The following is a 57671-nucleotide window of genomic DNA, read 5'->3' on the forward strand; positions in this document are numbered from 1 at the left end:
ATTTCCGGTGAGAACCGCCCTCCTCTGTCATTGACTTTACGATAATTTAAAACAGAGGGTGATTGAAGATGCATTTTGGTAGAATCAGTACAGCCATGGTAACACCATTTGATAAATCAGAAGAGATAGACTACAGTGCCGTTACAAAACTGGTCAATCATTTGATTGCAAATGGATCAGACAGTCTCGTGATTGCCGGAACAACTGGTGAATCTCCTACATTGTCTAAAGAAGAAAAGCTTACGTTATTTGAACATGTCGTTCAGGTCGTCAACGGCCGTGTTCCTGTGATTGCAGGCACGGGTTGTAACAATACAAAGGCATCCATTGAGTTAACAAAACAAGCGGAGAAAACCGGCGTAGATGCCGTGATGCTTGTGACTCCGTATTATAGTAAACCAAATCAAGAGGGAATGTATCTTCATTTTAAAACAGTAGCTGCATCCACCAATCTTCCGGTGATGCTGTATAATATTCCTGGAAGAAGTGCTGCCGGGCTGAACCCTGAAACTATTATTCGCCTTTCAGAAATTAACAATATTGTCGCTGTCAAAGAGGCTAGCGGTGACTTAGACGCAATGGCCACGATTATTCAGCATACGCCTGATAATTTTCTGCTGTATAGCGGGGATGACAGCTTAACGTTGCCTGTCATGTCTATTGGGGGAGCAGGGGTTGTATCCATTTCCTCACATATTATCGGTAACGAAATGCAAGACATGGTACAAAGCTTTTTGAACGGTCATCCACAATACGCTTCTAAATGTCATCGGGAACTTTTGTCAACAATGAAAGCAATGTTTACCGCCCCAAGTCCTGCACCTGTAAAAGCAGCGCTCGAGATGCAAGGTGTTATTTCAGGTGACGTCCGGCTGCCAATGGTACGCTTAAACGAAGAAGAAATGAATGTACTTCGCGGCACGTTACAACCAAAAACAGCTTTTTATGTAAGCTAAATATGAAAAGCACGAGCCCCTTAAATAAAAGAAGGACTGTTTCTATCAACAACAAAGAAACAGTCCTTCTTCTTGCCTGATTTCTAATCACAAACATCAAGACAGAAGGAGGATGGCTGTGAAAACAGTACTGCTTTCCATCATTTCTTTTTATCAAAAAGTAATTTCTCCTCTCACTCCACCGCGCTGCCGCTTTTATCCGACGTGCTCGCAATATGGAAAAGAAGCGATTCAACGATTCGGTGCAGTGAAAGGCGGATTTTTGACACTTGTTAGAATTTCTAAGTGTCAGCCATTTCACCGAGGCGGATTTGATCCAGTTCCAGAAAAGCAGCCAAAACATAAAACAAGATGAATGCCTCTCTCTACTTCATCTTGTTGTTCTCCTTGTACAAAAAAGAACATGCTCATGCTGCCCTTCAAAAGACAGACCGAGCATATCCTTTATCAATACATGTATCTTCTCCAGACAACTGGCTTTTCGAGAGTTGATGAATGCAGCTCAACTGTACATTTCGCTTGCTTTTTCTCTCCTAGAACATATTCATCCACTCCAGGAAACTTAATAACACAGAAAACGTAAATAACAACGTGAAAACAAATGCGGCATTCTTTTTTAGCAATGTAATGGGACGTTCGTTCATTAACTGGGCCCCCATTAAAATGGTACCGGTAAACGGCGAAAACTGGGTAGACAGCATCCAAGAGATCAGTAATAACAATCCCATAAAAACAGGTGATACACCAAAATGTTCAGGAGTTAATGAGCTGCCAAGCCCAGTCACAACGATGACTGGATGAATACCGACGAATGCTAACATCATCGTGGACAAACACAGTGTCAGCACCAAAAGAGGAATATATCCTTGGGAGATGAAAAGAACTCCGTCTGCCAGCATTTCACCAATCGAACTGTGGGATAATGCTTCTCCGAAGAATCCAGCTGTAATAAAGATACCTATTTCGTTACGCAATCGTTCAAATGAATGTGCCATATACTGAAATGAAGCTTGTATGTACTGTTTTCCCTCACCGGCAAACACTGCCCAGCAAAGCGGGTAGACAAGTGCCAGCAAAGATACAACCGTTAGCATGTTAAATGGCAGCATAGCCTCCATCGTAACCGAACAAAGCAGCAAGACAATAAAATAACAGACCAGCCCCTTTAACGGCGGGAGCTGTGCATTGGTATCATTCACTTTCGCACCATGATGATTCATCTCTTTATCATCAGAAAACGAAAGCCAGGGATAATATGCAGCAACAACAAATGAGTAGGCGATGGCTAAAATCATGCCATATAAACCAATATCCTGCCACCTTAAATCATAGAGCATTAACACAAGACCTACGTTCACAAAATAAGGAGACCACAGCATACAGAAACCGAAGCCACGAACTAGCATCATGGCAAACTTTTTATTTTTAAACGAAGTAAAACTTTCAACACCAATTTTATGTACAAGCGGCATCGACCCTAAATTTAACAACGATCCCATGGATGCTGTTAATGCATATCCTAATCGGTATGGATGTGCTTTTTTATGTTGTTCTACTTCTCTTTTTCGCAGTGTCATTTGCAATGTTTTTAAATAACCAGCCTCCGACATATAGACACCAAATAACGGAATCAATAAAAAGAGGCTGATTAAATGTAAATTTGCACCAAAACTCGTTATTACTTCCCACAATGTTGCATCATAATAAAAAAGCAGTACACTGCCGCCAGCTAAAAGCAGCAACAAAACTATACGGTTTATGCCTTTCATATTCTTTATGGCAAAGAACAACAGCAAAAACGCTAACAAGCTGTATGTAACAGCAACATATGGCGACGGATAAAAAACATTGCCTAAATAAAGAACTACAGCTGCAAAAGAGACGAATCCTAAATAGGTGTAAATCATGTGCATTTTCCGCCTTCCTTTGCTCACTTCCCTATCTCACTAAAGCATAACATGAAACAACAAGCTTTCCCAGCGGAAAGCCAGCTGAAAAAAAACTGTAGCGGCATTCATCCACTACAGCAGAAAACGGAGTTTACGATCCCGTTTGTTCTTTTGGTGATGTCATATGGCTGATTTGTGACGGTTCTTTAATATAAAGTTCTCTTGGAACATTCGCAAACGTTTCACAACCATTCTCTGTAATACGAATTGATTCTGTGATCTCTACCCCATAGTTATCCAGCCAAATACCCGGCATTAAATGAAAGGTCATATTCGGCTGCATGATGGTACGATCTCCTTTGCGGAAACTGACTGTGTGCTCTCCCCAGTCCGGGGGAAAACTTAATCCAATTGAATATCCCAACCGCGATTCCTTGAAATAGCCGCGTTTTGCAATCGTCTTGCTCCAAACACTCTCCACTTCTTCTGCCGTCATACCAGGCTTAATCGTATCCATCGTCGTTTCAATTCCTTCCACGACTACCTTTGCGAGATCTTTTACCTTATCGGGAGCTTTCCCTATTGCCATCGTTCTTGCCATTGGCGTGTGGTACCGCCTGTAACATCCCGCAATTTCAATCGTTAAATAATCACCGTGTTTATAGCGGCGGTCCGTCCAGGTCAAATGCGGGCTGGCTGTATTTTCGCTCGTAGGAATCATTGGAACAATCGATGTGTAATCTCCTCCAAATTCTTTCGTGCCGCTAATTTGTGCTTGATAAATGGCTGCAGCCACATCGTTTTCGCGCATCCCAACATCTGCTGTATAAAAGGCTGCATGCATCGCATTTTCCAAGATTTTTGCAGCTTTTTTCATACACTCAATTTCTGTATCCGATTTAATTAAGCGAACCCAATTGACGAGCGTGCTGAAATTACGGAATTCAGCATTCGGCAGCCCTTGTGTAATACGTTCATAACACATCCCTGTAAAATAAAACGCATCCATTTCTAAGCCAATCTTGCGGTTTCCTTGACCAATTTCGGTTAAAATGTTTGCAACAAAATCCATTGGGTGTCTGATTGTTGACTGTACAAATTCATCTGGATACGGAATAATGTGGTTTTCATCCAGCCATGTCGTTACCTTTGCACTATGTGCATCCATCTCTCGGCCAATCCAAATCGGCTGTTCTTCATCTATCATTACTACAAGTATTTGGTGTACATAAAAAGACCAAGCGTTATACCCTGTTAAATAGTACATATTCGAAGGGTTGGAAATAAGAAGAACTTCTACACCATATTCCATCATTTTTTGCTTCGTTTGATTCATTCTTGTTAAATATTCTTCTTTTGTAAACACTCTTGCCACCCCTTTCTATCTTTCTATCTCTGCAGAAAAGGACGTGCTATTCCGTAAAGAATAGCACTCCTTGAATGGTTTTATTCTGTTAATTTAAATCCTACAATTCTCTCTTCGGACATTTCACGGATGGCAAAAGCAACGCCTTCGCGGCCTAAGCCTGATCCTTTTACGCCACCAAATGGCATTGCATCAATTCGAAAGTCGCTGCTGTCATTCACCATCACACCACCAACGTGCAGTTTCTTCGCTGCCTTTAGGGCAGAGTTAATGTTAGCTGTAAAAATGCCTGCCTGCAATCCATAATTCACGTTGTTTGCACGTTCAATCGCTTCATCTAAACTTTTTACCTTAAACAACATAACAGCAGGGCCAAATACTTCTTCTTTTACAATCGTTGCTTTTTCTGGAACATGTTCGAGAACAGTCGGCTCGAGGTATGCACCTTTTCGCGTACCTCCGCGAAGGACTGTCCCTCCCATACTTACTGCTTCTCTTATCCAGTTTTCTACGCGAATCGCTTCCTTTTCATTAATAAGCGGTCCCATGTCGGTGGATTCTGATAATTTATGACCCACTTTCAGCTTTTTAACCTTTTTTAGGAACGCTTCCTTGAACACCTCATAAACGTCCTCTTCAATGAAGATGCGCTGTACACTGAGACAATTTTGACCAGCTGCTGAAAATGCTCCTGAAGCTGCCGCGTCTGCGGCCAAGTTCAAATCTGCATCTTTTCTAATAATAACCGGTGAATTTGAGCCAAGTTCCATGGACAGCTTTTTTAACCCTGCTTTTTTCGCAATTTGCTCCCCGGTTTCTAAGCCGCCTGTGAAACTAATCATTTGCACATCTTTGCTTTCTACAAGCGTATCACCGATATCGCGGCCGCGGCCGGTTATCACTGTCAATATTTTTTTAGGCAGTCCCGCATTCATAAGAGCTTCCGCTAATTTAAGGGCACTCAAAGGAGTTTGTGCGGCCGGCTTCAAAATGACCGCATTGCCTGCTGCAATAGCCGGCCCCAGCTTGTGGGCTACAAGATTCAAAGGGTCATTGAATGGTGTAATAGCAGCGACTACTCCAACCGGAAATCGAAAGTAGTAGCCCATTCGATCTTCCTGTCCAGGCATCTGATCAAAATTTATTGATTCGCCGTTTAGCCGCCTCGCTTCTTCAGCGCTTAATCGAAGTGTTTCTGCTGCTCTGGCGGTTTCACTGCGGGCTTCGTTGATTGTTTTGCTTCCCTCAAGAGCAATCGTTGTTGCAAACTTATCGATATTTTTCTCAATGAAAGAAGCCGCTTTATTTAAAACATTCATCCGATCACGGATAGATAAATCAGAAGCCACTTTTGCTCCCTGCTTGGCTAAAGCGATTGCTTTTTCAATATCAGCAGCTTTTGCAGCAGGAACTGTATCGATCAATTCATTATTTTCTGGGTTATACACCTCTATTTTGTCTTCTCTCTCTTCCCATTCACCTGCTATCAGCATTTTTTTACCCGCTAATTTCGTTGCCATCTTACCCGCCACCTTTCTGACCCAGAATATTCACAAAAGTCCTTACAAAATCCCTCTTTCTAAGTTAATAAGATCAATTAATAAAGCAAAACCTGTTTCAGGTATGCCTGCTCCGGCTCCTATTAACGTGACAGGTCCGGATAAATCACAATCATACGTAATCGCATTTAACGATCCGGAAATTCCGGCTAATGGATCATCATTCGGTATTTTCTCAGGTCCTACGGAAGCCTTGACGGCGCCATTTTCTTTTTTTATTTTTCCGATTAACTTCCACGTACAATGTTCCTCTTTTGCCCGCTTCATATCGTCAGGAGTCAACTCTGCAATGCCTTGGCAAGCAACATCTTCCTTTTTCACTGGTTCCTTCATGACCAAATTAGCTAATATAACGACTTTGTACAGCACGTCATAACCCTCTACATCACTTGTAGGATCAGCTTCGGCATAACCTTTATCCTGGGCTTCTTTTAATGCCTCTTCAAACGCCACACCTGATTCCATCTTTGTTAATATATAATTTGTTGTGCCATTTAAAATGCCTCGTATTTCCTGAATTTCATTTCCAGAAAGGGACACAAGCGGAAGGCGCAACGCAGGCGTTCCACTCATGACAGTACCTTCAAACAGAAAACGAACGCCATGGTGGTCAGCCAGCTGCTGCAATTCATCGTAAGCCAGCGCCACAGGTCCTTTGTTTGTGAGAACCGCATTTTTGCCGGACTGAAACGCTTTTTTACAATGGTCAATAGCCGGCTGTCCTGTTTTTATATCCGTAAAGGTTATTTCTATCATCGTATCAGCATTTGACTTCTCAATGGTTGTAAAGCTGTCCCAGCCGCGAATTAACCCTTCTTCTTCTGGATAGTGCTGCAGCGTTCCATCTGTTTGCACCGATTCTAATACTTTTTCAATATCCAATCCATCTGGATGATGAAGGGCCCCCTTATACAAGTCTGCAATGGAAACAATTTGAAAATCTGTCCCAAACTCTTCGCTTAACCATGTCCCTTTATTTTTAATAATTTCAGCCAGACCTTGACCTACACCGCCAAAACCTATAAACGCCAGCTTATGCGCCATGTGTGTCCCTCCTTACTTTTTGTTTTCCATTAAATATCGGAGAGCTGCTCCGGTGAGCAAAGTAACACCAATCGGTAAAATGTCTTCGTCGATATCAAATCTTGGCATGTGCAAGCCTCGATTATCCATCTCTGTAAAGCCAGCGCCTAAAAATAACATAGCTGCTGGTACTTTCTCTGCCATGTGACCAAAATCTTCCCCGCCTAATCCATACGGTTTGCGATGAACATGAAAATCAGAAAGTATCTCTTGAATAACCGTTTCGTATAAGTGAACAGCCCTTGCGTCATTATTCAACGCAGGCTCGCCGTGTTCAATGTCAAGCTTATATGTTCCTCCCATCGACGAGACCAATTCGAAAGTCTGTTTCAGTTCTTTTTCTAACTGAATGCGTGTTTGTTTGTCGTAGCTGCGCATCGTACCTTGCATAGTCACCGTTTCTGGTATCACATTTGTAGATGAACCCGCTTTTATTTCTCCTACACTAATGACAGCTGGTGAGAGTGGAGAAATCCTTCTTGATGGAATGGCATATATCGCTTGCAGGATAAACGACAACATATACATTGGATCTGTTCCAAGATGAGGATAGGCGCCATGCCCGCCTGTACCTTCAATCACGGCTTGAAATGTGTCAACGTTGGCCATACTTGGACCAGCATGAAGTTTGATATGTCCTGGTTTTAATTCAGGATCCATATGCAGGGCAAAAGCTATGGACACATCGTCTAACAAACCGTGTTCGATAAAATAAGAAGCGCCTGTACGTCCAGTGTCATCAGCATCTTCTTCTGCTGGTTGAAACAACAGCTTTATCGTTCCTGAAAACGCGATATCACGTTCTGATAACAAGTGAGCACAGCCAAGCAAAATGGCTGTGTGAGCATCGTGCCCGCACGCATGCATCACACCGTCATGCTTGGAAGTATACTCTGTTTGATTTTCTTCTTGGATAGGGAGAGCGTCCATATCCGCTCGCAAAGCGACAACTGGACCCTCTCCTTTCTTTATAATGCCAACAACCCCCGTCTCCGTCCCTGTCTCTTTTTTTCCAGCCAGTACTTCGATTCCATTCAGCTTTTCAAGTGTTGATTTAACAAATGAGGCCGTATTTTTTTCTTGAAAACTAAGCTCCGGATACTGGTGCAGATAACGGCGCCATTCGCTGAGAGACGAATACATCTCTTGTGCTTTTGCCTGGAGTAATTTCTCGGAGTTCATAGGGGCTTCCCTCCTGCTTTTACGTCATTTTGTACCGATTGTTGATGGAATATGGGTCATTGCCTGTTCCAAATCGTTAATTAAATCTTCTGTATCTTCTATACCCACTGAGTATCTAACTAAACTTTCAGGTATACCTAGTGCCGCTCTTTCTTCGGGTGTATTTTCAATATGGCTCGTTGTACGCGCCGGTCCTACCGTTGTTTCAACAGCACCTAGGTTCGCTGCACGGTTGGCATATTTTAATTTAGGCAAAAATGCCCGCACAGCATCCATGCCGCCTTTCATGGAGAAACTTAACATTCCGCCAAACTGACTCATTTGTTTTTTCGCAATATCGTGTCCAGGGTGATCTTTTAAACCTGGATAGAACACTTGATCAACTTGTTCGTGTGATTGTAAATACTTTGCAATTTTTATTGCTGACTCACAAGATTGCTTCATACGCAGGTGTAATGTCTTCATTCCTCGAATCATTAAATAGGCCGCCATCGGATCCATCGTCGCTCCATTAATTTCTCTATAGTGGAAGACTTTTTCTACTAGTTCTTCTCTGCCGCACACGGCTCCCCCTAACGCATCTGCGTGCCCGCCTAAAAACTTGGTTGCACTGTGAATAACAAGATCAACTCCATAATCGAGCGGATTTTGTAAAATCGGGGTAGCAAATGTATTATCGACAAACACATAAGCTCCTGCCGCTTTGGCCGCTTTTACCATACGCTTAATATCCGTGATTTTCACAGTCGGGTTTGTCGGTGTCTCCAGGTATAACACCTCACACCCTTTACTAATCTCTTTTTCCAATTCTTCATGGTTCCCTGTTTCACATAACGTTACGTTAATATTCATCTGCGGCAGAAACTCGCTGAATATTTTATTTGTCCCGCCATAGGTATCTTTTATAGACACTACTCTATCACCTGGCCGTAAAAACGTGAGCAGGGAGTTGCTGATGGCGGCCATGCCTGTAGAAAAACTTGTTGCTGCTTCCGCTCCTTCTAAGTCTCTTAACTTGTGTTCAAAAGATTCCACGGTAGGATTTGTGTTCCGTCCATAAATATGACCCTTTTTGTTGCCGGTTGCTACTTCATACCAATCGTCAAGATCGTCATAGGTATATGCAACACTGTGTACGACTGGAACCTGACTTGCACCATGCACTCTGTATTCTTTTTCACCGGCCCAAACTGCTCTTGTAGAACGATCAACAATCGGCTGATTATGTTTCTTCATCAGAACACCCCATTTTTAGAATGTTTGAATTATTTTTTCTTACTCTTATCGTATTAAAGAAATCACAAAAAACCATTCACCAATTTGTATGAAGTTTATTGCTTTCTACTCGACAGTCTGAATAAAAGCAAGATAATCGAACAGTTATGATAAAATAATATAATAAGAACCATGTTCTCGCTTATTTTAGGGGGGGATTGCACGTGTTTACTGTTCAAGATGTATTAAACCTTCCGATCATGAAACAAGCTTCGTTAGTGACAGAAGCTAAATCACAATTACAAAACCCAGTAGAATGGGTCTCCATCATTGAGATGCCTGTTGAAAACTTTGTGCGGAAAAACGAATTTGTTCTCTCCAGTGGTATCGGTTGTGAGCAAGATGCAAATAAATTGTTAACGTTTACTAAAGAAATTATGGAAGCTAAAGCAGCAGCACTCGTTATTGCTACTGGCCGCTACATTACATCTCTTCCTAAGAAAGTGGTTCACTTTTGTGAAGAACATGGTTTTCCGCTGATTGAACTGCCCTGGGAAGTCCGGTTTACAGATGTCAGCCATGCGGTGTCAACAGCTCTGCACCAAAAAGAACAAGGTTTTGTTCAGTACTCCGACAAAGTGCGAAAAGAAATGCTTGAAATCGTTTTAAAAGGGCAGGGAGTGGCAAAAATAGCCGCCTACTTAGAACAGTCTCTCCATATGCCTGTTGTCGTGACAGACCGGCGCGGGACTGTAAAATGTACGAGTAATCATGCCAAAGCACTGGAAGAACAGTGGAATGCTCATTTGCTGCACCATGGTGATCCTCTGTATTTTCAACATGAGGAAAATGCGGACACAGTCGCCTCTCCCAGTAATATGCACTGGATCCATACTGAAGCCGTAACGATGTTACAACTATCGATACAAACCGCTCGGGAAATTCAAGGCTATTTGTTAATAGGATGGCCAGAGGGCATCTCAGAAGATGACGTGTTTTCTGAACGTATTACGGTACTGCTTGAACATGCTGTAACCTCTTCTGCTTTGTGCTTTTTACATGATCAAGCTGTACTTGAAACAGAGATGAGATTGAAAGATGATTTTGTCTGGAGCTTAGCAAAAGGGAAGTTCGACTCTTATGATACCGCACTTTCACGAGCAAAGTCGCTCCATTACAACTTACACGTCCCCTATTTATGTCTAATTGCAAAACCCGAAAGCTTGTCAACATTGTATGAACAAGACCCGTATAACAGCATGTCTTTTGAAAATTGGGTCAAACAACTTGGTGATATGCTCGAAGAAGAGGTATATCACACCGGCAGAACGATGCATCGCAAAACGATGTCGACCTTTCAAAAAGAAGAACTGATTATTTATGTAGAACTGCTTACAGAAAAAAGTATCGAAGCGGCGTATCCATTTATTGAATTGCTGCAGTACCGTTTAAATCAAAAATGGCCCAGACTCACTGTATCATGGGGAATTGCTAAAACGACCGGAATTGATGCGTTTCATGCCGGTTATCAAGAGGCTTATTCTGCTTTAGATATTGGCAGAAGACAAAAAGGAAAAGGTTATATCAGTACGTATGCTGATACCCGATTCGATCGCGCCCTGCTTGCATTAGCAGAAAACGAAGAACTTCGTAAAATTACAGATATTATCATCGCTCCGTTACACAAATACTCCCGTGAGCGAAACATCGATTTGGTGCATACTTTTTCTGTTTATAACCGGCATCGTGGAAATGTCAGCCAAACCGCACGTGAACTCAATCTGCACCGTCAGTCCCTTCTCTACCGGCTTCGAAAAATTGAGACACTGACTGGCTGCAAACTTGAAAATTCTGACGATACCTTTTTAATTGATTTATCTGTGCGTCTCCATACCATTCGCGGCAGCACTGCGGCACCGCCAGTTATTCAGTAGACCTTCCGCTCACTCCCAAACAAATAAATAAAAACGGGAGTTGCCCCCTCCGACAAACTTTATTATATTGATGAAACCAACTCACAAAAAAGGCTGCTTAAAGGGATAGATACCCCTTAAGACAGCCTGTTTTCGTTTGCTTCATATGCATAATCTTTTTCTACCGTCTTTAGAGTGTCCAATGCTTTCTTAGAGTAATCGTCTTCTTTACTGCTTAGTTTGTTTTTTAATTCATCGACTGCTCTAATAAGCGATTTTTCATACGAAGGAAGCTCTTCTTCAAACGGCTTTGCCACACTTTTTGGCACCCATACCTTTTCATAATGAGCTAATGCCTTACGTTCATGAAACAGTGCTACATCGACTTGATTGGGCTGATGCAGGTCTCCTTGTTTTGGATGCTTCAAAACAGCCAGCACTTTAACAAGCATCTTATCTCCTTTTTCTTTCATGACTTCAGCTGCGTATTGTCCTGTTTTATATGGGACTTTAACCATTTTCACCTCTTCCACTAGGCACACCTCCTAACATTTTCTATGTATTTCTATTCTATCAGAAATAATTATAATTTTTATAATAAATACGGTACGTGAAATTTTAAATTGTTGTTACAAAAACCTCAGCTGTGTGCTCAGCTGAGGTTCATCCGCTTATACTAAGTGGGTGCTTCCCATTAAATATTTATCGCATTCACGTGCTGCTTCTCTTCCTTCATGTATAGCCCAAACAACCAGGCTTTGTCCCCGCCGGTTATCGCCAGCAGCAAAAACGCCTTCCTGATTGGTTCGATATTTTCCATATTCAGCAGCCACGTTGCTTCGACCGTCTGTTTCAATTTTCATTTGCTCTAAAAGTTCTTGCTCTGGGCCTGTAAATCCAATTGCTAAAAAGACAAGATCAGCTTTCCATACTTTTTCCGTGCCTGGTATTTCTTTTCTTACTTTTTTTCCGTTTTCATACACCGTATCTACTTCTACCGTGTGCAGCTCTTTAACATTGCCATTTTCGTCACCGACAAATTTCTTTGTCATCACTTTGTATGCACGCGGGTCATCACCAAACACGGCTTGCGCTTCTTTATGCCCTTCTTCTTGTGTATATACTTGCGGATACAGCGGCCATGGGTTATCCTCCCCGCGTTCTGTACCTTTTTCAGGATGGATATCAAATTGTATAAGCGAATTGCATTCATGTCGCAGCGATGTTGTGATACAGTCCACGCCTGTGTCTCCCCCGCCAATGACAATAACATCTTTTCCTTTAGCAGAAATATAATCTCCATCTTCATGCTGGGAGTCTAGTAAAGACTTGGTATTGGCACGGAGAAAATCCATCGCATAATGAATTCCATCCAAGCCTCTGCCTTCTGCCGGAACGTCACGATGCACTTGCGAACCAGTGCAGAGAATAACAGCGTCAAATTCTTTGTTCAATTTGTCGCTTGGATAATCGCTTCCTATTTCTGTATTCGTTACAAAGGTAACCCCTTCTTCTTCTAATAAATGTAAACGGCGTTCAATCACGTGATACGACAATTTAACATCTGGGATACCATAAGTAAGCAAACCGCCAATGCGGTCATCTTTTTCAAAAACAGTGACCGTGTGGCCTGCTTTATTTAACTGTGCTGCTGCAGCAAGTCCGGCCGGTCCCGAGCCAATAACCGCCACTTTTTTACCGGTACGCTTTTTCGGCGGAGACGGCTGAATCCATCCTTCTTTAAATCCTTTTTCCACGATATGATATTCAATTGATTTAATTGTTACTGGATCGTCATTGAGCGCAACCGTACACGACCCTTCACATGGCGCCGGACATACACGGCCCGTAAATTCTGGAAAATTATTTGTTTTATGAAGACGCTCTAGTGCTTGTTTCCATTTCCCGCGATATACTAAATCATTCCATTCGGGTATCAGGTTATATACAGGGCAGCCGATTTCTTCGGAACCTTCCATCGTTGTTCCGGTCTGACAAAATGGAACAGCACAATCCATGCAGCGAGCTCCTTGTGCTTGCACTTTTTCTTCAGGCATTATAATTTGAAACTCCTGCCAATTCTTCACACGTTCTAATGGACTCTTTTTCGGAGGAGCTTCTCTTGTATATTCCATAAATCCTGTTGGTTTTCCCACTTCTCTCACTCCAGACATTTTAAATCTTGATGTTTAAGGTAAGAGAGACAGCTTGAAACGCCCAAGCGAATCCATTTTGCTGTCTCTTTTTTTGTTTTATTTTCCTCCTACCCTTGCTTTACTCGTTTTTGTCTCATTAAAAGCGGTCATAACAGCTTCCTGTTCAGACAATCCTTGCGCTTTCGCTTGTTCAATAGACTCAATCATTTGCTTGTAATCTTTTGGAATGACTTTTACAAACTTCGAAACCGATGCTTTCCACTGCTGCAAAATACTTTCAGCCAGCGAACTTTCCGTATAGTACACATGGTTTTCAATCAATGTTTTTAACTGTTTTATATCTTTTGGATCTTCTACTGCTTCTAAGAGCACCATGTCACGATTACAACAATCTGAGAAATTGCCATCTCTATCCAACACATAAGCAATACCGCCAGACATACCAGCAGCAAAGTTTTTCCCCGTGCTGCCTAAATTGACCACTACTCCGCCGGTCATGTACTCACAGCCATGGTCACCAACACCTTCTACGACAACTTGTGCTCCACTGTTTCTCACACAGAAACGCTCACCGGCCACACCACGGATATACGCTTCTCCTGACGTAGCACCATAAAATGTTGTATTACCGATAAGGATACTTTCTTCTGGTGCAAACGTAGAATGTTCCGGAGGGTATGCCACAATTTTTCCGCCCGACAGTCCTTTACCCAGGTAATCATTGGCGTCACCAATAAGTGTCTGCGTCATGCCTTTTGGAATAAAAGCTCCAAAACTCTGTCCAGCGGAGCCGCGGAAAGTAAAACGGATTGTGTCATCTGATAATCCTTCCTGGCCATGATGTTTTGTCACTTCACTGCCAACAATAGTTCCCACAACTCGGTCTGTGTTTTTAATCGCAAACTCTCCGAATACAGCTTCTTTATGCGTAATCGCACGTTTAGCAGCTTTTAATAATGTCGTATAATCGAGCGAGCTTTCCAGCATGTGATCTTGCTCAAAGCGGGCAAAATGCTTTGATTGATCCAGCCGCCTTGGTCGATGCAAAAGGTTGGTTACATCAACCATATTCGCTTTCCAATTGTCTACAGCGTCTTTTTGGCGTAATAAGTCCGTTCTGCCAATCATTTCATCTACCGTTTTAAAACCTAGCGATGCCATAATTTCACGCATTTCTTCTGCAATGAAATACATAAAGTTCACTACATGATCTGGAGTGCCCATAAACTTTTTGCGCAGCTCCGGATTTTGTGTCGCGATGCCAACCGGGCACGTATCTAAGTGGCAAACGCGCATAATAACACATCCTAAAACCACGAGAGGAGCTGTTGAAAATGCATATTCTTCGGCACCTAATAACGCTGCCATCACTACGTCTCTTCCTGTCATTAGCTTCCCGTCTGTCTCCACGGTAATCCGGTCACGAAGATTGTTTAATACGAGCGTTTGATGCGTTTCAGCTAATCCAATCTCCCATGGCAGCCCGGCGTGTTTAATACTTGTTCTAGCAGCAGCACCAGTACCGCCGTCATATCCACTAATTACCAGGCCATCCGCGCGCCCTTTTGCTACACCAGCTGCGATTGTTCCTACTCCGGTACCTGAAACGAGTTTTACGCTTACTCTTGCTGATGGATTAGCATTTTTCAAGTCATGAATAAGCTCTGCTAAATCTTCAATCGAATAAATATCGTGGTGTGGAGGTGGTGAAATTAATCCAACACCAGCTGTCGTTCCACGGACTTCTGCTACCCATGGGTACACTTTGTTGCCAGGAAGCTGGCCGCCTTCACCAGGCTTAGCACCTTGTGCTATCTTAATTTGAATTTCATCGGCATTTACTAAATAGTGACTTGTTACACCGAACCGGCCAGATGCGACCTGCTTAATAGAGCTTCTCCGCAAATCACCATTTACATCTCGTTTAAACCGGTCTGGATCTTCTCCGCCTTCCCCTGTATTAGAGCGGCCGCCAATACGATTCATGGCTATTGCCAGGGCTTCATGTGCCTCTTTTGAAATCGAACCAAACGACATCGCGCCTGTTCTAAACCGCTTAAAAATTTCTTCTGCCGGTTCAACCTCGTCAATGGATACAGGAGTTGCTTTGTCTGTTGCAAAATCCAGCAGTCCCCTAAGAGATGTTTGCTCTTTTTCCTGTTCATTTATTGCTTTTGCATACTTCTTATACAAGTCATAGTCCTTTTTACGGGCCGCGTGCTGCAGCATATGAATCGTATGAGGATTGTACTGATGCGGCTCTCCATTTCTTCTCCACTGTAAATCGTCACCAGCATCTAATGTTGCGTCTTGACCTTCCCGATTTGTATACGCTCTTGTATGACGAAGCAGCACTTCTTTGGCAATCGCTTCTAGCGTTACCCCGCCAATACGCGACGGTGTCCACGTAAAGTACTGGTCGACGACATTTTCATGAATACCGACTGCTTCAAAGGTTTGTGCCCCACGATAGCTTTGAATCGTAGAAATCCCCATTTTCGATAGAACTTTCATTAACCCTTTCGTTGCAGCTTTTAAATATTTTTGAACTGCTTCGACATAAGAAGTTCCTTCTATCAGCCGATCTCTAATCATGCCGTCAATCGAATCAAAGACGAGATACGGATTAACCGCCTCTGCCCCGTAGCCGAGCAGTACCGCAAAATGATGCACTTCTCTTGGTTCTGCCGATTCCACTGCAAGGCTCACGCGCGTTCTCGTGCCGTTTCGAATAAAGTGATGATGTAAACCTGCCACCGCTAATAACGCAGGAATCGGTGCATAATCATGATCCACATTTCTGTCGCTTAATATAATAATGGCTGCTCCATTCTCAACAGCTTCATCGGCAGATTGAAACAGCTGATCTAAAGCTGGCTTAAGGCCTTTTTCTCCTTTGGATGCATCAAATACGATCGGAAGTGTTACGGACTGAAAACCTTGCTTTTTGTTCGCACGCAGTTTTGCAAAGTCTTCATTGTTTAACAGCGGCGTCTTTAAAAACAGCTGGCGTGCACTTTCTGGTTCTGGATGCAGCAAATTTCCTTCTCTGCCAATAGTCGTCCCCACTGCTGTGACTAACTCTTCTCGAATGGCATCAATCGGGGGATTCGTCACTTGTGCAAATAGTTGTTTGAAGTAGTTGTACAAAAGCTGCGGCTTTTTCGATAACACGGCTAAAGGAGAATCATATCCCATAGAACCAACAGGGTCCACGCCATCAACCGCCATTGGCTTCACCATTTTTTCAAGTTCTTCATACGTATAACCAAACGCCAGTTGTTTGTACGGCAGCTTTCCAAAGTCCGTATTATACACATCAGAGCTTTCCATAACATCTTCTAAATCGGCCATGTGTTCGTTGACCCACTCTTTATAAGGCTTCTCTGCTGCAATAGAATGCTTGATTTCCTCATCTGGCACAATGCGTCCTTCTTGCATATCGACAAGCAGCATATGGCCTGGATGCAAGCGCTCTTTGTATAAGACATCTTCTGGGTCAATATCCAGCACACCAACTTCAGAAGACATGAGAATATGGTCATCTTTGGTTACATAGTAACGGGCAGGCCGCAAGCCGTTTCTGTCAAGACAAGCTCCCACCTTTTGTCCGTCTGTGTAAGCAATAGCTGTTGGTCCATCCCAGGGTTCCATTAAACAACTATGAAACTGGTAAAATGCCTTCTTTTCTTCGTTCATCAACGGATCATTCTGCCACGGTTCTGGAATCATCATCATAGCCGTGTGCGGCATTGAGCGTCCAGCTAAAGTCAAAAATTCAAACGTGTTATCAAACATGGAAGAATCGCTTCCATGGTGGTCTATAACTGGATGAACCTTTTCCACATCGTCTTGAAACAATTCTGAACGAAACACAGCTTCTCTAGCATGCATCCAATTGACATTGCCTTTAATCGTATTAATTTCCCCGTTATGGATGAGGTAACGGTTTGGATGAGCGCGTTCCCAACTTGGAAAAGTGTTTGTCGAAAACCGGGAGTGTACCATTGCGACCGCTGTTTCAAAATCTGAGTCGTTAACATCTTGATAAAACTGCGGTACTTGCTCTGTCGTGAGCATGCCTTTATAAACAATGGTGCGTGAAGACAGGCTTGCAAAATAAAACGAGTCACCTTCTTCAAGGGCAGCACCTGCTTCCTTTTCAGCGCGTTTTCTAATCACATATAGTTTTCTTTCAAATACTTCTTGTACAGATATCTCTTCACTTCGCTGAATAAATACTTGATATATCGCAGGTTCTGCTTGACGAGCAGCTTTTCCAAGCATGGAATCATCAACCGGAACTTTCCTCCAGCCTAAAACGCTCTGTCCTTCTTCTGTTATAATTTTATTCATTGCTTTTTTACACTCTTCGCGTTTTTTAGTTCCTCTAGGGAGAAACACCATTCCTACTCCGTAATAACCTTCATCCGGGATGACAAAATCGAGGTCTCGTTCCTGTTTTTTAAAGAAGCGGTGCGGCAGCTGCAAAAGCATTCCTGCACCATCTCCAGTATTTGGTTCATCACCTTGCCCCCCTCGGTGCTCAAGGTTAACCAAAATGTCAAGGGCCTTTTTCACGATGTCATGTGATCTATTTCCCTTAATGTTGGCCAAAAACCCGATTCCACAATTGTCATGTTCAAAATCAGAATCATACAGGCCTTCTCTCTTTGAAATGTTAGGTTGTGTCATTGCCCTCTCCACCTCTCTACAAACTGTTCAGCATAAAACACTATCTCTATATTTGAAATCCGATATACGAAAGCATATCATTTTTCTGACATTTCGGCAAATTATTCAATAAAAAATCCCTCCGTGAAATCGCTTACTATAGCGACTTAACGGAGAAATTTAATTTTTATGCCAACTTCCAAAGAAGTGCATGTATTAATTTTTATGCAAATAAATTTAATAAATATACATTCATTCAAAACAATTCCATTGATAGTGTTTTTGTGTCACTTTACTGCCGCTTTCGTCAAAGGTTTTTTCTTCCACATTTATATCACCATTTTTATGGTATACCAACACGGTTTGAGACCTTGTGCCATACCCCGGAAGCCGAATAAACATCGGCGACAGCCGTCTTTCTAAGTCCTTGTCCACCCCGGTTTCAGGCAGGTCTTCTTCATTTGCTTCTGATGTGTCAGTAAGCAGATCAAATAAAGCGGGGAAAGATAATTGTTCTGGTTGAGGCGCGAGCATATCACGGAGTGCTTGCTTTGCCTTGGCTACTTTCGGCCACGGCGTATTTAACCGCGCATTGCTTAATCCATGAATACCAGGCTCCACGTGATGGAATGCATTGTGATCTTGATTGGTGCTGTAATAAATATTTGCTGCATCTCCTCCTATGACGTTGTAACCGTCGTACAGTTCGTTGTGCACATTACACGTTTCTAAATACGATGCAGGATCATTTGTGTCTAAAAATCCTGTCACGATTTCTCCTCGTGAACGAATTCCTTGCTTAGCTTTGCCTGCGCGCACATTGGTTACAGCAGCAAACCTCCCTGATTTGGTCACCCCCATCCATGTACCGCCCTTTTCTTCATCTTTTCCAGCAATAATGGACGAACCCGGCCACTCGTGAAGCGGTGTTGCCGGTCTGTGAAAAAATTCGTCACGATTTGCTACGATAATAAGCGGATAATCCTCATGCATGTGGTGAGCAAAAACAATTAAACACATATGTCATTTCTCCTTCTATTTATTCCTCTGTTCGGAAAATTCTTTTACGATGGTAAAACGTTTCGTCTAACCGGTGATAATGCGTAACAAATTCTTCTCCTTGCTTCCAGCATAATAAAACATATTCGTCACCTAGTTTACCTGGAAATTCAACAACACCTTTTTCAATGTCTTTAATATAAATGTGCTGCTTTTTTAACTGTTTGACATACGAACAGATTTGTATATGCAAAAAGTCATGCGCTGCTTCTAGTTCAAACACATGCTGGTAATCACCATGCACTATCTGATCCACGTTGTTTAGCATGCGGCGCTGCCTGTGTTTCATTTCACACTCTCTATTTAAGTACTGCAAATGGGCAAGCTCTTCTCTAACAACTGGGAGCAGCTCATTAGCCTGCTGGAGCGTAAAATAGTGTAAAAACATGCCTGTTCACTCCCCTCCCTGTTCATGCTTGTGAACATAACCGTTTGTGTGCTATGTATAGCTTACAACGTTTCGAATTCATTGCACAATAAAAAGAGATTAGAAGAAGAACACATCAATAAATGATATAATATGTCATATAAACCATGTATTTGCTTCGTCTATATGCAGATAGGAAGTCGATGAAAGGAGACGAAATATGACAGAGTCGTCAAACCACATACACTCAGATAATCACTCAGAAAACGATGCAAAAAAACAGGCGGAATCGTTTTTGCATCAGTTTAAAAATGCAGATAATTCCCGTGATCTCGTCTCTATATTAGGCGGTCTCGGTGAAACAGAACAGCAAAAAGCTGGTGAATCATTAGACGCATTGAAAAAACCTGTACGAGAAATGATGAACCAAAAAGATAATGAACTCCCTGAGAAGCTGCACGAATTAAAAGGAGTCGTCGGAGAGCTTGAACCTGAGTATTTAAAAGAGGGAAAATGGCAGAAAGCATGGAACAAACTATTACGTAAAGACCCCGTGGAGCAATATGCCAAAAAGTACGAAACGGTAGAAGCACAAGTTGAAAACATTATCGAAGGGCTGCTTTCTGGAAGAGACAGTCTGCAAGAAGATAACGTCATGCTTGAACAGCTCAAGGAAACGGCAAAACAACGGATCACAGAACTTGAGAAACAAATCGAAACCGGTAAAGTGCTAAACGAAATGTTAGAGCAGGAAATGCAGGAAGAACAGTGGCAGGACAACCCAAGCGCCCTCCAAAAAGGACAACAAAAAGTGATATCGCGTATCAATAACATGTCACAAGCTGTCATGGTGCTTCAACAATCTTTAGCCTCGGTTGACTTAATACTTGAAAATAACGAAAAACTGGAAGAAGCCATTTTTAATGCGATTACGATGACGAAAAATATCATTACTGTCACAGCGTCCATCCAGCTCGCTCTTGGCAACCAGCGCAAAGTCATTAATGCTGTACAAACCGTCAACAATGCTACAGAAGACATGATTTTGAAAAATGCTGATATGTTAAAGAAAAATACCGAGGATACATTAAAGACACTTGAAGAACCTGCAGTAGCCATTGAAACATTCCAAAAAGCATACGAAGATGTATATACTGCCATACAAATGACCGAACAATCTAACGAACGTATCGTACAAACAGGGAAAAAGTTTATTACAGAATTGGATGAACTAAACCAGCAAATGAAAACAAAGTTGCTAGAATAGTAATGAGCAAGTATGACAACAGTGTTGAAGAGGGTGTTCGTGTTGACAAGAGATTGGCTGAGTCATCCCTGGTTTGAAAAATTCCTTCCAGACCATTTAAAACCAGTGGATGATCATATATTTTCTGACCCGCATGGATTAGTGCTTATCGAAGATACAGAAAGAGCACTTGAGCGCCTAATCCAGCACGGAAAGCAAGTGAAATCATCGCAAACGTATAAAAAAAATGGAAAAACGTTTCATTTCCGCCTAAAAATTAACCAAAAACGAATGAAACTGTTAAGTTACGAAACACCAAAATCAGAAGCTGCAATTAAAAAACGCATTATTATTGAATACCTTCGTAAAACATACGTCACAAAAAGCCGCCGCGCCAGCCGCCTGAAAGAAGCCAGCATTCAATATATCAAAAACGGGCAGACATTTGTGAGAAGCATTAAAAAATCCCGGCATTTTGAGCAGATATTTTCAAAGCTTGAAACACTTGATGATGCGTTACTACGGGGGCTGATCGACAAACCAGCAGCCGATGCTAAACCAGCATCTGTGCCGCATTCCACTCAAGATAAAGATTTTATTCAGTCCTCTGAAGAACCGCTTCCATCTATTCGTGAATTAAAAGAATTTTTAATTCCACATTGTCATCAGCTTGAGACACTGCTTGAAAACCGGCTCAAGCGCCTGCTTGAAGAAGCAGAGCAAATTGCTGAAGTATTTGACGTGTTGGATGTAGAGGAAAAATATATCGTCAAGCGGCTGTTAAAGCGGGACATTCCTTCTCTCATTCAAACGTATTTATCGCTTCCTCACGACAAGCAAACAGAACAAACAGAACCATTGTATGAAACGTTAACAAAGATGGAGCTTAACATCCGCTCTATCCGTGAAAAAACAGAAGATATGAAAATAGAAAAAATGGAACAACTTCTTCGATTATATGACAAACGATACCCCAGCAAACAAAACAACGAGAACAACAATTAAATGGCGGGTTGCTCATGCTACACCGCCTTTTTTCATCTGTAACATAAACAAGATGGAAAGACTAATACCTTCACATGGAGTGATTCGATGAATTGGAAAAAGCCAGAATATTTAATGAACGACATTTGGATTTCTGATGGTTTCGATTTTCATCTTCCAAACAGAACCGGTACCTATATCATAAACGAAGAAGAGCTGACTTTGATTGATACTGGACCGAGCATCTCTATTCCTGCTTTAAAACAAAGTATGGCACATCTTGGCCGGTCTCTGGCAGATGTGAGCTATATTATTGTTACCCATGTTCATCTTGATCACGCTGGAGGAGCAGGGCTGCTGCTGCAAGACTGTCCGAACGCAAAAGTTGTCGTTCATCCGCGCGGCGCCAGACACTTAGCCGATCCCCAACGGCTTGTCCAAGGTGCACGTGCTGTATATAATGACACGTTTGACTCATTGTTTGATCCAGTAATCCCTGTTCCAAAAGAAAAAATTTTAATTAAAGACGATAACGAACAAATCACTTTCACCTCTGGAAGGGTTCTTCAGTTTTTTGACACACCCGGACACGCCGCTCATCACTTTAGTATAATGGATTCTCTTAGTAAAGGGATATTTACAGGTGACACGATAGGCATTCAATATGTTCATCATAAGGACATGTATCTGCCTTCAACTTCACCTAACCAATTTCATCCAGAACAAATGAAAGACTCTTTACGCCTGATTCTTTCCAAACAACCAACCTGCATCTTCTTTGGGCATTACGGTGTTAGTTTTGACATAGATGAAGTGGAAAGACAATTGTTGTTTTGGCTGCCGAAATTTGTGGAGTGGGGAAAAAGCGTAAAACATTCAGGAGGCGGATCAGACGCGCTGGCAGAACAAATCATAAAGCATGTGACCGATCATTATTCGCTGCACAACCTGGCTGATAACGATCCGCTTACAACATTTATCAAAGCCGATGCCTCCATTTCAGCCATGGGAGTTTTAGATTATTTATCTAAATAGTACTTTCGTTTTGCGGGGATTCTTGCCGGAACCCCCTTTTTTTTCGTATAATGAAAGAACTGCATCACTTGTAACATTAATGGGTTCTATACATTGTGTGTGGCTGGCATAGCACACGGATACTTTTATACATACATCATCATTACAACATGGAAAGTTGAGGGTTTACATGAATCGCATAGAAGCTACAAAATACAAAGGCAAAACCGTATTAGTCGATATTGGATCAGAAGGGGTTTTTTACGGCCTGTTGGAAGAAGTATATGCCCCCCCGAAAAAAACATGGTCTGGAAAAGTTTTCATCAAAGGTATGGCTAAAGCCCCTGTTCTAGAAAAAGCAGATACAATTGATGAAAAAAAGGAAGTATATGTCACCGTTGCAGGATCTAAAATCCACACGACTGAAGAAGAATGGACATTGTCGTTTAACGAATCAGTTGTTCAAGCTATTCAATCTGCGATAAACGAACTGCATGAAAACTTAAACAAACATACAGCACAAGCAAAAAAATGGAAAGACATTGGCTCGGTGTATGGGGATGTGCATGTGCCCTCTACACCTTCTTCAGCAGAAGAAGAGCAGGCGGTTGTACAAGATGATTATATCTATTATCAATTGGCAGAAGACGATGGCAGCGTGTACCTTCTCGAACCCATAAACAAAGATACGCTGGAGTTAGAAGGCTGCCCTTTTGAATTAGAAATTCAATGGACGAATAACACATGGATCCCTGTGACGTATCATCGTCGTTTTACGTTTATTGATAACAGAGGCAAACAATATCAAATCCAACCGCAAAGCCGGGTAAGAATCCATAAAGAGCAATTTCAGCCATTTACTATTCTTCTCAATGAATTAGAACATCCCGCTCGAAAAACGCTGTGGCAGCGAATTCATGCCTTTGGCTTTGAGCGCAGCCATTTAGAGGATTGTCACAACCGCTTACTGTATGAATTGCTTCAATCCGAAAATACGTCCAGGTTTAAAGGGGTTAATTTTATTACATTTCGAAAATCAGGCAAAACGCTGCTTATTCAGCATCATTATGAACGTGAGTTAAAAACGAACACACCAGATTACGTGTTTGACCGCTTTGAATGTACAACTGACAACGGAGAGCGGAGTGTTTCCACCTATACTAATGCGTACAGTAAAGATCACGAATCATAAGAAAAGCACAAGCGTCTTCAAAGAAGGAAGTTCGGCTAAGGTAAAAGAACTTCTGCTGCGTTCGCGAACGTCCTGTTCGCAACGCAGAAGCCATCACCGCCTGTGGAAGTACATCCTGTGATAATGCCGAATTGACTCTCATTCTCCAGGCCTGCGACAAGTCTCGGAGAACCGGCATATAGACAGCTGATCTTTTCGAAGGAATCTCAAGCGAGCAGGCACTTGTGCTAGACAATGAAAACGCCAGACATTCATACTTTCTTACCTTTTAAAAAACGCTCCTTCCCTTCTTTTATGATGTTGGCACGGAGATGAATAGAAGGTATTTCATTCTGTACTCCCCCATGAAAAAAGATTGAATATACACCTTCAGCAAACAAGAGACAAAGACAAGACGGAAAGTGAAATGGGATTTGCACTCATGGCGGCAAACTTGAAAAAGTACATCGCCAGAGCACGAGAGAAATCTAAATATCATCAAACGAAACGCTTCCGACCATCATTTTGATAACCGGAAGCGTTTTTTACTATTCAGAGACTGCTGCGTCCCAACCTCTCTTCTTTAGGTGGCAATCCTTTTTTATACCAGCGGACAATATCGTTATCTGTTTGCTCTTCTACATCTTTCAGCTGAAAAGATCTTCCGCCGGACGTGGACAGAATATCAGCTCTCATCGTGTGCAAGCGCCACCTTTTTTGCAAAAAGGACTGCTCCCAATGCACAGATTGGATCTTTCTTTTCGGAATAATGCTGCATGAGATAGAAACACTTCTATTTTGAATAATGCATACACCGTTTTCCAGCAGAAATCCACTGTCTGCATATCTTTTCCATCCCCACACCGACAAACATACTGGAACAAAAAACAATAATACCCCATATGTGTACGGCACAAAATATAAACTCAGAAGCCATAACAGCCAGCTAATAAGTGAGGTGCGCATCACATAACGCGGGACAGCTTTTTTCGGCAGCGGCTTTACCTGTGCAGGCATTTTAGCATAAGGCAGCAAGTCCTCCATCAGTTCATGTATATCTTTTTTGCGCCCTAGAGGAACAAGCAGCGTAGAAAGCTGCTCTTCTTGTGATCCCCCTCCCGCACTGTAGACGTATATACTCCAATAGCCTAATAACTGCTGCAGCGGATTACTATCGTACCGAACACTGGTAATGCGGTGCAAAGGCAGTGTTAACTGCCTTCTTTCAAGCAGCCCTCTAACAAGGATTAATTCATCTTCGTGATAACGAATAACAAAACGGCCGTACTGCACAACCGTAATAACAACCGAAATACCCCAGGCAATCAGCGCCATTACAAGTAATAATAAAACAATAAACATTGTTCCCATGGAAATGATGACCCCAATGGATTCTTCATAAAATGTTCGCGGTAAAAACTGTTCGATTTGCGTAAGCAGCGCTGCAGAAGCTGAAAAAACCAGTCCAACCTTACTAGATGTTAAGCCTTTTAAAAAAATAGCAGAAAACGGCACATCATATATCTTCATTGGAGGCTTTACCTTTTCTTCTTCGGTTTCATAAACATTTGTGAACGAATCGTTTTCTTTTCTCAGCAACTCTTTGATACGCTGTGCTTCTGTCTGCAACACTGCTTTTAATTCCACTTCCGGCTCGAGACCGCCGCCAGCTGTTTCAATTTTTACTTTTTCGACTCCAAACCATCTGTGTACAATATGCGAACTGCTGTCAACAGATTGTACCCGGTCTTTGTTTATGTAACGTTTTTTCTTGACGAAAATGCCGTGTTTTATTCGTAACTCTCCGCTTTCTAATTGGTAGGTAAAAAAGTACCAGTATAATACGCTATGTATTAAAAGAAACGTGAGCAGTACTGGAAACAGCAGCGATAGAATGGTAGAGCCAACCCCTGTGTTACCTGCAAAAAACGAAAAAAGCAGCGGAATAAGGAAGTCTTTTACTCTTGCAGCAAAAATGAAAAAAATGGCGGTGCCATGTAACTTTTTCCATTTATTCATGATTTTCCTCCATTCCCGCCAAATAAGCAATTTGGTCACGCAGTCTTCCACCAACTTCTTCCGATAATGCAGGTATTTCATGAATGCCTGCTGCAGTAGAAATTGTGACAGCCGTTAAGCCGTATCGTTTATAGATAGGTCCCTGCTCTGTATCCACATGCTGAATTCTTGTCATCGGTATCAGGGTATGACGTTTGATAAACACCCCCCGCAAAAGTTCCATTTCTTTTTCATGCACTTCATAACGCCATATTCTCCACCTCAACTGAGGCAACACCCATATGGTCCACACTCCTGTCAGTACTGTGAGCACTCCAGCACTTCCCGCTAAGTATATAGAAAAATTCATCCATAAATAAACGCTGTACAAGCTTATTGTTATGAGAAAAAACATCCCTGTTACCAAGATACCCTTCAGCTTCCACACCGCTAAAGCTTTTTTGGATATACGCTGCGTTGGCATATCACGCACACCTTTTCTTCCTTTCTTTTAACCGTCATCATCCGAGATGTAAATGATATTGACTCCTTCTTCTTTCAATATACGTGTCAATTCATCATTTAATGTCGCGTCTCGTAACAGCCCGAGTGACTCGACTAACTCTAATTCTGCTAGTTCCCCGTTTTCAGCCTCTTCAAGCAGCTCTAATGCTTCTTGCATGTCTTTTTGTTCTAATAGTTGTTTCATTTCTGCTTTTGTCATAACTTTCCCTCCTGCTGTTTGTTTCTCATTAACATGGAAAAACCGTCTCCTTCCTGCGAAGAAGACGGTCATTTTCACGGAAAGACAGCTGATTGTCTATCGATTTTTTCGATCCTCAGCCATTCTTTCGGTCATTTGTTTCCATACAGACCCTTTTGCTTCTTCTCCACCTTCAATACGCTCTAATGCCATTTTTGCTTGTAGTGCTACTTCAAACTCTGGATCTTCAGCTGCTTCTCTTAACGGCTCGATGGCTGTTTCATCACCAACTTCGTATAAAAACATCGCCGCTCGCCAACGCACTAGTTTATTTTTGTCCGTTAATGCTTCGATCATCGCTGGAATCCCAGCTGAATCGCCAATATCTGAAAAGCAGTCACCAGCTGTTCTTCTTACTGTTACTGACTTGTCCTGCAAGGCTTGTCTTAGCAGCGGGAGAACCACTGGCTTTTCAATCATTCCTAAATAAACAACAGCCAGCCTTCGTATCGAAGATTTCTCATCTGCTAATGCTTTTTCTAAAACAGGCAAGTCTTCTTCTTTTGGATCCATCTGTTCCAATGCGGCGTAGCGTTCTTTCCAGTCCGGATTATCTAACATGTCGGAAGTAACCTTAATATAGCGTTCTGCATGTTTTTGCGCCTGTTCTTCTCCTTTTAACGAAAGGTCAACCAGCCGATCCAGTCTTTCTTTTGGGTACGCAGCAGCTATTTCTTCTGCGACTTCCTCACCAATTGCTTCTAAATCATTTCCATAACGCACACCGTGGTCTTCCCACTGACGCTGCATAACGACATTATCATTTTCAGTTTGGGCTTTAAATGCAGCTTCTTGAAACCTTTCCGGCAAACCTTGTCTTTTTTCTTCGTCAGCTGTCATTATTTTTAATTGCATCGGAATGCCTTTAAATGTCTGCACTTGAATGTTCACTTCCCCAAATGCATCTCTTTGCTGGCTGCTTTCCTGTTCATCTGTGTTCACATCTGTTTCGCCAAATATGCTGCGCACTTGCGGAAGCAGTACTTTCCAATCAGATTTTGGATGCCGTTCTACAGCCATAAAGTCGGCTACGTGATACACCCCGGTTATCCCTTCAATACCAAGCAATGATTGAATGAGTGCCGGAGCATCCTCTTTGTTTTTTTCTGTGTAGTTATTGCTTTTACCAGATGCCAGTGATTCATCCACAATAATTTTCATAGTATTTGGACTTGGTGTTGGTTCAATCGTTACGATATTCATCATCTGTACAGACTCCTTTCTAACATATTCACCGCTCTACGGATAAGATAAACATGATTGTAACATAACCATTTTCTTATCAGCCAATGAGACAACCTATTAAACAGGGTTATGACTTATTAGTGAATCCTGTATAATGGAACTGTAATACTTTATCATTCATTCTTCATCTACATACTGTAGGAGGTATTCATAGTGCGAATTGCATTGTTATCCGACATTCATGGTAATGCGCGCGCGTTAAAAGCCGTGCTGCATGATTTACAAAAACAGAAAATAGATCGTATGTATATTTTAGGCGATATATGCTACCGCGGACCCGAGCCAAAAAATGCATTAGAAACGGTTCGTTCTTCTCCGGCAAAAGTGCTGAAAGGCAACGCAGATGAATGGGTTGTTCGAGGCGTCTTAAGAAATGAAGTGCCCGATCAAGCACTAGCTATTATGAATCAAGAAAGAGATTGGACGCTAGAGCGCTTAACAGCCGATGACTTGAACTATTTAGAGAACCTCCCTGAATCGTTTGTCGAACAATTCAGCGATGCTGCCACGATGCATGCCTTTCATGCGACGCCATCGAGCTTATTCGACGTTGTTGCCAAAGACCAGCCAGACGAACAGATAGCTGATGCCTTCATTTCAGCAGATACGAATGCAAATATTATCGTATACGGCCATATTCACACGCCATTCATTAAAACAATCGGTAATAAAACTTTTATTAATACCGGCAGCGTCGGCCTGCCATTCGACGGTGATCCCCGTCCTTCTTACGTATTGCTTCATGTTACAGACGATACGTTTTCCGCATCTATTGAACGTGTTTCCTACGACATAGACAGAGTGGTTAAACAGTACGACGCTAATGACTATCCTAATAGTGAACAAATGAAAGCGACCATCAAACACGCAAAAAAACCATAATTTTTTTGAACCCGGAACATTTTATCCGGGTTCGCTTTCATGAGAATCCATAACACGGTGCAGTCCTTTCATAATGTCAATAAATTTAGCATTATCGTTGAATCGGTTTACAATTTCCTGCTTTGCATCAAGAATAAATGTCGTCGGCACTCCCATGCACTGATAGCGGTCATAGATGGCTGTTCCTTCATCGAGTAAAACAGGAAACGTGTACCCTTCTCTTTCTATCAGCTGCTGCGCTGCCTCTGCTGCGCGTTCTCTTCCTGTAACATTAATGGTTAGAAAGTGCAGCTGATTTTTGTCTAAGTGATCATAAAATCGCTGCTTGTGCAGCAAATCCACTTGTGAATCAGGGCACCATGACGCCCAAAACGTAAGCAGCATCGGCTTTCCTTGGTATGAGCGCAAATGAATGACATCATTTGTATTCATTTTTTTTAGTTTGAAATCAGGAGCCGTCATTGGAATCATCCTTTCTAGAGCTGCTTAAAACATAATGCAGTCGATAAACAAGCGACGAAACGGAATGAAACGCGTAGATTTTTTGCACTGTTTGGCTATTTTCTGTAACAATCAAACACGGCACACTCTTTACTTTTTCCTGTTCAACGATACGCCGATTCACGTTAACATTTATTTTTATAAAACGGGTATCCCGGTAAACCTGCTCAAGCGGTTCAAGCATTTTTTCTGCCGCTTTGCATGTTCCACACAGAGGGGAATATAAAAACAGAAGCAGGCGTTCACCAGATTGTATTCTTTTTCGTACGTTCGTTTCGTTATCCTCTACCATCATTTCTCCTTTGTATCCCGCCGTATCTAACGGCTGTGGCACTTATTTCTGTTGTTTCAAAAATGCATTCACTAACTCTTTTCCATATGGAGGAATGTCAGGCGGGCGTCTGCTGGAAACAAGATGTCCATCTACTACAACTGCTTCATCTTTCCAAACAGCACCTGCGTTTTTCATATCATCTTTGATTCCCGGCGTGCTCGTTACTTCTTTTCCTTGTAAAATATCTGCAGAAATTAACACCCAGCCGGCATGGCAAATTTGGCCAATCACTTTCTTGTTCTCTTCCATGTGCTTAATCATTTCAATCACTTCGTCATAACGCCTAAGTTTGTCTGGAGCCCAGCCTCCTGGTACTAAAATACCGTCATATTCATTTGGGTTAATATCTTGAAAACCGGCTTCACTAACAGCAGGCACACCGTGTTTTCCGACATACGTTTTTCCATTTTCTTTTCCAGTTAATACCACCTCGGCTCCTTCTTCTCGAAGACGCATCACAGGCACCCACAGCTCTAAATCTTCAAAATCGTCTTCTACTAGCGCAATAATTCGTGTCTGTTGCAGCTGCATAATAAAACTCCTTTTCATTGTGTCACATCATTATTCATCTTGATATATTTTCGTTTATTCATCAAGGAATGAACCGCAATTTCCTCACTGTATGTTCTCCGTTTTCATATGCTGCTTTTATTCCTTCCGCTTGTATATCCTGCTTATAAACAATTGTCCCTTCAATTGCCACATGAAGTGGGGACTGCAGTGGAAAAGGCGTTAGTTGAATATCCTGTGCAGATGTAAAACGCGCTTGCACCGTTTCATGCTGCAAAAAAGAGAATGTATGTTGAAAACCATGTTTGAACCAGCTCAGCTCCTCTGCTTTTGTTGCACCAGGTTCATTTAAACAAGCGTACAGCGACACATCATCACAAAATTGCAACAAGCGCAGGTGAAACTCTTCATCTTCAGGATTCAAGGCATCTCTCAGCTGTTTTTGGCGTGCTTGTTCTGCATGCAAAAAAGCAGCTTCTTCCTCTGTATTGGTACTGTCTGTAAAAAACGACGTATAGTGCAGACTGTTTAACAATCCGCTGTATGGATGTTTTTCAGCTACGGTTTTTATACCGGTTTGGTAGGCCTTTAATTTTTCTTTTTCGGGATAATTGGTAAAATCACACGGTTTGTTGGTGTCAGGATTTATTTCAGGGTGTCTATCAAGTGTTATCCACGACCGATCGTGTTCCCGCACAGCAATTAACAGCGCTTCCCACAGCGAGCTGCGTGTAACTGCATCATCTCCCCAGTATTTGAAGAATTCATACGAAATGCGGGCGTGCTCGTGCTGTGTGATCATTTCAAAATACGTATCATATTCATTTACAATCATGTTCTTCCCCCTCCTTCTTTTCATCATACCCTTCATTCCCCCATATAAAAACCTTCCATTATGGAAGGTTAAATCAGAAAATGAAACAAGCTTTCTTCTTTATTAATCTCATGATAATGAAAACCCTTTTTTTGCATGCGGTCAATGAGCGGGAGATAGTCATCACTGTTTGCCAGCTCAATTCCAACCAAAGCAGGACCATTTGCTTTATTGTTTTTCTTATTATACTCAAAACGAGTAATATCATCGTCCGGCCCTAATACTTCATCTAAAAATTCCCGCAGCGCACCGGCTCTTTGCGGAAAATTAATAATAAAGTAATGCTGCAGCCCTTCATAACGCAAGGATTTCTCACGGATTTCTTCCATTCTGCCAATATCGTTGTTCCCGCCACTGACGACACAGACAACAGTTTTACCTTTAATGTCTTCTTTATAAAAGTCAAGAGCGGAAATCGGCATCGCTCCTGCCGGTTCTGCAACTAAAGCATTTTCATTATACAGCTCCAGGATGGTTGTACAAATTTTACCTTCTGGGACAAGGGAGATATCATCAATGATCGACTGGCATATTTCAAATGAAAGGTCTCCTACTCTTTTAACCGCCGCCCCATCGACAAACTTATCAATATTTTCGAGTTCCACAACGTGATTTTTGGCTAGTGACTCTTTCATTCCGGGTGCTCCCGCTGGTTCCGTGCCAATAATTTTTGTTTGCTTGGAAATGGACTTAATATACGTACCAATACCCGATATTAAACCTCCGCCGCCGATGGAACAAAACAGATAGTCAGGTGGATTTTCGATATCATTCATAATCTCCATCCCGACCGTTCCCTGGCCCGCAATAATCTTCTCGTTATTAAACGGATGAATAAAAGCCATGTTATTCTCTTCTCCGCAAGCATTCGCTTCAGCATAAGCATCATCAAACGTATCGCCTGTTAAAATGATATCTACGCATTCTTTGCCAAACAGCTTTACTTGATCAATCTTTTGCCGCGGTGTCGTTGTCGGCATGAATATTTTCCCTTTTACTTTAAGGGCTTTGCAAGAATATGCCACTCCTTGCGCGTGATTGCCAGCACTGGCACAGACCACTCCGTTTGTCAGCCTTTCTTTTGGCAGGCTGCGCATTAAGTGGTAAGCCCCGCGAATTTTAAACGAGCGTATAACTTGCAAATCTTCGCGTTTTAAATAGACATTTGCGTCATATCTTTCAGATAATACTTGGTTTTTTTGTAAGGGGGTATGAGTAACAACGTCTTTCAACGTTTGATTCGCAATAATAATATCTTCAATTTGTATCTTTCCCATCGTCATTTTCCTTTCATCGTTAAAACGTTTATATCTATTTTATGCATGCTTCTGTCCACCATTTATCATCAATCGTGAAAACAGTACTTATTATAACATGATTATACTCTGCAAAAAGCCGCTTGACTGCAATTGATAAATTCCTCCAGTACCGATATAATAAGAGGGACAATCTTTAGCACTTTTTTGTACATAATACAAATAAAGTTAAAAGGAGGAGCGATAATGAATAAGTGGTTTATCGCATTGATTGCTGTCTTGGCTTTGGCGTTTGTACCTTCTCATGCGTTTGCTTCTGTTAATGCGTGGAACGATGCTGAACCAATGTTTATTACAGCGTTTAGTATTCTTTCTGTTATCACCCTGATTTTCTTCATTTATTTAATGTTAAGAGATAACGGGTAAGACCATGGCCTTCCTGTTTTAAACAGGGAGGCCTGTTTTTGAATGTTTTATCAAATAGGTATTTGGTAAAATAATACTGAAAGACAATGACGTCTAAGGAGGCAGGTTGTATGAATGATATGCTCAAAAAAGGTTTTTTTCTTGGTTTAGGTGCTGCAGCCTATGGAAAAGAAAAAGTACAGCGTTATGTAGATGACCTTGTGACGAAAGGAAAAATCACTCCTCGTGAAGCAGAACAATGGAAAGAAGAATTTATCCAAAAAGGACGCGACACAGAGTTAGAATGGTCCAACCAGGCAAAGGAGAAGATGCAAGAGTCGTTTAAAGAAATGGGATTGGCAACAGAAAAAGACATTGAGGCCATTCACGAAAAATTAAAAGACATGGAACAACAGCTGGCAGCAAGAAACGCAAAAGACGAAAACAAATAACAAAACCTATCTTTTATGCTGCTGTCGATTTAGAAAGGAAATTTTCTTATGGCGCTCACTCGCGGATTAAAGCATGCAAATCGATATCGAAAAATTGCATCCACATTAGCCAGACATGGATTCGGTTATATTTTACAAGAAGTCGGTTTGTTTCATGTATTGTCGCTGCCAAAAAGGCTATCGGCTGACTCTGGCGAGGTCAATATGCACTCGATTGGAAAACGGATACGGCTTGTCATCGAAGAACTTGGTCCTACTTTCATCAAATTAGGACAATTGATCAGCACAAGAAAAGATATATTTCCGCCTTCGGTGATTGAAGAATTGGAGAAGCTGCAAGACAATGTGCCGCCTTTTCCTTTTGAGAAAGGAAAGCAAATAATTGAAAACGATCTTGGCGCTTCGCTAGATGACCTGTTTTCTTCCTTCTCCAAAGAACCACTCGCAGCAGCGTCGATTGGCCAAGTACACAAAGCAACACTTCACAATGGAAAAAATGTTGCTGTAAAAATTTCACGGCCGCATATAAAAGAGATTATTGAAAAGGATATTGATATTCTTCGCGACCTTGCGAAACTTTTGACACAGCGCTTTCAATGGGCGCGTTACTACCGGCTTCAAGATGTGATTGAAGAATACGTTGACGCGATTCGTGACGAAGTCGATTATTATGTAGAAGCGAGAAACACGGAAAAAATGAAAAACAATATGGCGGTTTTTTCTGAAATCGATATCCCAAACGTTTTAGATGATTATTCAAGCCGTCGTGTGCTGACGATGTCCTTTGCTAAAGGTGTGAAACTATCAGAACTCAATGATGCCACTCATCATGTTGATAAAAAAGCCGTGGCTCGTACATTAACCGACGCGTTTTTACACCAAGTGCTAGTAGATGGTTTTTTTCACAGCGATCCTCATCCCGGCAATATTATTTTCACAGGAGAAAAAACAGCAGCATTCATCGACTTTGGTCAAATTGGACGCTTGAATAAAGCCATGCGGCAACAGTTTATCAACTATGTCATTGCGATGACAAAAAAACACCCGGACTTGGTCGCCGATGCGATTTATGATATGGCTGATATTCCCGGCGACATCGATGACGATCATTTTGCTGAAGACGTTGAATATTTATTGCAAAAATATTATGACCGCCCTTTTCATGAAATCAAGATTGGCGAAGCAATTAATGATATCTTTGCGACGGCTCATCGTTATGAAATCCAAATTTATAAAGAATATACGCTGCTTGCCAAAGCCATTATTACATTAGAAAGTGTCGTGGAGCGTCTCGATCCTAACTTAAGTATCGTAAAGGTTGCTGAACCGTATGGACACATGCTGGCCAAAGAACGGCTGAACCCAAAAACCAATATCTATCATTGGCTGAAAGAGGGACGCCGCCAAAAGGATTATTTGCTTGACATTCCAAAGGAACTTCGCGACACACTAGAAAAAATCAGCAAAGATCGTGTTGGCATTGAGATGAACATTCCTAAAATTAATATCTTTTTAAACAAGCTGGACCGTATTAGCAACAGGCTGTCGTTTAGTATTATTCTATTAGCATTCAGTATTATTATGGTCGGTTTAATTATTGGATCGACATTTGGAGATTCTTCTTCGCCGCTTGTACAGCTTCCCGTCATTGAAATCAGCTTCATTGCTACGTTTATTATGTTTTTATGGTTATTATACGCTATTTTCAAATCCGGCAGATTTTAATATATGCCTTTCAACGCCTGTCTTTCTATAAAAAAATACTCCATAGAATGACATTCGCTGCATATAAAACATCAACACTCACCCACTGACAGTACGGCATTTTTTTCACGCATACAAACGAGGCTGTCAAACGGTCATGAAAAATGACCGTTTGACAGCCCTTTTTTCGGTTCTATAAGGGTTGTTGTTTGGATGAACGTAGCCCCTCTCGTATGAATGGCTCTTCAGGTTCGCTTGCCGCGGGCAGGCGCTTTTTCTGGACCATGAAAACGCCAAACTTATATACGTTCCTGCCTTACAAAAAAAGCTGTGGTCACCGTCTCTCTGGATGGCACCCATGGCTTTTCCGTTTAGAAGCTTTTGATACAGACTCGTTTTATTTTCCCCGTATATGAAGACAACCGGACCATTACGAGGATGAGTTATTTCCTTCTTTTAAAGCTTGCAGCACGCCCGTCAAAATGTAGTCAATTGACTGTATGCGCTCTCGAAACCGCTTTTCCTTCGTATCTGTTTGAAAAGCCAGAATTGAAGCGACACTTATATTTTCATGGGTGTCCTCTATTTGCTTTACATAGAAATAAACAGGTCTTTCTGCAAGCACCCATTCTTCCGCTAGTACCTTCCATTCATCTGCATATGATTGTACTTTATCCGCAAAAGGTTTCACTTCTTCATAAAAGTCAGGGGTATCCTTGTCACCTGTTTTTATGTGGCGAAATGTTTCTAACGCTGTATTGTTCATTGTCAGTAACTGCTCAGTTACCTCATATAATCGGTCATACATCTTTGCTCCCCCCTTCTGCTTTTCATCTTATCAATCAAGAAAAGGGATAGCAAACACGTGCAGCCAGTGCCGCCGTTGATATAGGTGTTTTCTACGAAGTCTTCATTACTGACAGCAAGTTGGCAATGCGCCGTTTATCTTTTTTTCCTGTGCTCCCTGCCGCTTCCTCTTTCCATCCTTTGCTCGTCTCCTCTATTTTATACAAACGTTCTTCGATTTTTCTCAGTCTTTTATTAATATCTTGCACTTCTTTTCGATGTTCTCTCAATTGAAACGACACGATGTCATCTGCTTTGTTAGAAACCATTCGTTCAACGATTTTTATTTTTTCTTCTAAACCGGCCATTTTATCTGTCAACTGCTGTGCAGAAACGGTCTCTTTGCGTTCAGCTTGCGGCGTATAGTGTTTTTGATTCTGATTTTTTATGTCTTCAAACAATGATAAATGCTTTTCTTCAAAACAATAATGACCATACTGATTCACGGAGAAAGGAATATCATGTTTTTTCACCCATTTTAACACCGTGCCCGTTGTCACATGGAACGTATTTGCCACATCCTTCGTTTTGTACACATGACTCTTCATCTTCTCTTCCTCCTTCATAAAGCTTGTGTAAATAATTCGCACTGAAGGAGAATTTACCCTGCTGCCATGACAGAACTAGTGCCGATTCGATGAAGAAAACAGCTTTTTTTTATTTTTCAACAAATCTTCTGTGGCAACGAGCATAATCCATATATGAACGGGGACTTTAACAGCATAAGGAGGGATTATCGTGGCGAAAAAACAAGAAATCGATAAAAAGAAAAACCGTAAAGAAAAATCACCCATTGGCTATGGCGATAAAAAATTAAAAGGCCCCAACGAACCAAAGACATAAGGATAGCTGCTTCCCTTCTTAAAAGAAAAAATATCAAAGGCTTTTTCTCGACGAAGCTTCTCATACAAATGCCGGGGTTTTTCTGTTTATCACCTGGTTGATGGCAGCAGAAGAGACGACCCTGTGAGAAAAGCAGCAGCTAAAGATTTGTCTGCAAAAAACCGCGAGATTTTTATGTCTTCGGCAACCTTTCCCAAATCTATATTAAAAAGCTCCGGTTCATTCCGGAGCTTTTCTTACTCTTCTTCATCATTGTTATCATGCAAGCGCTGTGCCACTGTTTCAGGCTGAATAGCGGATAAAAGAACATGGTCGCTATCTGCTAAAATAATACTTCTTGTTTTGCGGCCATTTGTCACGTCAATTAACATTCTTCTCTCTCTCGCCTCTTGAATCAGACGCTTTATTGGAGCAGAATCAGAACTGACAATAGATACGATTCGATCAGGCGGCATCATATTGCCAAATCCAAGGTTAACAGGCTTATCACTCATTATATCCCTCACTTTCTCTTCTTTTCTTATCGTAACATGACTATACCCATAGTTGTCCAATCGGAACAACGTTATGACTTTCATCCTGTTCTGTCAAACACGGATATATGCTACTATTAAATGATGAGTAAATAAAAAAGGAAGTGTCAGCATGGCCTTTCGCTATCCTAGCGGTAAAAAATACACAGCTCCCCGTTCTTTGCATAATAATCGTTTCACTCACAAAAAATTTGGGAATAGAGGGATGTCGCTTGAAGAAGATTTAAATGAAACGAATGAATACTATCGCTCAACAGGGCGGTGTGTGATACATAAAAAGCCGACGCCCATTCAAGTTGTTCATGTCGATTATCCGAAACGAAGCGCTGCAAAAATAACCGAAGCATATTTTAAGCAAGCTTCTACTACAGACTATAATGGAATATACCGCGGCCGATACGTTGATTTTGAAGCAAAAGAAACGAGAAATAAAACATCGTTTCCTCTGCAAAACATTCACCCTCACCAGGCAGAACATATGCGTGATGTAGTAAAACACGGAGGAATTTCATTTCTTATCATTCGTTTCTCTGCTGTAAATGAAACGTATCTTTACGATGCTTCGTATTTTCATTGGTGGTACTTTGAACAACATAAACGCAAGTCTATTCCAAAATCAGATATCGAAACATACGGGTCTTTCCTTATGGAGGGCTATACTCCACGTTTAGATTATTTAGCTACGATTGATAAGATTTATTTTTGACGGCGTAACCAAATTCGCTAAAATACGTCTATTCATGCGATCGCTTATATCCTTTTATGTGTTGTGTGCATCTAAAGAAAGGAAGAAACAAAAACTATGAGTGAAAATTATCGTTCAAGAACAGAAAGACGCAAAGCCCAAGAAGCCAACATGCAGAAACAAAAGAAAAAGAACAAAAAGCCAGGCAAACGCTCTCTTGGCAAGAAAATATTGATTGCTAGTGCTATTGCTTTTCTTATTATCTTTACTGCAGGAACTATTTCGGCAGTTGCTATTATTAGCCAGGCACCTGACATTGACCCGGATGAATTAGTTTTCGCCCAAGCAGCACAAATTTATGACCAAAATGATGAGCCCATTATGCAGCTGCATGCTGGGGAAAATAGAGACATGGTCGACATTGACGAGGTGCCTGAGCATGCAAAAAATGCGTTTGTAGCTGTTGAAGATGTTCGGTTTTATGACCACTTCGGTATTGACGTGCGTCGTGTTTTCGGTGCTCTGTTTGCAAATATTACCGAAGGATTCGGCGCTGAAGGTGCAAGTACGATTACACAGCAGGTTGTAAAAAATGCATTCTTGTCTTCTGATAAAACCATCACCCGTAAAATCCAGGAACAATATTTAGCCGTCCGGCTCGAACAACAGTACAGTAAAGATCAAATATTAGAAATGTATTTGAACTTAATTTATTTTAACCAAGGTGCATATGGTATTAGTGAAGCAGCGAACGTATATTTTAATAAATCGGAAGTAAGCGAACTGACTATTGAAGATGCTGCTCTGCTTGCTGCAATACCGCGGCGCCCAAATTATTACGATCCTACGCAAAATCCAGATGCGGCTAAAGACCGCCGCGATCATATCATTGATTTAATGGCAGAGCACGATTTTATTTCTAGTGATGATGCAGAAAACGCCAAAAATGTAGCGATTGAAGAGCAGCTGGACTTTCAGCCGACAGAAGAAGGCGTTTTATACGATTCATTTATAACTCAAGTACAAAATGAGTTAGAGGACATTGACGGTATCACAAGTTCTGATATTTACTCGAGCGGGTTACACGTGTACACAACTTTAGACACCGATGCACAAGAGTATGCAGAAGAAGTCATACACACAGACCAGCATATTGCCAACTACCCAGACAGTGAAGACTTCCAAGTTGGATTTACCTTGCTTGATACACAGACAGGTGCCATTAAAGCAATGGTTGGCAATCGTCAAAATCCCGATATCGCAAGAGGGCTAAATTATGCAGCCCGTTCTAATGCTCAACCAGGATCTACGATTAAACCACTTATCGCTTATGGGCCTGCGATCGAGTACAACCAGTGGTCCACATATCATCAAATAGAAGATGCTCCCCACCAATATTCGGATGGGACAGAAATTACCAATTACGGTGGAAACTATTCTGGTTACGTGAGTATGCGGGAAGCGCTGGTTCGCTCATTAAATATCCCAGCTGTAAAAGCACTCCAGCAAACAGGTGCAGGCAAGGCCGGAGAATTCGTTCGCGGGTTAGGCATTCCGTTGGAAAATGTCAATGAAGCTGCAGCACTTGGCGGAATTGGCCAAGGGGTTTCAAGCCTGAATATGGCTGGTGCCTTTGCAGCGTTTGGTAATAACGGAGAATACCATGAACCTTATGCTGTACGTAAAATTGAATTCCCTGATGGACGCACAATCAACTTAGAACCAGAACCAGCGTCTGCCATGAGCGATTACACCGCCTACATGGTTACCGATATGTTAAAAGATGCATTAACCGATCCTCGTGGCACCGGCCGTGATGCTAACATCCCTGGCCTTGATGTAGCCGGTAAAACAGGTACCACCAATTTTACCGACGATGAGCACCGGCAGTACGGAATCCCAGACGATGGTGATCCAGACGTTTGGTTTACTGGTTACACCACCCGGTATGCTGCTTCGGTGTGGACAGGATTCAGTGGTAACCGCGGGGAAAATTACCTGATTGGAAATGAGAGCAACATTGCTAAAGAAATCTTTCGACTGGTGATGAGCGAAGTCTCTCAAGGAGTAGACACCCCAGACTTCGAAAAACCTGATTCAGTAGCAGAAGTTCCAATTGACATCAACACTGGTAAACAAGCTAGTCCTTTTACTCCTTCGAGCCAGACGATAACCGAACTATTTGTGCAGGGAACAGCACCGGAAGAAGTGTCACGAGAAAACGCCACACCAGATGAAATTACTGGTTTAAGCGCCGTCTATAACGAAGAGGAAGATGCCATTAACATCAGCTGGAACTATAGCAGCAATGATTTAGAAGGCCGGGCATTTGTTATTGAACATCGTGTCGGTGACGGGGAGTATACATCTGTTGGCACACAGACTCAATCGTCTTATACGTTGCCGCAGCCGGAAAAAGGAAGCACTCACTATTTCCGAGTCACTGTTGTGAATCAAACTGGTCCTGATGATGCTAGTGATGCCAAGGAAACACAGATACAAGTTCCTAGTGATGAAGAGATAGAAGAAAATGAGGAAGAAAGCGAAGAAAATGAAGAGAATAATGAAGAAGAACAAGAAGAGCGAGAAGACGAAGACAACCTTCCAGTTCCAGGTAACGGTGATCAAAATGGAGAAAACAATAATGGGAATGGCAACGGCAATAGTGAAAATGACGGCGATAATAATGGGAACGGCAACAATAATGAGGAACCTTCCGATGAACCTCAGCAAGAGGAAGACAATGAAAATCAGCCTGACGACAATCAAGATTCACCTGTAGAAGAAAACGAAACAGAAGACAGTGAAGAGGACGATAACGAATAAAGAAAGAAAAAACACCTGCTGAAGTCGATTACTCAGCAGGTGTTTTTTTTGCAGCCAACGCTGTCTGTATATAACGATACTCTTCATCCAGCGCTTCCTTTTTGGATGGGTCAAACAGCCATATCATTCGTTCTGTTTCCTTCTCGGCTGCCTCTATTAGTGTTTCCACTGTCTCGTCTGTCAGCTTTTGCATATAACTTGCCAATTTTTCACTTACATCTGTTTCAAATTGCTGAATGGCTTGATGCGACTCTTTCTGTATATCATTTGTGACCTTTTCCTTTAAAGCCAACACTTTTTTATTCTCAAAAAAGTCTTTGTTGGATTGATACATATTCAGCAGCGCTTCTTTTGGTAATAGCAATTGGTCATAAAGCGTTACATTCCCGCGCACATCAATCGGTATAGATGGGGAAAGAATGTGCAGATCACCAGCATGTTCATCCATAAACGCAGTAGTGTATGTCTGCCATTGTTTTTTTAGTTTTTCCTCTACGCGAATAATAATTGTCTCTTGTTCTTGAGAGAGGTACCTTCTTGCAAAGCTTTCGAGCTCCTGCAAAGCACCTTTCAGTTGATTTTTTTGCTGCTTTTTCGTACTGCCGGTTACAGCAGACGGATTAACAGCATGTGGAAAATAATCTTGTACCATAAATGCTACTCGTTCTTTTAAATAAGCGCTTTGCTGCTGAATCTCTTCTTCTAATGAAGCTTGTGCAAATTGTAATGAAAAAGTATTTAATTTGTTTTTAAATACTTGCGCCTGTTCTTCTTTTTCCTTTAACTGCTGTTTTAGTTCTGCTTCTTTTTTATGAGTAAAAGCAGAAATAATCTCCTTTGACTGCTCGTAGATATTTTCCCAGACGGTTTGTACTTTTTGCAGGTGAAGTACTCGCAAATGATCCCAAGTGGATCGAGAAAACGCTTCTTCAAATTCTAAAAATGCCTGCCCGCTTTTAGATGCGTCGTCCGGCTGTTGTTTGGCTTTCAGCCCTTCTTTGCTCGATAAAGCAAACAAGCGCGGCTTCATAATACCGTTTTTTGCCAGCTGATCTTTCACATGGCTTTTTACACCGTTTAATTCGTACGGCGTGGATGCAAGATCACTGGCGTTAATAATAAAGAAAAGTTTATCTGTTTCAAAATGTTCATTCGCGCGGTGCAGCTGCTGCAAAAACACTTGATCAGCTTTAGAGAAAGCATGATTGTAATACGTTAAGTAAAAAATGGCGTCCGATTGTTTCAACTGATCAAATGCGACATTTGTATGGCGGCCGTGAATGGAGTTCACTCCTGGAGTATCAACTAGCTCCAGACCTTTTTGCGTCCACTCGCAATCATAATAAATGTGTACTTCCTGTACCATGCAGGCGCGCTCTTCGTTTGCTACCCATTCCTTCAGCTCATCAAGCGCTGTAACAACTGTATCTCCCGGCTTAGCGATTCGCTTGCGAATGCTGTTTCGCAGCGTTTGTAAATAATCTGCATACATCCGCTGATAATTATTTAACAGTTTAGGATTTGGGCGTTTCCATTGTTCAATCGAATCATAGTCTAGCTCTCTTGACAGCTCGCCTGCTACTGCTTGTATTTCCGCATTTAAAAATGCTTCATCCTTTAGGTAAATAACGACGGTTTCATGAGGATACTTTTCTGTACTTTTGCGCACTTTATTTACTGCTGCAGTCATTGGATGCGGCGAAACAGGAAGCACTATTCCTCCTAACATGGCGTTAATAAAGCTGGACTTCCCTGCGCTAAAAGCACCAAACAAAGATATGACAGCAGAATTATTTTTATATTGATGGATAAGTTCGTTTAAACGCTGTTTTTCCTCTTCGAACACAGGACGAGATGCAAATTGCTGCAAGTATCTCTCTACGTCATCTAAGAAACTGTCATCGACAGTAATCGTTTCGGAAACACTGGAAAGATACTCATCCTCTTCTTCAGCAATCACGCTTTCTTCTTCTTGAAATACTGGAATCTTTATGTCGGTTTGAGCTGGATACGTTTTTGCAGACAGCTGCTGCAATACGTCTGTAAACGGTGTATCATATGCCCGTTGTTCCATCCATGCTGTTAGTCTATCTACTGTACGGTCATATGAAGCCGCCGTCTCTTCCCACTTCTCCCACTGCTTGGTTAACTCTTTTGCAGACTGCAGTTTTTCTATTAATTCCTGTTCTTTTTTTGCAAATTTTTGTTCAATAGCTCGTTCGAATTGCAAAAACAAATCATGCGTTTGTTTTTTCATCTGTGTCGTTATTTCTTTGGTTACATTATCTGTAAACGTATAAACAAACGAACGATCTATTTCAGAAGCATTCGCATGTTTGGACAGCATGTCTTCTGCTATCGTAACAGATAAGGTCTGTACATTCTGTTCGTATGTCCGAAAGTCATGTACGTAGTCTTTATCTGCTTTTAGAAGCAGTGAACGCATATGAAAGAGCAGTTGTGTTTTAACCTTTTCATTTAATTCTTCGAGCAGTGATTGCAGACGGTTTTGTCTTTCGGCCGCTGTTTTTCGTTTTGAAAACAGAAGACCAACTTTAAAGTTTTTATGATTGCTCTCGAGCCACTCTCTTGCTTTTTCAGTCGTCGAATACGGAAATAAAATAACATTTTGTAATAATTGATTGCGCTCTTTGTACAAAGCAGAAATCTCTGCCTGCTTTTCTTTCTCCAAAGATTGCAGAGCTTCTTCCCACTGACTGCTCACTTTTGCATCACTTGGGTCAATGCCTTGTTCTTTTACCTCCTCTTCCCATTCCGCATACTTTTCTTGCTTCTCTTCCCTTACCCGTTCCATCAATTGATAGACAGCAGCGTTCTCAAGCATCGTCATGCTTTGGTCTTGAACAGCATGTGCATTGTACATAATCGACTTTAAAAATGAAGCAAATTCCTTATATTCATTAAACGGATGATCTGTGTATTTCATCGATGTAAAAAAGATTTGTACCGGTTTGATTTCATATTTTGCTAGCATGCTGCGAATCGAATTTTCAAACGATTGCAGTGTGACTTCCTTTTGATCATGTTTATCAATTTGATTAATGACTAAAATAATCGGTTTTTTCTCTTCTGCCAGCTGTTTTAAGAAGGTGATGTTAGTCTCTGATTGAACATGATTATAGTCGGACACATACACAATCATATCCGTCGTATACAGCTGCTCTGTTGTAACAAGCTGGTGATTGGGATCTGTCGAATCCACTCCAGGTGTATCAAGAATTCTACCGTGCTGGGCTAAAAATGGCAGTGGAGCAAAAATGTGAATAGACTGAATTTCTTCTCCATCCATTCCCCATTTTTTCGCTTGGTTCCATGGTATTTCTTCTTCCCATGCGTTTACCTCGCCTGCACTGTTGGTTATCTCCAGTCGAATCGGCCCATTTTCAATAGAAATAATGTTCGCGCTCGTTGGAATGGGGCTTGTCGGCAGCAATTCTGTTCCTAGTAAATGATTTAAAAGCGATGATTTCCCTGCAGAAAAATGGCCGCAAAATGCCACTTCAAAAGAGTTTTCTTTTCGTTTTTGTTCCAAACGTGACAGCCGGACATTATCTTCCGGATAAAAAGGCAGATCTTCTAGTGATACGACTGTCGTTGGCATATTTATATCCGTCATCTCTGTTCCTCACTTTTTATAAGGATTGTGTTTATGTTTTTGTTTGACTTTCATTACGGCAAACTGCTTTTTGTGTTCGCTGAACAGCTCATTTAGCTGCACGAAACTGTGGTAGTGGTCTGGAGATTCTAATAAAAAAGCAAGTCTCTCCCCTGCATTAACAGGGGCGTAAGAAAACGTTTCAACTTGTTTTTTTATATCTTGGATGCCAACCGAATCTACCATGCTGCCATTCATCCAATAAAGGGCATTCATGAAAGCAGCAATATGTTTAATCATTAGCGGTCTGGCATCTTTACGCCTGCGCGCTTCATAGAAAGCTTGCAGCGTGCTTTTCTCCTCTTCCCACACTTGCTGCAGCTTTGGGATATGGATAAAAGAGTGTTCGAACGGGGGGATTGTGATACAACGATTAAACCAAAGAATCTCCCCTATAAAAGGAGTGTATAACCAATTGTCATTTTGTGCAACATCGTCTGGAACCGTTATAATTGTCGTTTTATAGAACGGTTCCTTTGCTAATTCTGGCGGAATCTTTATGTTAAGCATCTACTTTCTCCTGCTTTCTCATTCTCTTTTGGCCTTCCCGGCACATGTCAAGCAGCGGACAAATATGACATTGAGGTGACTTTGCTTTGCAGTGATACCTTCCAAAGAAAATCAGGCGATGATGCGTCCTGGACCACTCCTCTTTTGGCACTTTTTGCATTAGTGCTTCTTCGACTTCCCGCACGTTATCTTTCCAGCGGCATATCCCTAACCGCTTCGACACTCTTTCTACATGGGTGTCAACAGCAATAGCCGGGGTATCAAAAGCAACAGAAGCCACAACGTTTGCTGTTTTGCGCCCAACACCTGCTAAGCTCATTAACTCTTCTCTTGTTTTCGGCACTTGCGAATCAAATTGTTCCATTAATGACTGCGACAATTTTTTTATGTTTTTTGCTTTGTTTCGGTATAAACCAATTGACCGTATATCATGTTCCAGCTCTTCTTGACTCGCCTTTACATAGTCTTCGGGGTGCTTATATTTTTCAAACAGGCTCGGCGTGACCTTATTAACGAGCGCATCGGTACATTGAGCAGACAAAACAACAGCAATGAGAAGTTCGAAAGGATTCGAATGGTGCAACTCACATTCCGCGTCTGGAAACATTTCTCCGATACGATCAAGGGCTTCTTCCACTTGTTTTTTTGATAACATCGCTTGTAAACTCCTTTACTAAGATTCATCAAGCCAGTTGATATTTGGATATTGCGGCAATGTTCCTTTAGGTTTTCCCGTTTTCCGATTTCCCGTTTGCTGCTGCCGGAATTTTTCACCGTGCTCTTTCGCTGCTTGAGGAGTCTTAATTCCATTTTTGTGCCACTCATGTAAAATACGATCCATATAGCGTAAATTTAACTTCCCAGATAGCACCGCTTCGCGCAGTGCTGCTTTTATTAATGCCGGTGTGTACCGATCTTGGTCGAGCCATACGCTGATGGTTTCATACTCCATTGGAGACAGCGGACGGGAAAACTCCTTTTCAAACACTTCAAATAACCTTCCATCGTCATCAACGGCTTGCTGATTGCCTTTTGTTTCTTGAAAAAACTCTTGAAGAATTCGTTCATAGAGCGATGATAATGAATAGGTTTCATACAAAACATTGTTTTCATCTTGATTTTCTTCCATCCGTAAACAGTCTTTTTTGATTAACGTTCGCAATAGTTCGGAACATTCCCTATCAGAAATAGACATCCGTTCTGATAATTCCATAGGAGTTGGAAAAGGATGACTATCTTCAATAAAACGGTTTATATGTAATAAAAGCATCATTTCCGTCTCTGTTAACCCGATTTGAGCGTAATAATCAAGTAATAACTTAGAAATGGATGAATGTCCATACTGCATTAACGCTACTACTTGAGAGCGCTTCATATGTATGACTCCTTTATAAACGCATATTATTAGAAAAACCCCCCATGAAAGAGGGGGGAACTTCAATGAAAACCGTGCACGTAAACAACACTGTTTCTCGTATATGAAGCTGTTACATCACATTATATCGCTTGCGTATAAAAAGCGTCAATGCATGTGCTACTTGGAATGTTTTGTTATAAATTGCTCCATTCTCTCTAACGCCTGCTCTATTACATCCAAAGATGTTGCATACGATAAGCGAATATTGTCTGGTGAGCCAAAACCGCTTCCTGGAACAACGGCCACTTTTTCTTCTTCTAACAAAGCGCTGACCCATTCATCTACATTCGCAAAACCACAATCTGCAGCTGCCTGTTTTACATTCGGGAACAAATAGAATGCCCCTTTTGGTTTGACACATTCTACTCCCGGCAAGCTTACTAATTTTTCATATACACGATTTAACCGCTCTTCAAATGCTTGGCGCATGTGTTCAACAGCCCCGTCATCTTTGGTATATGCTGCAATCGCACCGTATTGCGAACTTGCTGTCGGATTGGAGGTGGAGTGGCTGGCCAGGCTGGTCATGGCTTTAATTAAGTCCTTGTTACCAGCAGCATAGCCAATACGCCAGCCCGTCATCGAATGCGATTTAGACACTCCATTTACAACGACTGTCTGCTCTTTCAACTCCGGAGACAGTTGAGCAATAGAATAATGAACAGCTTCCCCGTAAATAAGTTTTTCATAGATTTCATCCGAAACAACCAGCAAATTATGCTTGCGTGCTGTTTCTCCAATCGCTTTCAACTCTTCTTTTGTGTACATATTACCGGTCGGATTGCTGGGTGAATTAATAATAACTGCTTTTGTCTTACTATGAACAGCTTGTTCTAACTGCTCTGGTGTAATTTTAAATCCGTTTTTTTCTAATCCATCCACATAGACTGGTTTGCCGCCGGCAAGTTTTACTTGTTCCGGGTAACTTACCCAGTAAGGCGTTGGAATAATTACTTCATCCTCTTCATCGAGCAATGCTTGAAACAGCGTATACAATACATGCTTGGCACCTGTGCCAACCATGATTTCATCGTGTGTGTAATCAATTTGCTGATCTGCTTTAAATTTGTCAATAATTGCATCCTTTAACGCCGGCAAACCGCCAGACGGCGTGTATTTCGTGTGGCCCTCTCTCATGGACGCTGCTGCCGCTTCAATTATGTATGATGGTGTATTAAAATCAGGCTCACCTGCTCCAAGTCCAATTACATCATGCCCTTCTGCTTTTAACGCTTTCGCTTTTGCAGTAATCGCCAATGTCGATGACGGCGTTAATGTCGCTACTCGTTTTGATAGTTGCATGTTCGTTGTATCCTCCTTGCATGGGATTCATTCCTAATCGTTCACATGATAAAGCTTTTTCCATATAAACAAGAATGGCTGGCAATAACGTCAGTTTATAAAAAGGCGGCGAGGAATTCAAGGTTTGTTTTTGCCAATGACACTGTCCAGCGCCGCTTCAACGGCTGTCTCGCTGTTACGCAAGGCCGTTTTTCATGATTGCTTCATGCTGTACCTTTTTATAAACTCACCATCCTGAAGATTCATGTAATAATAGTGCAGACGATTATCTCTTTCAAAGATCACTTCAAAAATCGGTACATCATTTTCATACCCGGGAGTAATCCTGCGAATATCTTGCAGTTGAAAACGGTTATTGACAAGATCTTTAGCCTCGCCAGCTGTAAGAGTTTCTTGTTTTGGTATTCTTTCTATTACCTCTCCCTCATGATAAAAAATCCACTCTTCTTCCCCGCTTGTGTTGACAGCCTCTAAGGTGTAGACCGCTTCCTCGCCAAAATAATGGTGAATGTTTTCCACATGCTGGATATCCTCCTCTTGCTGCACAGCGGCATTGGCCGCCTCGTACTCATCTGTTAAAAATGAGCGGGCATAAAAAAAGAGAATCGCCATTACACCGATGACCAGCAGTATGACAAGGCCGCTCATCCCTGCTATCGTACGCTTCATTTACGAACGTCCTTCCTTTTGTTTCACAAACATTCGTTCTAAATCATCAAAGCTTTGATTGATATCATACCTAATTCGTTCCTCATCAAGCGTTTGTAGCTGTCTGTTTTTCATCAGCTGACGGCCGTTGACAAACACATCTGTCACATCTGCTCCTGACGCTGAATAAACGAGATGGGAAAAAATATTGTGAACAGGCTGCAAATGTAGAGAAGATGCATCGAGTAAAATAAAATCCGCCGGTGCACCAGGCTGCAGCAGACCTTCTTCCAAAAATCCAAGCGCTTTTGCCCCACGTACGGTTGCCATGTCTACTACTTGCTCAGCAGTCACAGCTCCTGATTGATGGCCTGCTGCTTTTTGGAGAAGTGCTGCTGTGCGCATTTCCTCAAACATGTCCAAATTGTTATTAGATGCTGTACTATCTGTTCCTAATGTTACATGAAGCCCTTTTTTCAGCATGGCAGGTACTGGTGCAATCCCAGAACCTAATTTGGCGTTGCTCATTGGGTTATGAGAAATTGTCAGATTTGGTTGATGAACCAGCTCTATCTCTTCTTCTGTAAGATGGACCATATGTGTTAAAACCGCTTCTCCTTCAAAAAACCCAAGCTCATCAAGATGAACAACAGGCGGCTTTCCGTAAAGCTGTTTATGGCGCTCTACTTCCTCGGATGTTTCTGCTAGATGGATTCCAAGCGGCAGGTTGTTCTCATGAGCTTTAGCGATAACCATTTCTAAAAAGGGAGGCGGGCATGTGTACGGCGCATGCGGAAACAACATACCTCGAATCTGGCCATTTCCGTTTTTGTTCCACGCAGCAGCCAATGCTGTTGCTTCTTCTACTTTCTGGGCCTGTTCCTCCTTTGTTCCAAAACCAATCATTCCCCGGCTTAATACAGCTTTCATTCCTGCTTGCATCGTTAATTCAAATACATCATCCATATGCAAGTGATACATATCTAAAAAAGCAACCGTGCCGGACTTAATCATTTCAGCCAATGCTAAAGACGAACTGGTTTTTACTTTTTCCCGGTCGAGCAGCCCTTCACGCGGCCAAATTTCTTGTTTGAGCCATGTTTGTAACTCGACATCATCACTTACCCCTCTTAAAAGCGACATCGGCGTATGGGCATGCGTATTATACATGCCAGACAGAACGATTTTTCCTTTTTGGTTATATACCGTCCACTCTTTTTCTATGTGTTCTGGCAGTGGATGATGACCAATGTCTTGAATATAACCATCTTTGATGACGAGGTACATGTCCGTTTCTACCTTATACGGCACACCAGCTGTTATCATATCAACATGACTTAGCACATATTCCAACGTATCATACTCCTTTCTATTCCATCAGCTATCCAAAAAATCGGCAATGTCATTCAAGATATCATCCATCGGTTTATGAGCGACAGGCAGAGCTGGAATGGACTGCAGAAAATAACGCCCGTACGAAGACGTCATCATTCGTTTATCTAAAACCACCACTACCCCTTTATCACGTTTATGCCGAATCAGCCGGCCAAATCCTTGTTTAAAACGCAACACAGCTTGTGGAAGTGATAGTTCTTTAAACGGACTGCCGCCTTCTCGTTTTACTTGTTCTGTCCGTGCTTGGAGTACCGGTTCATTGGGTGGTGCAAAAGGAAGCCTGACAATAATTAAACAGCTTAAATCCTCTCCTGGAATATCAATTCCTTCCCAAAACGCATTGGTGCCTAACAAAATCGCTTTATTATACTGTTGAAACGACTTCATCATTTTCAAACGGCTGCCAGTTTTCAACCCTTGAGCAATTAATGCAAAATCACTGGCTTCATCCCACTGCTTTAATTGATAATACGTTTTCTTCAGCATGTCAAATGACGTGAACAATACTAACATTTTGCCTTCTGTAATCGAAGCTGTTTGATAAATAAATGCTGCCGTTTCTTGGATAAAATCCTGTTCATTATCTTTTACCGTAGTAATATCGCTAGGGACAAACAGCCTTGCGTTTTTCTCATACGCAAATGGAGACGACAGCTGCAGCGCAGGTGGTGCTACATCCAACAGCCCCCATTTTTTCATCACATAAGAAAATGAATCGTCAACGGTTAACGTTGCTGAAGTTAAAATGACGCTATCTTTTTGAGCAAAGAAAGAATCAGCCAGCTTTTCTGATACATCAATCGGCCTTGCATATAAGTACGCTGCGTTTGCTGCTCCTTTTTTATCTACTTCCATCCAGTATACGTAATTCGGATCTTCCTCGGCAATCAAATGAAAGAGCACATCACACATTTCTTCCGCTTCAGTGACTGCCGCGTGAAAATCATGCAGCAAACCCTGCTCCAATGAACCCGTATCAATATAGTCTTGTAAATGATGGACAAAACGATGCCATGCTTGTGCTTCTTCTTCAAATAAAAGCAGCACTCGTTTTAACGACTCTTTCACAGCTTCCCATAAAGGAGATAATTCTTTTTGCGGACGATACCTTACCGATACTTTGCCGATATCTGTTTCTTTTTGGTTCACTGTTTTTAAAGAATAGTGATGAAGCATTCGAAACAACTCATCTGCTTCATATTTAAGCAGCGTAAACGCATCTTTTCTTTGCTGGTGCCACCCCTCACCAAAATATGGACACATCGTTTCTTCCACTGTGCGCAGCCGTTGAAAGTCTCCAGATTCTTCAGCTACTCCTAATTTGTGAAACACTTGTGTAACGTGGAAATAATCGACTTGCATCCCCAGGCTCTTAGCAGCAACCTCTTCAAGATGATGAGCTTCATCGACAACAACATGTTTGTAAGACGGTAAAAGACCATTGCCATTTGACACATCCGCAAATAAAAGCGCATGATTCGTAACAATCACGTCTGCGTGCTTAGCATTCTCCACGGCACGATAATAATAATTTTTAGCATACCATGACAACGACGATTCATCACTTCGTACTTTTTCCCAAAATGCACTGTTGCTGCCGCCAGCAATGTTAATCTCCTCCACATCTCCAGTATCGGTTTCTAAAATCCAGACGAGAACCTGCGCTAATCCTAATACTTCCTCATACGTAGCCGGTGCTGTGTGCAGCAGCTGCCGAAACTTACGCAAACACAAATAATGTTGTTTTCCTTTTAATGTTACGGCTTCAAATTCATGCGGCAGTACCTTTTTAAGAAGAGGAATATCATTTTGCATTAACTGCGCTTGTAAGTTAGTTGTGTTCGTCGAAACAACGACACGCCGTCCTTGCTGCTTGCTAAATTGAACGACTGGTACTAAATACGCTAAGCTTTTTCCAATACCTGTGCCAGCCTCTAGCAAAAGGTGGCTTCTGTTTTCTAATGCATCTGACACGGCATCTGCAATTTTCTCTTGTCCCTGCCTGTATTCAAAACCTGCCCAACGGCCAGATAACGTTCCATCCGCTGAAAAAAATGCTTCAGTAAACGTCGTTTCACCTTGTGCCTGAAAGTGTGTTTGCTTTGGCGGTATTGGTTCGTGTTTTTTTATAGCAAGTCCTTTGTAATGTTCAATATCTTTTTCTATTTGTTTTTTCGTTGTAAGCATTGCCTCTTGTATAAATGCACTCAAATTGCTATCCATATGTACTGCTAATTTGCGCAGTTCATCTAGCGTCTCATACGGAAGAGTATAGAGCTTTTTTTTCATGTTGAGCCACAAATAAGCAGTAACAATCGCATCACTGTCAGCTTGATGAGGCCGGTCGTGATCAATATGCAGCCACTCGGCCAGCTGAGAAAGCTGATACCCTGGAGCTGTTGGATATAAAAATCGTGCGCATTCTACCGTATCGATGGCAGGACCATGAAACGGCGAAAAACCAGCTTGGATGAGTTCTTGATTAATAAAATGTAAATCAAACGGCACATTGTGTGCTACAAAATAAGCATCTTGCAGCAACTCCAAAAGCTGGGGGGCTGTTTCTTTGAAAGAAGGGGCTTGTTGAACATCTTCGTCTGTAATACCTGTAAGCTGCTGTATAAAGATAGGAATATGTTGGTACGGGCGCACAAACGTAGAAAACGTTTGCTGCACTTTATTGTTCTCGATGACTGCTGCACCAATTTGAATAATTTTATCACCTTTTTTCGGTGCATTGCCTGTCGTTTCCGTATCAATTACCACAAACTTATTTTTCATGTTATCCCCCCACGTTGCATCCGCGTATCTATGTATACAGTAAACGAGCTGTGTCACAAATGATTCAGCTAAAAGTACCGACACCTGCTGTGCTTCACATGAAAAGCCCCCGTCAGAACAGCTTTACTCCAGCGGGGGCCTTTGCTTTGTTCTTTATATAATCGTGGAAGGCGGCTCATTGGAGAGCATATCGACTATATGATTGCTGTCGTCTAGAACAGCTACTTTCGGCTGAAATGCCTGGCACTTCTCTTCTGGTATAAAACTATACGCCATAATAATGACTTGATCTCCAGGCTGCACTAAACGAGCCGCTGCTCCATTTAAACATATTGTTCCGCTGTCTGGTTCTCCGGCTATTACATATGTTTCCAAACGAGCGCCGTTATTATTATTGACAACTTGCACTTTTTCATTTTCGACTATATCCACAGCATCCATCAAATGTTTATCGATTGTAATACTGCCCACATAATGTAAATCTGCTTCTGTTACTGTCGCACGGTGCAGCTTAGATTTCATCAATATACGAAACATCGTAATAACCTCCCCGTCCTTTTTCCACGTGCACTAGTACATTATCAATCAGGCGCGCTTTTTCAAAGAAAACGGCACAAGCCACAATCACTGACCCCTCTAGTTGATGCAAGGGTTTTAATTCAGGAAAGGACAGCACTTGAACATAATCCATTTGTGCACCAATGTGTTCTTGCAGATAATGCTGCAGTTTTTGTTCCGCCTCAGCAGGTGTGATGAATGCCTGTCCTGTTATCCAGCGCAATGTGTGCTGTAATCCTTTATATAGATGAACAGCCCGGCTCCGCTCCCGTTCCGATAAATAGACATTGCGCGAGCTTACTGCCAGTCCGTCGTTTTCACGCGCCGTTTCACATGTTCTTATGTCGACAGAAAGGTGAAAATCATCGACCATGTTTTTGATCACAGCCACTTGCTGTGCATCTTTTTGTCCAAAATAAGCACGGTCAGGCTGCACCAATTGGAACAATTTCAAAACAACGGTTGCGACACCGTTAAAGTGGCCTGGGCGGCTTTTGCCGCACAACACATCCGTGCCCGAAATAACGTTTATCTCATTTCGCATAGGGCGCGGATATATGTCTCTTACACCAGGGGAAAAAATAATATCCACTCCTGCTGTACGAGCAATGTCTTTATCTTTATCTAATGTACGAGGGTAGTCCTCATAATCTTCGTTTGGTCCAAATTGCAAAGGGTTGACAAAAATGCTTAGCACCAATACATCATTTTCTTGTCTTGCTCTTTTCATGAGCGACAAATGTCCGGAGTGAAGAGCTCCCATTGTTGGTACAAATCCAATGGCTTTTTGTTGTTTTTGTATATCAGCCATATAGCGTTGCAGCTCAGAAACGGTATGAATCACTTTCACGACTTTATCCCGCCATACAGTTTATTTAATGTCTCTTCACTCATGGAAAAAGTATGTTCCGGACCTGGGAACACCTGCTGCTTCACTTCACTGACGTACATGGACAATGCATGTTCAACCTCTGTTTGTACATGAGCATACTGCTTCACAAATTTAGGCAGAAAGCCATCGGAAAAACCAATCACATCATGGAAGACGAGCACTTGCCCATCGGTTTCACTGCCAGCACCAATGCCAATCACCGGTATATCTAACAATGATGATATATGAGCGGCAACTTGCCTTGGAACACATTCTAACACCAAAGCAACGGCACCGCTTTTTTCAACTTGTTTGGATTCTTCTATCAGCTGTTTTGCTGCTTCTTCCGTTCTCCCTTGTACTTTGTATCCGCCTAAGACACCTACTGATTGCGGTGTCAGTCCTAAATGACCGATTACAGGAACACCTGCTTCGCTAAGACGTTGAATCGTCGAAAGCGTCCGCTTTGCTCCTTCAAGCTTGACTGCTTGCACGTTAGCTTCTTGCAGCAGCTGTTTTACCGCTTGCAGCGTCTCGGAAAAATCACCTTGATACGTTAAAAATGGCAAATCTGTCACTACAAATGTTTCTGGTGCTCCGCGTCGAACCGCTTTGGAATGCAGCAGCATGTCTTCTAACGTCACAGGAATGGTAGAGTCATAACCATGAACAGCCATTCCAACAGAGTCACCAACCAAAATCATGTCTACGCCTGCCTTTGCTGCTGCTTTAGCCGATGGGGCATCATAAGCAGTCATCATAGCAATTGGATCACGTTCTTGTTTCATTTTCATAAACGTGCTGATACTTTTCATGTTTCTCCTCCTTTGTCCGGAGAAAAGAGAAGGCAGCTACAACCCTTCTCCTCGCCTCCGTCCCTGTCCAGATTGGATCAAGGCAGATTGTTTATTTGTTTTTTAATGTATACACAGTGCAATTCGAAAGAGATATTGCCTGTACATGTAGTATAACAAATATTAGCGTCGTAGCGGTTAATGAATATCAGCACTATAAATATGTTCTATATCTCCATCTGGTTTTCGCAGCATTAACACACCATCTTCTGTAATTCCTTTTGCTACGCCTCGGATTGTTTTCTGCACTGTCGTTGCTGTAATTTCTTTTCCAATGGTAACCGACAGCTTCTCCCATTGTTGTTTTACTTTTGTAAATCCGTTCTTTAAATACTCATCATACCAATGCTCCAGCCGTTGAAGAATAACAGCAATCACTTGTGCACGCGAGTACGTTTGCTGGTTAGAAGAAATCGAAAGTGATGTCGCAACCGACAACAATTCATCTGGAAAATGTTCCATTTGCTGATTGACATTAATACCCATTCCAATAATGACAGCTTGAACGCGGTCTGGTTCAGACTGCATTTCTGTTAAAATGCCCGCCGTTTTTTTCTGGTCAATTAATATGTCGTTTGGCCATTTGATAGATGCATCTATACTCGTTGCTTCTTTAATGGCTTCTGTCACAGCTACAGCCGTCAGCAGCGTGAGCTGTGGAGCATTTTGGGGCGGAACATCCGGCCTTAATATCAAACTGCACCAAAGTCCTGTTCCTGGTGGAGAATGCCACTCCCTGCCTAACCTTCCTTTTCCTTCGCGCTGCTCATCTGCTACAACGATGGTTCCTTCTTCTGCTCCACTTCTTGCCAAGTCATGAGCCAGCGCTTGTGTAGAAGTAACTTCTCCTTTATATACAATGTTTTTTCCTAATCGATTTGTCGACAGCACCGCTTCAATCTCAGCTTTTGTTACATGATTAGGCGTATGGACGAGCCGATACCCTTTTCGCGGTACTGCTTCTAATTCATAGCCATTTTTACGAAGTTCTTCGATATGTTTCCATACAGCCGTTCGTGAAATGCCTAATCGCTCACTAATTTCTTGTCCAGATACAAACGTATCCGACGTTTGCATTAATAATTGCAGTAATTTACCTCTCATTATGCAGCTTCTCCTTTACAAATGTGACTAGTTCTTGACGGTCGTTTTTTACAGACCCCTCTACCACCTTGTGTTCCAGCTGCCGTAAAACATCTCCAATTTTTTCTTTTTTAATCAAAGGAACTGTCGCTAAAATATCCTTGCCATTAATGCGCAGTTCTTCTCTGCTTGTTATGGGCAGTGTGCGGTATACGGACTGTATATAAACAAAACGTTCCTTTTTCGTATGATCATACAGCCACTGATGAAGACGCTCCACCTGTAATGCCAGCGTCAATCCAGTTTGATAAATAAGTTGTTTATTCCATGGAATCGTCTCTGGATATGCTTCTGCAAATGAAAGAATCACTATCAGTTTCTGCTTGTCCCTATTTGAAAACCGCCATTTTTTGGGCATTTGTTTTGCCTCTTTTCCATACAAGAGCCACAAAAAAGCAGCCCACCGCTCTTCTGCGGTGATTAATGGCTGCATGTCGTAGTTGTACGAATGTTTACGGGCATGTATAGAAACGGGACGTATCGCCTTTGGAAAAAAAGCAGGGATATCGCAGCAAAACAAATACGTCAGCGCATCACGATGATCATCGCCCATTAAAAGCTTGCCGCATTCTGCTTGGACACGCTCTGCGGGAAGTTGCTCGAGCAGTGGCCGATGTTTCAATAGACACTCATGCGTACCTGGCTCGATAGAAAAATCCAGCTGTGCCATAAAACGAACAGCTCGTATCATCCTTAACGGATCTTCTTTAAACCGTTTAGCTGGTTCCACACTGCGGATAATCTGCTGTTTTATGTCTGTTTTTCCACCAAATGGATCAATAATAGCTGTTTTTCTATCTATCGCCATTGCATTCATTGTAAAATCGCGATGCAACAAGTCAGCTGTCAACGTTTTATTTTCACTGCGATACGTTGTCACTTCAAACGCTTCCTGTTGATATATCACCAGACACGTTGGAAAATGCTTGGATAACTGCTTCGCTTTTGGAAACATTGTTTTCATTTCATCGACAGAAGCGCTAGTAGCAATATCCACATCATGTATACGCCGGCGTAAATGAAAATCACGCACAGCGCCTCCTATAATAAACGCCTCAAACCCGTGTTGTGTTATTATATTCAATACTTCCAATGCTTTTTCCCAAAGGCCCTGTCTGTCCTTCACGTCAGCGACACCTCGTGGTAGATGGATTCATAGTATTCGACGATTAATGATGAGGCAAACACCTCTTCCACTCTCGCTTTACCAGCTGATGAAAACGCTTCATATAATAAAGGGTGTTGTAAAAGATGCAACGCCTTTAAGCCTGCCTCTTCTGCATCACCAACAGGACAAGTATAACCGGTTTCATTGTTAACGATAACCTCTGGAATCCCTCCTGTATCTGTTCCGATGACAGGAACTCCACAAGCCATCGCTTCTAACGCGGCCAGCCCAAAGCTTTCTTTTTCTGATAAAAGAAACATGATATCAGCGATATTTAAAAAATCAACAATATTTTTTTGGCTGCCTAAAAATAGAACATCTTCACTAATACCTCGCTGCACCGCATGCCGATACGCCTTATTACGATCTGGACCGTCTCCAATCATTAATAGCTTGGAAGGGGTGTGCTCATGTAAAACATGAAATGCTTCTACCACATCTACAACCCGTTTTACCGGCCGAAAGTTAGAAATGTGAACCACGATTTTTTCATGTTCTTGAATATGATACGCATGTTTCAACTCATTTTTCATTATTTGCGGTTTATACACACGCTCATCGATAAAGTTATAAATCGTCTCGATTGGCCTGGTAATGTGAAGAGATTCTTTTGTTTGTGAAGCCAGCGCTTGAGAAACTGCTGTTACTTTATCTGAGCGCTCAATCGCATATTTAATGATTGGTTTTAACGAGGAATCATGGCCTAGTACCGTGATATCTGTGCCATGTAATGTCGTAACCACTTTAATATCACGCTCCACCATATCTTTTGCTAATAATGCACAAACAGCATGAGGGACAGCATAATGGACATGCAATACATCGAGCTGTTCTCTTTCAATGACCTCTGCCATTTT

The 57671-nt window shown here is 41.9% G+C and carries 50 protein-coding genes (1 of these 50 only partly in view); 13 read left to right on the top strand and 37 right to left on the bottom strand.

Annotated features, from left to right (window positions below):
• Positions 1-68 precede the first annotated feature (68 nt).
• The gene (gene dapA, locus BLT18_RS02225; protein WP_091270772.1) at positions 69-956 is read left to right on the top strand and encodes a 4-hydroxy-tetrahydrodipicolinate synthase; all 888 of its coding nucleotides are present in this window, start codon (positions 69-71) and stop codon (positions 954-956) included.
• A 118-nt stretch (positions 957-1074) separates the two neighbouring features.
• Positions 1075-1311 carry a membrane protein insertion efficiency factor YidD gene (gene yidD / locus BLT18_RS02230; protein WP_217635727.1) on the top strand — a complete coding sequence of 79 codons (237 nt, stop codon included), beginning with the start codon at positions 1075-1077 and terminating at the stop codon, positions 1309-1311.
• A 178-nt stretch (positions 1312-1489) separates the two neighbouring features.
• On the opposite strand, the gene BLT18_RS02235 is transcribed toward yidD, so the two are convergent.
• From BLT18_RS02235 to BLT18_RS02260, 6 genes are all read right to left on the bottom strand, one after another.
• The gene (locus BLT18_RS02235; protein WP_091270776.1) at positions 1490-2869 is read right to left on the bottom strand and encodes a TRAP transporter large permease subunit; all 1380 of its coding nucleotides are present in this window, start codon (positions 2867-2869) and stop codon (positions 1490-1492) included.
• Between the two features lie 127 nt (positions 2870-2996).
• The gene (locus BLT18_RS02240) at positions 2997-4211 is read right to left on the bottom strand and encodes a M24 family metallopeptidase (RefSeq protein ID WP_245705147.1); all 1215 of its coding nucleotides are present in this window, start codon (positions 4209-4211) and stop codon (positions 2997-2999) included.
• 80 nt (positions 4212-4291) lie between these two features.
• A complete protein-coding gene (locus BLT18_RS02245; protein WP_091270778.1) occupies positions 4292-5731 on the bottom strand; it encodes an aldehyde dehydrogenase family protein in 1440 nt (479 codons plus the stop codon).
• Between the two features lie 42 nt (positions 5732-5773).
• Positions 5774-6814, bottom strand: a complete 1041-nt coding sequence (locus BLT18_RS02250) for a homoserine dehydrogenase (protein ID WP_091270780.1) — start codon at positions 6812-6814, stop codon at positions 5774-5776.
• A 12-nt stretch (positions 6815-6826) separates the two neighbouring features.
• Positions 6827-8035: a M20 metallopeptidase family protein gene (locus BLT18_RS02255; RefSeq protein WP_091270781.1), complete on the bottom strand. Its 1209-nt coding sequence runs from the start codon at positions 8033-8035 to the stop codon at positions 6827-6829.
• A 24-nt stretch (positions 8036-8059) separates the two neighbouring features.
• Positions 8060-9271 (bottom strand): cystathionine gamma-synthase family protein, encoded by a 1212-nt coding sequence (locus BLT18_RS02260; protein ID WP_091270783.1) that lies wholly within the window; start codon positions 9269-9271, stop codon positions 8060-8062.
• Between the two features lie 203 nt (positions 9272-9474).
• Between BLT18_RS02260 and BLT18_RS02265 the strand changes: the two genes are divergently transcribed.
• On the top strand, positions 9475-11184 hold the full coding sequence (locus BLT18_RS02265; protein WP_091270786.1) for a PucR family transcriptional regulator: 1710 nt from the start codon (positions 9475-9477) through the stop codon (positions 11182-11184).
• 116 nt (positions 11185-11300) lie between these two features.
• Here the strand turns inward: BLT18_RS02265 and kapB are convergent, their stop codons facing one another.
• The 5 genes from kapB to BLT18_RS02290 all read right to left on the bottom strand — a co-directional run bounded on the left by kapB (position 11301) and on the right by BLT18_RS02290 (position 19440).
• Positions 11301-11696 (bottom strand): kinase-associated lipoprotein B, encoded by a 396-nt coding sequence (gene kapB, locus BLT18_RS02270; protein ID WP_245705148.1) that lies wholly within the window; start codon positions 11694-11696, stop codon positions 11301-11303.
• A 138-nt stretch (positions 11697-11834) separates the two neighbouring features.
• A complete protein-coding gene (locus BLT18_RS02275) occupies positions 11835-13319 on the bottom strand; it encodes a glutamate synthase subunit beta (RefSeq protein WP_091270788.1) in 1485 nt (494 codons plus the stop codon).
• A 96-nt stretch (positions 13320-13415) separates the two neighbouring features.
• Entirely contained in the window at positions 13416-18014 is a 4599-nt protein-coding gene (gltB, locus tag BLT18_RS02280; RefSeq protein ID WP_091270790.1) for a glutamate synthase large subunit, read from the bottom strand.
• A gap of 231 nt (positions 18015-18245) precedes the next feature.
• The gene (locus BLT18_RS02285) at positions 18246-19013 is read right to left on the bottom strand and encodes an NRDE family protein (RefSeq protein ID WP_091270793.1); all 768 of its coding nucleotides are present in this window, start codon (positions 19011-19013) and stop codon (positions 18246-18248) included.
• Between the two features lie 19 nt (positions 19014-19032).
• On the bottom strand, positions 19033-19440 hold the full coding sequence (locus BLT18_RS02290; protein WP_091270795.1) for a DUF2203 domain-containing protein: 408 nt from the start codon (positions 19438-19440) through the stop codon (positions 19033-19035).
• A gap of 199 nt (positions 19441-19639) precedes the next feature.
• On the opposite strand from BLT18_RS02290, the gene BLT18_RS02295 reads away from it, so the two are divergent.
• From BLT18_RS02295 to BLT18_RS02310, 4 genes are all read left to right on the top strand, one after another.
• Positions 19640-20686: a toxic anion resistance protein gene (locus BLT18_RS02295; RefSeq protein ID WP_091270796.1), complete on the top strand. Its 1047-nt coding sequence runs from the start codon at positions 19640-19642 to the stop codon at positions 20684-20686.
• A 39-nt stretch (positions 20687-20725) separates the two neighbouring features.
• Complete coding sequence (locus BLT18_RS02300) at positions 20726-21670, top strand: hypothetical protein (protein WP_091270799.1); 945 nt, start codon at positions 20726-20728, stop codon at positions 21668-21670.
• Between the two features lie 87 nt (positions 21671-21757).
• A complete protein-coding gene (locus tag BLT18_RS02305) occupies positions 21758-22684 on the top strand; it encodes an MBL fold metallo-hydrolase (protein WP_091270801.1) in 927 nt (308 codons plus the stop codon).
• Positions 22685-22853: 169 nt separating this feature from the next.
• On the top strand, positions 22854-23855 hold the full coding sequence (locus BLT18_RS02310) for a DUF2777 family protein (RefSeq protein WP_091270803.1): 1002 nt from the start codon (positions 22854-22856) through the stop codon (positions 23853-23855).
• 531 nt (positions 23856-24386) lie between these two features.
• Here the strand turns inward: BLT18_RS02310 and BLT18_RS02315 are convergent.
• The 4 genes from BLT18_RS02315 to BLT18_RS02330 all read right to left on the bottom strand — a co-directional run bounded on the left by BLT18_RS02315 (position 24387) and on the right by BLT18_RS02330 (position 27798).
• Entirely contained in the window at positions 24387-25853 is a 1467-nt protein-coding gene (locus BLT18_RS02315) for a PH domain-containing protein (RefSeq protein WP_175487336.1), read from the bottom strand.
• The gene (locus BLT18_RS02320) at positions 25846-26316 is read right to left on the bottom strand and encodes a PH domain-containing protein (RefSeq protein ID WP_245705157.1); all 471 of its coding nucleotides are present in this window, start codon (positions 26314-26316) and stop codon (positions 25846-25848) included. Before BLT18_RS02320 ends, BLT18_RS02315 begins: the two co-directional genes overlap by 8 nt.
• 27 nt (positions 26317-26343) lie before the next feature.
• Entirely contained in the window at positions 26344-26556 is a 213-nt protein-coding gene (locus tag BLT18_RS02325; protein ID WP_091270808.1) for a hypothetical protein, read from the bottom strand.
• Between the two features lie 96 nt (positions 26557-26652).
• Positions 26653-27798, bottom strand: coding sequence for a conserved virulence factor C family protein (locus tag BLT18_RS02330; RefSeq protein WP_091271153.1), 1146 nt, complete (start codon positions 27796-27798; stop codon positions 26653-26655).
• Between the two features lie 195 nt (positions 27799-27993).
• Between BLT18_RS02330 and BLT18_RS02335 the strand changes: the two genes are divergently transcribed.
• Positions 27994-28722: a metallophosphoesterase family protein gene (locus BLT18_RS02335; protein WP_091270810.1), complete on the top strand. Its 729-nt coding sequence runs from the start codon at positions 27994-27996 to the stop codon at positions 28720-28722.
• Positions 28723-28743: 21 nt separating this feature from the next.
• Here BLT18_RS02335 and BLT18_RS02340 read toward each other — a convergent pair whose 3' ends face one another.
• The 5 genes from BLT18_RS02340 to ilvA all read right to left on the bottom strand — a co-directional run bounded on the left by BLT18_RS02340 (position 28744) and on the right by ilvA (position 32218).
• Positions 28744-29184, bottom strand: a complete 441-nt coding sequence (locus BLT18_RS02340) for a TlpA disulfide reductase family protein (RefSeq protein WP_175487337.1) — start codon at positions 29182-29184, stop codon at positions 28744-28746.
• On the bottom strand, positions 29171-29557 hold the full coding sequence (locus BLT18_RS02345) for a thioredoxin family protein (protein ID WP_091270813.1): 387 nt from the start codon (positions 29555-29557) through the stop codon (positions 29171-29173). Before BLT18_RS02345 ends, BLT18_RS02340 begins: the two co-directional genes overlap by 14 nt.
• Positions 29558-30088, bottom strand: a complete 531-nt coding sequence (locus BLT18_RS02350) for a type 1 glutamine amidotransferase domain-containing protein (protein ID WP_091270814.1) — start codon at positions 30086-30088, stop codon at positions 29558-29560.
• A gap of 61 nt (positions 30089-30149) precedes the next feature.
• The gene (locus BLT18_RS02355; protein ID WP_175487338.1) at positions 30150-30902 is read right to left on the bottom strand and encodes a DUF3891 family protein; all 753 of its coding nucleotides are present in this window, start codon (positions 30900-30902) and stop codon (positions 30150-30152) included.
• Between the two features lie 68 nt (positions 30903-30970).
• Positions 30971-32218: a threonine ammonia-lyase IlvA gene (gene ilvA, locus BLT18_RS02360; protein ID WP_091270818.1), complete on the bottom strand. Its 1248-nt coding sequence runs from the start codon at positions 32216-32218 to the stop codon at positions 30971-30973.
• Positions 32219-32443: 225 nt separating this feature from the next.
• Here ilvA and BLT18_RS02365 point away from each other — a divergent pair, with 225 nt between their 5' ends.
• The 3 genes from BLT18_RS02365 (at position 32444) to BLT18_RS02375 (ending at position 34779) form a co-directional block, all read left to right on the top strand.
• Positions 32444-32623, top strand: coding sequence for a hypothetical protein (locus BLT18_RS02365; RefSeq protein WP_091270820.1), 180 nt, complete (start codon positions 32444-32446; stop codon positions 32621-32623).
• A gap of 110 nt (positions 32624-32733) precedes the next feature.
• A complete protein-coding gene (locus BLT18_RS02370) occupies positions 32734-33054 on the top strand; it encodes a phasin family protein (protein WP_091270821.1) in 321 nt (106 codons plus the stop codon).
• Between the two features lie 48 nt (positions 33055-33102).
• Positions 33103-34779 carry an ABC1 kinase family protein gene (locus BLT18_RS02375; RefSeq protein WP_091270823.1) on the top strand — a complete coding sequence of 559 codons (1677 nt, stop codon included), beginning with the start codon at positions 33103-33105 and terminating at the stop codon, positions 34777-34779.
• A gap of 409 nt (positions 34780-35188) precedes the next feature.
• On the opposite strand, the gene BLT18_RS02380 is transcribed toward BLT18_RS02375, so the two are convergent.
• The 3 genes from BLT18_RS02380 to BLT18_RS02390 all read right to left on the bottom strand — a co-directional run bounded on the left by BLT18_RS02380 (position 35189) and on the right by BLT18_RS02390 (position 36941).
• Positions 35189-35566, bottom strand: coding sequence for a YppE family protein (locus BLT18_RS02380; protein ID WP_091270824.1), 378 nt, complete (start codon positions 35564-35566; stop codon positions 35189-35191).
• 91 nt (positions 35567-35657) lie between these two features.
• Complete coding sequence (locus BLT18_RS02385) at positions 35658-36152, bottom strand: MerR family transcriptional regulator (protein ID WP_175487339.1); 495 nt, start codon at positions 36150-36152, stop codon at positions 35658-35660.
• Between the two features lie 531 nt (positions 36153-36683).
• Positions 36684-36941: a DUF370 domain-containing protein gene (locus BLT18_RS02390; protein ID WP_091270828.1), complete on the bottom strand. Its 258-nt coding sequence runs from the start codon at positions 36939-36941 to the stop codon at positions 36684-36686.
• Positions 36942-37092: 151 nt separating this feature from the next.
• On the opposite strand from BLT18_RS02390, the gene recU reads away from it, so the two are divergent.
• Together recU and BLT18_RS02400 are read left to right on the top strand one after the other, a co-directional pair.
• A complete protein-coding gene (gene recU / locus BLT18_RS02395; protein WP_091270829.1) occupies positions 37093-37686 on the top strand; it encodes a Holliday junction resolvase RecU in 594 nt (197 codons plus the stop codon).
• 96 nt (positions 37687-37782) lie between these two features.
• Positions 37783-40491, top strand: coding sequence for a transglycosylase domain-containing protein (locus BLT18_RS02400; RefSeq protein WP_091270831.1), 2709 nt, complete (start codon positions 37783-37785; stop codon positions 40489-40491).
• Positions 40492-40519: 28 nt separating this feature from the next.
• Here the strand turns inward: BLT18_RS02400 and BLT18_RS02405 are convergent, their stop codons facing one another.
• The 14 genes from BLT18_RS02405 to bshA form a co-directional block, all read right to left on the bottom strand.
• Positions 40520-44128 carry a dynamin family protein gene (locus tag BLT18_RS02405; RefSeq protein WP_091270833.1) on the bottom strand — a complete coding sequence of 1203 codons (3609 nt, stop codon included), beginning with the start codon at positions 44126-44128 and terminating at the stop codon, positions 40520-40522.
• A gap of 9 nt (positions 44129-44137) precedes the next feature.
• Positions 44138-44677 (bottom strand): YpoC family protein, encoded by a 540-nt coding sequence (locus tag BLT18_RS02410; protein WP_091270835.1) that lies wholly within the window; start codon positions 44675-44677, stop codon positions 44138-44140.
• Entirely contained in the window at positions 44670-45332 is a 663-nt protein-coding gene (gene nth, locus BLT18_RS02415) for an endonuclease III (RefSeq protein ID WP_091270837.1), read from the bottom strand. Before nth ends, BLT18_RS02410 begins: the two co-directional genes overlap by 8 nt.
• A gap of 18 nt (positions 45333-45350) precedes the next feature.
• Positions 45351-46052 carry a DnaD domain-containing protein gene (locus tag BLT18_RS02420; protein WP_091270839.1) on the bottom strand — a complete coding sequence of 234 codons (702 nt, stop codon included), beginning with the start codon at positions 46050-46052 and terminating at the stop codon, positions 45351-45353.
• A gap of 159 nt (positions 46053-46211) precedes the next feature.
• Complete coding sequence (locus BLT18_RS02425) at positions 46212-47396, bottom strand: pyridoxal phosphate-dependent aminotransferase (RefSeq protein ID WP_091270841.1); 1185 nt, start codon at positions 47394-47396, stop codon at positions 46212-46214.
• A gap of 192 nt (positions 47397-47588) precedes the next feature.
• Entirely contained in the window at positions 47589-48065 is a 477-nt protein-coding gene (locus tag BLT18_RS02430) for a hypothetical protein (RefSeq protein WP_091270843.1), read from the bottom strand.
• Complete coding sequence (locus BLT18_RS02435; RefSeq protein ID WP_245705158.1) at positions 48066-49388, bottom strand: amidohydrolase; 1323 nt, start codon at positions 49386-49388, stop codon at positions 48066-48068.
• Positions 49389-49421: 33 nt separating this feature from the next.
• Positions 49422-52220, bottom strand: coding sequence for an ATP-dependent DNA helicase DinG (dinG, locus tag BLT18_RS02440; protein ID WP_091270846.1), 2799 nt, complete (start codon positions 52218-52220; stop codon positions 49422-49424).
• A 153-nt stretch (positions 52221-52373) separates the two neighbouring features.
• Positions 52374-52757, bottom strand: coding sequence for an aspartate 1-decarboxylase (gene panD / locus BLT18_RS02445; RefSeq protein ID WP_091270848.1), 384 nt, complete (start codon positions 52755-52757; stop codon positions 52374-52376).
• Positions 52732-53628 carry a pantoate--beta-alanine ligase gene (gene panC, locus BLT18_RS02450; RefSeq protein ID WP_091270850.1) on the bottom strand — a complete coding sequence of 299 codons (897 nt, stop codon included), beginning with the start codon at positions 53626-53628 and terminating at the stop codon, positions 52732-52734. The genes panD and panC overlap by 26 nt, the downstream gene beginning before the upstream one ends.
• Positions 53625-54464 (bottom strand): 3-methyl-2-oxobutanoate hydroxymethyltransferase, encoded by an 840-nt coding sequence (panB, locus tag BLT18_RS02455; protein ID WP_091270851.1) that lies wholly within the window; start codon positions 54462-54464, stop codon positions 53625-53627. Before panB ends, panC begins: the two co-directional genes overlap by 4 nt.
• A 177-nt stretch (positions 54465-54641) precedes the next feature.
• The gene (locus BLT18_RS02460) at positions 54642-55607 is read right to left on the bottom strand and encodes a biotin--[acetyl-CoA-carboxylase] ligase (RefSeq protein WP_091270853.1); all 966 of its coding nucleotides are present in this window, start codon (positions 55605-55607) and stop codon (positions 54642-54644) included.
• Positions 55597-56772 (bottom strand): CCA tRNA nucleotidyltransferase, encoded by a 1176-nt coding sequence (locus tag BLT18_RS02465; RefSeq protein ID WP_175487340.1) that lies wholly within the window; start codon positions 56770-56772, stop codon positions 55597-55599. The genes BLT18_RS02460 and BLT18_RS02465 overlap by 11 nt, the downstream gene beginning before the upstream one ends.
• Positions 56769-57671: the 3' portion of an N-acetyl-alpha-D-glucosaminyl L-malate synthase BshA gene (gene bshA, locus BLT18_RS02470; protein ID WP_091270857.1), read on the bottom strand. Its footprint extends 228 nt past the window's final position; 903 of the gene's 1131 nt are visible here — the last part of the coding sequence; its start codon lies off the right edge, out of view; it ends in the stop codon at positions 56769-56771. Before bshA ends, BLT18_RS02465 begins: the two co-directional genes overlap by 4 nt.

It is taken from the genome of Alteribacillus persepolensis, assembly GCF_900099605.1.
Lineage (GTDB): Bacteria > Bacillota > Bacilli > Bacillales > Marinococcaceae > Alteribacillus > Alteribacillus persepolensis.

Coding starts and splice junctions, on each gene's coding strand:
- BLT18_RS02355 (WP_175487338.1), bottom strand. CDS start 30,902: ATGATTGTAAATGAATATGATACGTATTTTGAAATGATCACACAGCAC.
- BLT18_RS02325 (WP_091270808.1), bottom strand. CDS start 26,556: ATGACAAAAGCAGAAATGAAACAACTATTAGAACAAAAAGACATGCAA.
- panB (WP_091270851.1), bottom strand. CDS start 54,464: ATGAAAAGTATCAGCACGTTTATGAAAATGAAACAAGAACGTGATCCA.
- BLT18_RS02460 (WP_091270853.1), bottom strand. CDS start 55,607: ATGAGAGGTAAATTACTGCAATTATTAATGCAAACGTCGGATACGTTT.
- BLT18_RS02380 (WP_091270824.1), bottom strand. CDS start 35,566: ATGTATGACCGATTATATGAGGTAACTGAGCAGTTACTGACAATGAAC.
- BLT18_RS02430 (WP_091270843.1), bottom strand. CDS start 48,065: ATGAAGCGTACGATAGCAGGGATGAGCGGCCTTGTCATACTGCTGGTC.
- BLT18_RS02290 (WP_091270795.1), bottom strand. CDS start 19,440: ATGTTTTTACACTATTTTACGCTCCAGCAGGCTAATGAGCTGCTCCCA.
- BLT18_RS02295 (WP_091270796.1), top strand. CDS start 19,640: ATGACAGAGTCGTCAAACCACATACACTCAGATAATCACTCAGAAAAC.
- BLT18_RS02315 (WP_175487336.1), bottom strand. CDS start 25,853: ATGAATAAATGGAAAAAGTTACATGGCACCGCCATTTTTTTCATTTTT.
- gltB (WP_091270790.1), bottom strand. CDS start 18,014: ATGACACAACCTAACATTTCAAAGAGAGAAGGCCTGTATGATTCTGAT.
- ilvA (WP_091270818.1), bottom strand. CDS start 32,218: ATGGGAAAGATACAAATTGAAGATATTATTATTGCGAATCAAACGTTG.
- BLT18_RS02425 (WP_091270841.1), bottom strand. CDS start 47,396: ATGCAACTATCAAAACGAGTAGCGACATTAACGCCGTCATCGACATTG.
- nth (WP_091270837.1), bottom strand. CDS start 45,332: ATGTTATCAAAAAAACAAGTGGAAGAAGCCCTTGATCGTATCGGAGAA.
- BLT18_RS02420 (WP_091270839.1), bottom strand. CDS start 46,052: ATGAAGCGCTCTCAAGTAGTAGCGTTAATGCAGTATGGACATTCATCC.
- BLT18_RS02320 (WP_245705157.1), bottom strand. CDS start 26,316: ATGCCAACGCAGCGTATATCCAAAAAAGCTTTAGCGGTGTGGAAGCTG.
- BLT18_RS02235 (WP_091270776.1), bottom strand. CDS start 2,869: ATGCACATGATTTACACCTATTTAGGATTCGTCTCTTTTGCAGCTGTA.
- BLT18_RS02310 (WP_091270803.1), top strand. CDS start 22,854: ATGAATCGCATAGAAGCTACAAAATACAAAGGCAAAACCGTATTAGTC.
- dinG (WP_091270846.1), bottom strand. CDS start 52,220: ATGAAAAATAAGTTTGTGGTAATTGATACGGAAACGACAGGCAATGCA.
- BLT18_RS02255 (WP_091270781.1), bottom strand. CDS start 8,035: ATGAACTCCGAGAAATTACTCCAGGCAAAAGCACAAGAGATGTATTCG.
- BLT18_RS02390 (WP_091270828.1), bottom strand. CDS start 36,941: ATGAGTGATAAGCCTGTTAACCTTGGATTTGGCAATATGATGCCGCCT.
- dapA (WP_091270772.1), top strand. CDS start 69: ATGCATTTTGGTAGAATCAGTACAGCCATGGTAACACCATTTGATAAA.
- BLT18_RS02330 (WP_091271153.1), bottom strand. CDS start 27,798: ATGAATATCGTAACGATTGAACCAACACCAAGTCCAAATACTATGAAA.
- BLT18_RS02370 (WP_091270821.1), top strand. CDS start 32,734: ATGAATGATATGCTCAAAAAAGGTTTTTTTCTTGGTTTAGGTGCTGCA.
- BLT18_RS02350 (WP_091270814.1), bottom strand. CDS start 30,088: ATGCAGCTGCAACAGACACGAATTATTGCGCTAGTAGAAGACGATTTT.
- BLT18_RS02340 (WP_175487337.1), bottom strand. CDS start 29,184: ATGACGGCTCCTGATTTCAAACTAAAAAAAATGAATACAAATGATGTC.
- BLT18_RS02250 (WP_091270780.1), bottom strand. CDS start 6,814: ATGGCGCATAAGCTGGCGTTTATAGGTTTTGGCGGTGTAGGTCAAGGT.
- BLT18_RS02400 (WP_091270831.1), top strand. CDS start 37,783: ATGAGTGAAAATTATCGTTCAAGAACAGAAAGACGCAAAGCCCAAGAA.
- BLT18_RS02365 (WP_091270820.1), top strand. CDS start 32,444: ATGAATAAGTGGTTTATCGCATTGATTGCTGTCTTGGCTTTGGCGTTT.
- BLT18_RS02375 (WP_091270823.1), top strand. CDS start 33,103: ATGGCGCTCACTCGCGGATTAAAGCATGCAAATCGATATCGAAAAATT.
- BLT18_RS02305 (WP_091270801.1), top strand. CDS start 21,758: ATGAATTGGAAAAAGCCAGAATATTTAATGAACGACATTTGGATTTCT.
- BLT18_RS02245 (WP_091270778.1), bottom strand. CDS start 5,731: ATGGCAACGAAATTAGCGGGTAAAAAAATGCTGATAGCAGGTGAATGG.
- panD (WP_091270848.1), bottom strand. CDS start 52,757: ATGTTTCGTATATTGATGAAATCTAAGCTGCACCGTGCGACAGTAACA.
- recU (WP_091270829.1), top strand. CDS start 37,093: ATGGCCTTTCGCTATCCTAGCGGTAAAAAATACACAGCTCCCCGTTCT.
- BLT18_RS02410 (WP_091270835.1), bottom strand. CDS start 44,677: ATGCTTAACATAAAGATTCCGCCAGAATTAGCAAAGGAACCGTTCTAT.
- BLT18_RS02385 (WP_175487339.1), bottom strand. CDS start 36,152: ATGAAGAGTCATGTGTACAAAACGAAGGATGTGGCAAATACGTTCCAT.
- BLT18_RS02405 (WP_091270833.1), bottom strand. CDS start 44,128: ATGACGGATATAAATATGCCAACGACAGTCGTATCACTAGAAGATCTG.
- BLT18_RS02285 (WP_091270793.1), bottom strand. CDS start 19,013: ATGTGTTTAATTGTTTTTGCTCACCACATGCATGAGGATTATCCGCTT.
- BLT18_RS02260 (WP_091270783.1), bottom strand. CDS start 9,271: ATGAAGAAACATAATCAGCCGATTGTTGATCGTTCTACAAGAGCAGTT.